The following is a 57,671-nucleotide window of genomic DNA, read 5'->3' as shown; positions in this document are numbered from 1 at the left end:
GGATCGCGGCCGCTTCCGGCCCGGCGCCGGGAGGCGGCGCGGTCCGCAGGCTGGCCGCGCGGGTGGCGGGGCAGGTCCACGAGGCGGCGCGGCGCTGCCTGGGCCCCGGGCAGGGGGAGCTGGGCCGGGAGGCCTTCGAGGAGGTCTTCCCCTGGCGCGCGGGCTGGGCGTCGGCCGCCCTCACCGAGGGCCTGCTCGTCCCGGCGGGCGCCGGATACCGCTTCGCGCACGAGGAGCTGGGGGACTGGGTGCAGGGCGCCCACCTGGACGTGGACGCGGCGCTGTACGCGCTGGTCCACCGGTGGCACGCGCCCGAGGAGGGGAACGACCGCCGAGTGCCGCGGCCTCGGCAGCCGGGATCGGCGACGGGCCGTGCACCTCTGCCGGGCGTTGTGGCGACGGGCCGTGCACCTCTGCCGGGCGTTGTGGCGACGGGCCGCGCACCTCTGCCGGACGCTGTGGCGGCCGGACCGCGCACCCTGCCCGTACCACGCCATCGCATCGGCCCGGTGATCCAGGCCCTGCTGCTCCTGGGCCGCCGCCGGGGTCCCGCCGCGCTCTCCCACCAGCTGGCCGATCTCATCGGGGCGCTGGACCGGCTGCCGGCGCGGGCGGATCCGGGTACGGGCGCGGCGGACACCGTCACCGGCCGCGATGCGGCGGACGGCGCACCGGGTCACGATGCGGCGGACGGCGCACCGGGTCACGACGCCCGCTGGTGGGCGGTCCGGCTGTTCTCCGAGACCCTGCTTCGGGTGCCCGACGCCCGTCCGTACCTCGGCGTGCTGCGGCTCCTGGCCGGCCGGGTGGTACGCCTGGCGGCCGCGGGCGGGCCGGCGGGCCCGGGGACGTACGCCGTGTTCGGGCCGTGGTTCTGGCGGCGGCTCAGGCTGCCCGAGAAGGACCGGATCGATCTGCTCCGGCGTCTGGTCCCCGCCGACGGCCCGCCCCGCGCCGACGGCGACCGGGCCCGCGGCGCGTACTCCGACGGTGACGGCGGCGAGCGGTTCCTGGACGCCGTCGCACGACGTCTCGTCGACCGGCCGCGCACCGTGCAGCCACTGCTCTGCGACTGGTTCACCGACGAGCGGCCGCTTTCCGCCGGGGACGGGGACGGGGACGCCCTGCGGCTGACCGTGGCGGCCGCGGCCCAGGCGCTCCTCTACGCCCGCCGGGACCTGGCCGTCGACGATCTGACCGACGCACTGGTCTCGACCCCCCATCCCAGGGCCGAGGAACTACTCGACACGCTGGCCGAGGACGAGCCCTCCGCGCTGTGCCGGGCCGTCCACCGCTGGGCCCACGACGAGGATCGGAGCGCCCGCCGTGCCGCCGCCGCCGCGTACGCCCTGGTCACCGCTCCCCACGCCACCCTCGATGCCGACCGCGCGCTGCTGCGCGGATCGGCCCTCGCCCTGCTGGCCCGCCCGGCGGACGCCGACCTGCACGGGGCCGCGCTCACCCTCCTCGTACAGGATCCGGGGACCAGGGACCGTTACCTTCCGCAGGCGCTCCGGGCCTTCGTCGCGGGCGGGCCCGCGCCGTCCGCCGAAGCGCTCGCCGTCGCCCTGCCCTCCCACCCGGAGCCGGTGCTCGCCGCGTACCGGGAGCGGCTCACCCGGCCCGACGACGGGGCGGGCGAGGTGCTGTGCGCGCTGGCCGGGATCGACGCCCCCGCGCTCGCCCTGCACACCGCCGGACTGGTGCGCGCCTACGTCGACAGCCATCCGGACGACGCCGTGCACGCGGCCTCCTACCTGGACCGGAGACTGGAGGCCGGCCCCGCCGCCCGTGCCCTGTTGCTGCCCCTGGTGACCGGGCTGCTGCGGGTCCGTCCCGTGCCGCCGCCGGTGCGCGGCGCGCTCGCCGGGGTACTGGCCGCACCGGGGAGCCCCGCCTCCGCTCCGCTGCGGGAACAGCTGCTGGAGGTCCTGCTGGACTTCGAGCAGGACGCCCACCGCGATCCGGCCGTGCTCGACGCGCTGCTGCGGGCCGCCGCGACCGGCTCCGGCACCCGCGCCCCCGCCCGTACCCGCGCCCTGGTCCACCGCACCGCGACGCTGCTGGTCCGGACCCCCGAAGGCGCCACCCGCTTCGATCGCCGGCTGGTCGGGCTCGCCCGTGACGTGCCCGGATTCGCCGCACTGGTCACCGGGTGGCTGGCCGACGCCCCACAGGAATGGGCGGCGCTCGTCGGCCCCAGCGCACGCCGGACGGTGGAGGCGCTGGAGAGCCCGAAGGCGATGCCGATGCAGGCCGCGCGGCGTGAGCATGGCAGTCTTAGACCTGCGTAAGAGACAAACCCACGTACACAGGTTCGGGCGAGGAGCGGTCAGAGTGCAGCGCTGGCGTGGCTTGGAGGACATCCCCCAGGACTGGGGACGCAGCGTCGTCACCATCGGCTCCTATGACGGGGTGCACCGCGGACACCAGCTGATCATCGGCCGGGCCGTGGAGCGCGCCCGCGAGCTGGGCGTGCCGTCGGTCGTGGTGACCTTCGACCCGCACCCCAGCGAGGTCGTACGGCCCGGCAGCCACCCGCCGCTGCTGGCCCCGCACCACCGGCGTGCCGAGCTGATGGCGGAGCTGGGGGTGGACGCGGTGCTCATCCTGCCGTTCACCAGCGAATTCTCGAAGCTGGCGCCGGCCGACTTCATCGTGAAGGTGCTCGTCGACAAGCTGCACGCGCAGCTGGTCATCGAGGGTCCGAACTTCCGCTTCGGCCACAAGGCCGCCGGGAACGTGCAACTCCTCACCGAGTTCGGTGAGACCTACGACTACCGCGTCGAGGTCATCGACCTCTACGTGAGCGGCGAGGCGGGCGGCGGCGATCCGTTCTCCTCCACCCTCACCCGGCGGCTGGTGGCCGAGGGCGATGTCGCCGGCGCCGCCGAGATCCTGGGCCGCCCGCACCGGGTCGAGGGCATCGTGGTCCGCGGCGCGCAGCGCGGCCGTGAGCTCGGCTTCCCCACGGCCAACGTGGAGACCCTGCCGCACACCGCGATCCCCGCCGACGGTGTCTACGCGGGCTGGCTGAACGTGAACGGCGAGGCGATGCCCGCCGCGATCTCGGTCGGCACCAACCCGCAGTTCGACGCCACGGAGCGGACGGTGGAGGCGTACGCGATCGACCGCGTCGGCCTCGACCTGTACGGGCTCCATGTCTCGGTGGACTTCCTCGCGTACGTACGCGGGATGCTGAAGTTCGACTCGATCGACGAGCTGCTCGTCGCGATGGCCGCCGATGTGAAGCGGTGCAGCGAGCTGATCTCCGCGTACGAGCGCGGCTGAACCCCTTCCCGTACGGGACGACGCGGGGCCGGGACCGTCTCGGAGACGGTCCCGGCCCCGCGTGCGTGCCGGACCCGCGAGCCCGGCATGATCCAAACGGAAGAACCCTAGGCCCGTGCCTTCGCGGCCGCGACCGCCCAGTGGCACGCCACCTGGGTCTCCTGGCCACCCGCGAGCACCGGCAGGTCCTTCGTACGGCAGGCCTCCGCGACGCCCGCCCGTTCCGCCTCGCCCGAGGCCAGCACCTGGCAGCGGGCGTGGAACCGGCAGCCGGACGGCACCCTGGACGGGTCCGGCGCCTCACCGGTCAGGATCACCGGCTCGGTCCCGGACTCCGGCAGCACCGACAACAGCGCCTGGGTGTACGGATGCTGAGGAGCCGTCAGGATCTCCTCCACCTTGCCGGTCTCCACGATCCGCCCCAGGTACATCACCGCGACCCGGTCCGCGATGTTCCACGCCAGGCCGAGGTCGTGCGTGACCACCAGCGCGGACAGGCCCAGCTCGTCGCGCAGCCGCAGCAGCAGCGCCAGGATCTCGCCGCGCACCGAGGCGTCCAGCGAGGCCACCGGCTCGTCGGCCACGATCAGCTCCGGCTCCAGGACCAGCGCGCCCGCGATCACGACCCGCTGGCGCTGGCCGCCGGACAGCTCGTGCGGATAGCGCAGGAAGAACCGCTCGGGCGGCCGGAGTCCGGCCCGCGACAGCGCCTCGGTGACCGCTGCCCGCTCGTCCCCCGCGTACCCGTGGATCCGCAGGCCCTCGGCGACGGCGTCGTACACCGTGTGCCTCGGATTGAGCGAACCGCTGGGATCCTGGAGCACCAGCTGGACCCGCTTGCGGTACGTCTTCAGCGCCCGGCTCGCGTAGTCGAGCGGCTTGCCGCCGAAGGTGACCTGCCCGGACGTCGGCGGGACCAGGCCCAGCAGCGAACGGGCCAGCGTCGTCTTGCCGCAGCCCGACTCGCCGACCAGCGCGACGATCTCGCCGGGCCGGATGTCCAGGTCGACGCTGTCCACGGCACGCGCCGGGGCGGCCCCGCGCCGGCCGGGGAAGGTGACGTGCAACCCCTGAGCGCTGAGCAGGGGAGTGGTGGGTGTCATGGTGTGCTCCTTGCTTCCTCGGCGCCCGGCAGGGCCGGGACCGCGGCCGCCCCCGGCTCCACCAGCACACAGGCGGCCCGCCGCTCCGGCCCCGCGTCCCGCAGCTCCTGGTCCTCGGCCGCGCAGGACTCCAGGGCCACCGGGCACCGAGGGTGGAAGGAGCAGCCGCCGGGCAGCGCCGACGGGTCCGGCGGATCGCCGGGCAGCCCGCGGGGCGCGAACCGGGAGGCCGGGTCGCCGATGCGCGGGAACGCGCCGGACAGGGCCTTGCCGTACGGGTGGTGCGCGTTCTCGTAGACCTCGGACGCCGGGCCCTCCTCGACGACCCGGCCCGCGTACATCACCGCGAGCCGGTCGCAGGTGTCCGAGAGCACCGCGAGGTCATGGCTGATCATGATCAGGCCGAGGTCCTGCTCGGACACCAGCTGCTCGATCAGCCGCAGGATCTGGGCCTGGATCATCACATCGAGGGCCGTGGTCGGCTCGTCCGCGATGATCAGCCCCGGGTCGCAGGCGAGCGCCATCGCGATCATCACGCGCTGGCGCTGACCGCCGGAGAGCTCGTGCGGATAGGCGGACGCACGGGCGGCGGGCAGCCCCACCTGCTCCAGCAGCTCGCCCGCCCGCTTCGCCGCCGCGGCCTGCGTCGCCTTCTTGTGCAGCAGAATCGGTTCGGCGATCTGGTCCCCGATGCGGTGCACCGCGTTGAGCGAGTGCATCGCGCCCTGGAAGACGATCGACGCTCCCGCCCAGCGCACCGCCCGGACCTGGCCCCACTTCATGGTGAGGATGTCCTCGCCGTTCAGCAGGATCTCACCGGACACCTTCGTACCGGCGGGCAGCAGCCGCAGCAGCGCGAGCGCCAGCGTCGACTTCCCGCAGCCCGACTCGCCGGCGATGCCGAGCTTCTGCCCGGCGTCGACGGAGAGGTTCACACCACGGACGGCCTGTGCGCCGCCGGCGTACGTCACCGTGAGGTCCCGTACGTCGAGAAGCGGTGTCTTCCGGATGCTCGTCGTGCTCAACGGGCCACCCCCAGCTTGGGATTGAGGACGGACTCGATGGCACGGCCGCACAGCGTGAACGCCAGGGCCACCAGGGCGATGGCGATGCCGGGCGGTGCCAGGTACCACCAGTCGCCCGCGCTGATCGCGCCCGCCTCGCGGGCGTCCTGGAGCATGCCGCCCCAGGAGGTGGTGGTCGGGTCGCTGAGGCCGAGGAAGGCCAGGGTGGCCTCGGTGAGGATCGCGCTGGAGATCACCAGTGTGGTCTGCGCCAGCACCAGCGGCATCACGTTCGGCAGCACGTGCCGGACCATGATGTGCCAGTGGCCGCCGCCGAGCGCGCGGGCGCGCTCGATGTACGGGCGGGACTCCACGGCGAGCGTCTGGGCCCGGACCAGCCGGGCCGTGGTCGGCCAGATCGTGACCCCGATCGCGATGATGACCGTCCACATGGAGCGGTCCATCACCGTGGCGAGCGCGATCGCGAGGACCAGCGTCGGCATCACCAGGAACCAGTCGGTGATCCGCATCAGGACCGTCGAGTACCAGCCGTGGAAGTGGCCCGCGACGATGCCGATGACCGTACCGATGGCGACGCACAGGAACGCCGCGAGCAGGCCGACCGTCAGCGAGACCCTGGTGCCCCACACCAGCAGCGCCAGCACGCTGCGGCCGAACTGGTCGGTGCCGAGCGGGAATTCACCGCTCGGCGACTCCAGCGCACCACCGGGGGCGCCGGTGACGCTCTGGGAGTCGGCGCCGACGAGCTGCGGCGCGAGCAGGGCGACCAGGGCGATCGCCACGAGCGCCGCCAGGCCCCACAGTCCGCTCCGGTGGCTGCGGTACTCCCGCCAGAAGCGGGCAATGGACCGGCGCTTGCGCGCGCGGGCCAGAGCGCGCGGATTCTGCGCGGTCTCCGCCTTCGTGGGCGTGGGCATGGATTCGGTCGTCATCGGCCCACCCGGGGATCGAGCAGCGGATACAGCACATCGGCGAGGGTGTTCGCCAGGATCACCGCGGTGGCGAAGACGAAGAACAGCCCTTGTACGAGCGGGAGATCGGGCACGCTGAGCGCCTGGTAGAAGAGGCCGCCGAGGCCCGGCCAGGAGAACACCGTCTCGACCAGGATCTGCCCGGCGACCACATGCCCGAGGTTCACGAACATCAGCGTGAAGGTCGGAAGCATCGCGTTCGGCACGGCGTGCTTGCGGCGTACGACGTCGTCCCGCAGCCCCTTCGCGCGGGCCGTCGTCAGATAGTCACTGCCCATCTCGTCGAGCAGCGAGGAACGCGTCACCAGGAGCGTCTGCGCGTATCCGACGGCGACCAGTGTGACCACCGGCAGGACCAGATGGTGCGCCACGTCGAGCACGTAGGCGAAGCCGGTCTCGTTGCCCGACTCCAGCCCGCCCGTCGGGAACATCCCCGGGATCGGGCCGATGCCCACCGAGAAGACGATGATCAGCAGCAGACCCAGCCAGAACGCCGGCACCGAGTAGAGCGTCAGCGCGAACGCGGTGTTGAACCGGTCGCTCATGGAGCCGTTGCGCCAGGCGGTACGGGTGCCGAGCCAGATGCCGAGCACGGTGTACAGGACGTACGACGTGCCGGTCAGGAGCAGCGTGGCCGGGAGCGCCTCGGTGATCTTGTCGATGACCGGCGCGTGGAACTGGAACGAGGTGCCGAAGTCGCCCGTGAGGGCGTCGCCCACATAGCTCGTGAACTGCTGCCACATCGGCTGGTCGAGGCCGAACTGGCGCCGCAGGGACTCGAGTTGTTCCGCCGAGACGGGTCGGCCGCCCGTCATCTGCTTCACCGGGTCGCTGGGAATGAGCCGGAAGAGGAAGAAGCTGGTGACCAGGACCGCGAACAGCGAGACCACTGCTCCCGCGATCTTGCCCGCCACGTATTGGAGATATGCCTTGGTATTGCGCGCCCGTGGACCGCGGGCGGCCGACGGGCCGGCCGGAGCCGGGCCGTCGGTGTCCGCATCCGCGATCTGCGCGAGCGCCGGAGTGCTTTCAGCTGTCATGGGGGACTCTCGTTACTCGTGCTGCACGTGGAGGGGCCGGCCGGTGAGTTGCGCGTTCACCGGCCGGTCTCTCTCGACCCGTCCGAGTGGTTACTCGCGGTCGTCCGCCGTGTTGCGGCGGCGCATCGCGATGAGCAGCCCGCCACCGGCGAGCACCACGACCACCACGATGATGCCGATGACGACGCCGGTCGAGCTCGACCCGCCGGAGCCGTCCGAACTGCCGCCGGACGCAGGAGCCGCGGACCACCAGCTCCAGTAACCGTCCTGGCCGTAGATGTTGCCGGCCGCCTCGGGCATGGTCGTGATCGACTTGATCTGGTCGGTGCGGTACGCCTCGACCGCGTTCGGGTACGCGATGACGCTCATGTACCCGGAGTCGTACAGCCACGACTGCATCTCGTTGACGATGCCGGCACGCTTGGCCGGGTCGTATTCGGCGAGCTGCTTCTTGTAGAGGCCGTCGTACTTCTTGTCGCAGATGAAGTTGTCGGTGGTGGCACTGTCCTTGGCCTTGATCGGCAGCGCGGCGCAGGTGTGGATACCGAGGACGAAGTCGGGGTCCGGGTTGACGGACCAGCCGTCGAAGGCGAGGTCGTACTCACCCGCGTACCAGGGCACCGAGACGTTGTTGAGGCAGTCGACCTTCAGGCCGATGCCGAGCTTGCCCCACCACTCCTTGAGGTACTTGCCGACCGCCGTGTCGTTCGGGTCCGTGGCGTGGCAGAGGATGCGCAGGTCGAGCGGCTTGCCGTCCTTGCCGACCCGCTGGTCACCCTTCAGCTTGTAGCCCGCCTCGTCCAGCAGCTTGGCCGCCTTGGCCGGGTCGTACGCCAGGCTCTGCTCGGCGGTCGGCTGCCAGTGGTACGCGGAGAAGCGCGGCGGGATGTAGCCCTGGCCCTCGACGGCGTGGCCCTGGAAGACCTTGTCGATGATGGTCTTGCGGTCGATGGACAGGAAGAGGGCCTGGCGCACCTTCTGGTCGAGAAGGGCCTTGTTGCCGTTGCCGAACTTCTTGCCGTCCTTGGTCTGCGCGCCCGGGTTCGTGGCCAGCGCGAAGAAGCGGCGGCCCGGACCCTCGTTGACCTTGATGTTCTTGTCGCCCTTGAGGGACGCGGCCTGAGCGGACGTCAGCGCGGGGGAGCCGGCGACGAAGGAGACCTCGCCCTTGCGCAGCGCGGCGACCGCGGCGTCCTGGTCCTTGTACGTCTTGAAGACCAGCTCGTCGAACTTCGGCTTGCCGCGCCAGAAGTCCTTGTTGGCCTTGAGCTTCACATACTGGTCGACCTTGTAGTCGGTCAGGACGAACGGCCCGTTGCCGACGACCGGGAACGTTTTGTCGTTGTTGAACTTGGAGAAGTCACCGACCTTCTCCCAGACGTGCTTCGGCACTATCGGCACATCGAGTGCCGCCATGGTGGCCTGCGGCTCCTTGAGCTCGACGACCAGCTGGGTGGGGCTGGGAGCCGTCACCTTCTTGAAGTTCGCGACGAAGTTGCCGTTGGCCTGCGCGGCGGCATCATCGGTCATGATCTTGTTGAACGTCCAGGCCGCGTCCTCGGCGGTGGCCTGCTGACCGTCCGACCACTTGGAGTCGGAACGGATGGTGTACGTCCAGGTCAACTTGTCCGCGGACGGCTCCCACTTGGTGGCGAGGCCGGGGATCGCGTGGTTGTCCTTGGGGTCGTAGTTGGTGAGGAAGTCGTACATGAGCCGGGAGATGCTGGTGCTGAGCAGGTTCTGCGCCAGGAACGGGCTCAACGAGTCGACGCTCTGCGCGACGGCGACGGTCAGTGTCGACTTTCCGCTGTCGGCCGCCTGCGCCTGCTGCGGCGCGGCGCCGAGCGGCACGCCCGGGACGATGGATCCGGCGGCCAGCGCCAGTGCGGCGGCACCGGAGGCCAGGAGGACACGCAGACGTGAACGTGGCTTGGCGGAGCGTGGTGGAACTCTTTCGACCATGGTCAGGGACCTCGCGTCATGACTCGCACGGAGAAGGCGGGTTGATCTGTGGTTCGCCAGCTGGTGAAGCGAAGGTTTATCAGCGGGGGTCGAGTTGCGTCAACGGTCATCGAAACGGCGTGTGGTCTGCGGGAATGCGCAGAGGGTCCGCACCGTGGAGACGGTACGGACCCTCATTGGTTTAGACCTCTGACGCCTTACTGTTGAGGCGCTGGCGGCGGCTGCTGGGGCCATCCGGCGGGCGGTACCGGACCCTGCAGCTCCGGCGGAACCGGCTGGCCGGGCTGCCCCTGCTGCCAGCCGTTCTGCTGCGGTCCCGCGGGACCGGGCTGAGGCGGGTACGACTGCGGGGGCTGCTGACCGCCGTACGGCTGCTGTTGACCGCCGTACGGCTGCTGCTGCGGTTGCTGCGGGTACGCCTGCGGTTGCTGCGGCTGCTGTGGCGCGTACTGCTGCTGGCCGGGCATCGGTGGGGCGTACTGCGGCGGCGGGGTGGAGCCGTTCGAGGTCCACAGCCCCTGCTGCTGCTGGGCGCGAGAGAAGTCCTCGGCGACCATCGCGGAGAGATTGAAGTAGGCCTCGCGGGTCTTGGGACGCATCATGTCGAGGTCGACCTCGGCGCCGGCCGAGAGGTGCTCGTCGAACGGCACGACGACCACGCCGCGGCAGCGTGTCTCGAAGTGCTGCACGATGTCATCGACCTTGATCATCTTTCCGGTCTCGCGGACCCCGGAGATGACGGTGATGGAGCGCTGCACGAGCTCCGCGTATCCGTGCGCGGAGAGCCAGTCCAGCGTGGTGGACGCGCTGGACGCACCGTCGACCGACGGCGTCGAGATGATGATCAGCTGGTCGGCGAGGTCCAGCACCCCGCGCATCGCGCTGTAGAGCAGGCCGGTGCCCGAGTCGGTGAGGATGATCGGGTACTGCTTGCCCAGCACGTCGATCGCGCGCCGGTAGTCCTCGTCGTTGAACGTCGTGGAGACCGCCGGGTCCACGTCGTTGGCGATGATCTCCAGCCCGGAGGGCGCCTGCGAGGTGAACCGGCGGATGTCCATGTACGAGTTGAGGTACGGGATCGCCTGGACCAGGTCACGGATGGTGGCACCGGTCTCGCGGCGCACCCGGCGGCCGAGCGTGCCCGCGTCCGGGTTGGCGTCGATGGCGAGGATCTTGTCCTGCCGCTCGGTGGCCAAGGTCGAGCCGAGGGCGGTGGTCGTCGTGGTCTTGCCGACGCCGCCCTTGAGGCTGATGACCGCGATCCGGTAGCAGGACAGCACGGGCGTACGGATCAGCTCAAGCTTGCGCTGCCGCTCGGCCTCCTCCTTCTTGCCGCCCAGCTTGAAGCGGGACGCGCCGGAGGGCGTACGGCTGCTCTTCGCCTTCTGCTTGCCCCGGACCAGCCGGTCGGAGGAGAGCTCCACGGCGGCCGTGTACCCGAGCGGGGCGCCGGGCACGGAACGCTCGCGCTGGTCATGGGTGACCGGGGTCGGCCAGGCACCCCCGGTGCGGGGGTCCACGGGCTGCCCCTGCTGCGGGTGACCCTGCCCTTGTCCCTGCTGAGGCTGTTGGGGCTGGGCCGGCTGCTGAGGGGTGATCTGCGCGGGCAGGTGGGGCGTGGGCTGGGCCGGCTGGGGCGCCTGGCTCCCCTGCGGGACCTGCGGCGGCAGGGGTGTGCCCGGCTGCGCGGGCCACTGAGCGCCCTGGGGCGGGTTGGACGGGTGGGACGGCTGAGCCGGGTTGGACGGCTGAGGAACCTGAGGTGCCTGGGTTGCCTGAGGCATGTGAGGCGGCTGGGGTGCCTGCGGCTGGTACGGCGCTTGCGGCTGCTGCGACGCCTGCGGGAATCCGTAGCCGCCCTGGGGCGGGGTCTGCTGAGCCGGGGGAACGGGCTGCTGCGGGAATTCGTAACCGCCCTGGGGCGGCTGGGGTGCCTGTGGCTGCTGAGCCGCCCCGGCCTGCGGGAATCCGTAGCCGCCGGGCGCCTGGCCGGTCGGGCCCTGAGCGGGCCACTGCTGGGCCGGCTGGGGCGCGGTGGGCTGCGGCGCGGCGGGCTGGAACGAGGGCGGCAGCGGCGGCAGCCCGCCCTGCGGCGGCGCCGGGGCCCAGGGGCTCGGCGCGACGGGTGCGACGGCGCCCTGCGGTGCGTCGGCGGGCGGCACGTCCTGGGGGGCCGCGTCCGCGACGGCGGCGTCGGTGAGGGCAGGGGAGGAGTCCTGCGGCCCGGCCGCCGGGTCGTCGGCCGAGTCCGCGCCGGAGTCCGGGGCGGCAGCGCCATCGGGCTCCTCGGCGGACGCGTCCGAAGTCCGTGCAGAGGGGGAGGCGAAGGCAGAGTCGGAACCGGGCGCTTCACCCGTACCCGTACCGCTGTCACCGACACCGACACCGACACCGACACCGGTCTCCGCGGTGCCCGAGCCGAGGTCCGAGTCCGGTCCCGAGTCGCCCCCGGCATCGTTCCCGTCCGCCGCGCCGTCCGCTGCGTCGTCCGCTGAACGGTCCTCGATCTCCGCGATCTGCCGCTTCAGCGAGGCCGGCGAGAACCGCATCGTCGAGCCGCTCTCCACATCACCGCCCCCGAACGGGTCCGACACACCGCCGGAATCCCCCGTCCCGCCCGCGGGAGCAGGCGCGGCCTCACCCGTCGAGGACTGGGCGGGAACCGGCGCAGGCATGGGTGCGGCAGGCGCGGGCGGCGCCGGAATGGGCGCGGGCGGCGCCGGCGTCCAGTCGGAGTCGAAACCGCCCCCCGGAGACGGCGCGGGCACGGACAGCGGCGTTCCGCTCGGCGGCGGAGGCGGCGCCAGATGCGTACCGGCACCGCCCGACGAGTCCCCCGGCGCGTTCTGTGTGTACCAGGCGGGCGGGGTGTAGTCGATGGTGAACTCGCCCGTCATCTCTGCGGGCTCCGCGTCGGACGACTCGTCGACGGGCTTGTTCCAGCCCCCGCGGATCTCGTCCCGATCGCCGTTCACTTTGCCTCCTGGTGTGGTCGAGCACCCTTGTGCCGTGGTGGGTGGGGGCGACCGTTTCCGTCTGTCCGACCGCCCGGCTCTCCCCCTGGGACACGCAATGCCTGCCCGCAGGTTCCTCTGCCGCGCCCGGACCCACCCTAATCGTCATGGGGCTCGCTCCGGCAGGGCGTACGGCACCGCAAGATCTGTCCCGTGCATCACGTACTCGCGCCGATCGAACCGAATGCGGTGGAGCACACAGACCGAAGCTGTCGATTCGCGACATATCAAGACGCGGCGAAGGGGGGCCGCCGTCCTCGGGCAGCCACCCTTTCACCCGGCCCCTGCCTACGTGAGGTCGAACTCACCGTCCCGTGCACCCAGTACGAAGGCGCGCCACTCGGCCTCCGTGTAGCGCAGGACGGTCTCCGGGTCCAGCGACGAGCGCATGGCGACCGCGCCGCCCGGCAGATGCGCGATCTCGACCCGTTCCTCGACGTTCTCGGTCCCCGGTGCGCTCAGCCACTCCACATCCGAGATGTCGAGAGCGTAGAGCTCTTCCTTTTCCTGCTGGGTGCCCATGCCGGCGTCCCTTCGATCGTGCCGTGTCGTTCCCCCGCCATCCTCCCGGAAACGGCAGGTCCAAGGTCGCGAACGGAAGAGTTCAGTCCATCCGGCGAGCGGTGCCGAGCAGTCCGGTCTCTATGTCCGTCGGACTCGTCATCACCCAGTGGCGCTCGCCGCCCGCCACCCAGAGCGTGACACCGTCCGCCAGGGTGGGCAGGGCGTCGCTCTCGGCCCGGGCGAGCCCCAGGATCCGGCCGATCTGGTCCGCCTCGGCGGGCGAGACCCGCTGGACACCCACGAGCGTCGACGACCGCATCAACCGGGGCGCCACCGGGCTCAGATAGGGCAGCAGCGTCAGCACCGACTGCCAGGGCGAGGACACCACCCGGCCACGGGGCGGGCGCATCCCACAGTCCCGCACCACCACCACCGGGCTGCCCACGGTCGCTCCGGTCGGCGGAACCCGGCCCACGTCATGGAGGGAGACGCATTCGAGACCGGCACCCGCGGCCTGCGCCAGAGTCGTCCACGCCTGGGTGCGCCCGGTCTCGACCGCCACCCGAGCCCCGGTGGCCGCCGCACGCAGCGCCAGCACCTGAGCCGTCCACAGGCCGCCGATCAGCAGGACGTCGTACGGTGCCGGCCGGTGGAACCCGATCAGCTGCGGGTGCCCCTCGGCATCGGTGCCGATGATCACGCCGTCGTCCCCGACCGGCAACGACAGCGCGCCCAGGTGCTCCGCGGCCAGCGTGTGCCCCGCGTGACGCGGACCGCGCAGTCCCCGCCTGGGCTCGGTGCGATTCGTCACTGTGCGCCTCCCAGCGGGAGCGTCGCCAGCACGCCCGGCAACTGCTCGCGGTCCAGCCGCACCAGGCCGACCTTGGCGTGCCGTGCGGCCTGCTCCAATGTCCTTCGTACTCCGACCAGTTCCGTATCGGACCCGCCCGTGATCCGCACATGACCGGAGACCGAGACCTCGCCCTGGCGCGAACCCCGTCGCACCGTCAGGCTGAAGGTCGTCGCATACGCGGGAACCGAGGTCAGCAGCGAGACGAGGCGGGGAAGAGGGGTCGCCCCCCGGCCCAACTCGGGCCAGCGGTCCACCGCGTAGGCGGTGTGCCAGCGGTCGTCGCACCGCCAGACCCTCGTCGTCTCCGTCGTCCGCCGCTGCGCCGCGGCATCCGGGCGCCCGGCGCGGGCCGAGAGCATGGGATTGGCACACGCGGAAGTGGCCACGGCGGAGTGCAGCTCCTCCTGATCCAGCACCACGGCCCGGAATCCGGCCCCCGTGATCCGGCTCGCCACATGGTCCGCGACCCGGACCAGGCAACGCTGAGCGCCGCCGATGCCGCCCCCGCGCGCCTCGACCGCCTCCCGGCACAGTTCCGGATCCAGCTTCACGGCCACCCAGGTCATCCGCAGCGCGGGCGCCCCGATCTGCTCCTGGAGCGGGGCGTAGGAGAGCCGTGCCGCCGACTGCTGCGGCAGGTGCTGCGCCGGAGCGGGGCGTACCTGCTGCACGAGTTGCGCGGACTCCACCACGATGTCGTCCACCGAGAGGGCATCGCCCAGGAGGGACAACGGGAGCGCCCGCGCACCGCGCGCCTGGCGCAGCGATTCACCGCTGGCCTCGACCCGTACGACAGCCGTCAGGAACGTGCCGTCCCCGACCATGCCCACCGTGCGGCGGTCCCGGTCGACGTAGATGTACGGGGCGAAGCCCGGCACACTCTCCGCCACCGGCGCGAGCTGCGGCTCCGCATCCGCGTCGGACGCCACGGCCGTACGCCTGCGGTCGCGGAGCGCGAGCGCCGTCGACAGCCAGTCCTGCACGGCCCGGCCCCGGCGGCGTACCACCGCGAGCAGCACCAGCAGACAGGCGACCGAGACCGTGGGAACCAGCCAGGGGCCGCCGAGCGCGACACCCACCGCGGCGACCGCAAGGGCCGCCTCGACGAGCACCATCTGCCGCAGCACGGTGGCGGGGCGGCCGGTCCGCGAGATGGACCGCAGAGTCGTCGCCGCGGGTGCGCTCACCGGCGCGGCGGGTGCTGCTGTGGCTGGCTCGTTGCCCCGTTGCCGTTGGGAAGAACCGGACGCTCGATGGGTAGATCGCCCCGTGCGTTCGCGCGTCGCTGCACCCATCGCCGCGTTGCCCCCCTTGTATCCGTATGTACAGTTTTTTCACGGGTGTTGACCGGGCGATCACCCTACCTGAGCAGTGAGGGTCAAGTGCCAACAGGCGTAGCCGGGGGCCCAGTCGGCGACAGGGGCCCACGGTGCGTATGGGAACCTGGTCCCTCACTGGGGAAAAGGGGCAGCGGACAGATGGCATCACGGCGGGACGAACTCAACGCCTACACCTTCGCGAAGCGGCGGTTGATCGCACAGTTCCTGCAACCCAACCCGAGCGGTTCGGAGGAAGGCGCACCCCGCCCCCTGCGTGCGGTGGTGCCCGGCACGATCGTCGGTGTCGTCATCATCGCGGCGTTCGGAGCCTGGGGGATGTTCAAACCCGTGGCACCCCAGAAGTGGGACACCCCGTACGAGAACGTCATCATCGCCAGCAAATCCACCACCCGGTATGTGGTGTTGAAGACCGATGGCAAGACTCAGCTCCACCCGGTGCTGAACATGTCCTCCGCCAAGCTCCTGCTCGACCCGGACAAGGGCAAGGTCATCAACGTCGACGAATCGGTCCTCGACAACGGCAAGATCCCGCACGGCGCCACGCTCGGCATCCCGTACGCCCCCGACCGGCTGCCGGACAAGGACGAAGCCGGTTCGAAGAAGCGGTGGGCCGTCTGCGAGCAGCCCGGCGAGGGCGGCAGGGCCATCCAGAAGGCGGCGTTCGTCTTCGCGGAGCGAGACCAGAAGAAGACCGAGGGCGCGGACCGGCTGCGCGGCGGTGAGCTGATGTACGTCGAGGGTCCGGGACCGGACAGGACCCGCTACATCGTGGACGCCACGGGCAAGGCGTACAAGGTCAAGAAGGACGAACTGCTGCTGCGCACCCTGGTCGGTGACGGCCGCGCCCCCCAGCGGGTCTCCGCCGCATGGCTGGCCACCCTGCACACCGGGGACGCGATCGACTTCCCGGCGCTTACCGGAACCCCCGCTGCCGACGCGGGCATCCAGGGGGAGCTGCCGCCCGAGGCGAACAAGGTGGGCATGGTCCTCGCGGCGACGTCCGGCACCAGGACCCAGAAGTACGTGGTCCTGCCCGGCCGGGTCGCCCCCGTGTCGGACTTCGTCGCGAAGCTCCTGCTCAGCAGCCGGGACCTGGTCGGCCTCGGCCAGGACGGCAAGGAGAGGTCCGTCAGCGCGGGAGCGTTCGAGCCCGGCGAGGCGTTCGGCCAGAACATGGACTGGCCCAAGAGCGAGCCGAAGCCCGTCAACTCCGGGAGCACCGCGGCCGGCAGCCGCAACACCGTGTGCAACATCCTGCGCGGTGTCGACACGAAGAGCGGCGCCACCACCCTCAGCACCTGGGCGGGCACCGGCTTCCCCGCAACGCTCCCCACCGGCTCCAGCAGCGCCTACGTCACCCCCGGATCCGGCCAGCTCTTCCGGCAGTTCAAGGGATCCAGCGCCGACTCCGGCCCCCTCTTCCTGGTCACCGACACCGGTCTGCGCTACGCCATGCAGTCCAACGGCGACGGTGAGCAGGGCGACTCCGGCATCGGTGAATCAGGCACGAAGGAGGAGCGGGCGCAGCGGCAGCAGGAGGCGCAACAGGCGCAGAACCAGCTCGGATACAAGGACGTCGTGCCCGCTCCCGTCCCGGCCGCCTGGTCCTCGTTCCTGCCCACGGGACCACGCCTGTCGACCGGCGCGGCCCGCCAGCCGCAGGGTTCCTGAGGGGCGTATCCACATGACGACGCACACCTCTCCGTACCGGCGTCCGCTGACCGTGGCAGCCGCCACCGCCGTCCTCTTCGTCACGCTGCCGGTACTGCCCGCGGCGGCGGAGGACTCCACCCAGTGCACCTTCGGCTCGAAGATGTACGCGGGCCGCCCCTGGTCGTTGCAGCGCGTCCTGATGGACGAGCTGTGGAAGCAGTCCACCGGCAAGGGCGTACGGGTGGCTGTCATCGATACGGGCGTGGACATCAAGAACCCTCAGCTCAAGGGGGCCGTGGACACCAGGAGCGGCCGCAATTTCCTGGACAAGGACATCAAGGACGAGAGCGGCAACAAGATCGAGCGGGGCAAGGAGGACGGCACCACCGATACGGTCGGCCATGGCACCAAGGTCGCCGGAATCATCGCTGCACGAGAGGTGAAGGGCACCGGCTTCACCGGCCTGGCCCCGGACGCGACGATCATCCCGCTCCAGCAGAACGACGCCGAGGGCCACGGAACGGCCAAAACACTCGCCGACGCGATCACCTACGCAGCCGATGTCGCCCACGCGGACGTCATCAACATCTCCCAGGACACGGCCAACGCCGTGGAGCCCGCGATCGTGCTGAAGCAGGCGGTGGACGCCGCCCTGGCCAAGGAGATCGTGATCGTGGCCTCCGCCGGCAACGACGGGCTCGGCGGCAACATCAAGAAGACCTACCCTGCCTCGTACCCGGGTGTCCTGGCCGTGGCCGCGTCGGACCGCAACAACGAGCGGGCGGCCTTCTCCCAGTCCGGCGACTTCGTCGGCGTGGCCGCCCCCGGCGTGGACATGATCTCGACGGTCCCCGGCGGCGGACACTGCGCCGACAACGGCACCAGCTTCTCGGCCCCGTACGTCGCGGGAGTCGCCGCCCTCATCAAGGCCAAGCACCAGGACTGGACGCAGGAACAGATCGTCGCCCAGATCGAGCAGACGGCGGAACGCTCCGTGGCGGGCCACGACCACCTGGTGGGCTGGGGCGTCGTCGACCCGGTGCGTGCCCTGACGGAGGACGACAAGCCCATCGAGCACCCGGTGGCACACGAAGGCGTGAGCAAGGGCGAAGCGCCGACACCGGCCCAACTCCACCTGGGCGAAACGGCGGACGAACGCAACGCACGCCTGGCGACCTACGTGGTGGTGGGCGGGGCGGTGCTGGTCGCCGCGATAGCGGGCGTCGCCGTGGCCGTACGCGATGCCCGACGGAGATCCACGCGCAGGTCGACCGGGAATCGTTCTGCTGAAGTTACGTGATGGATAAGAAGGTTGGCCCTGTCGTAGGCAGTGGCTAGGGTTTGTGCAATGAGGTCGGACAGGTTCACGCGGATGCGATAGCAACGCGAGGCGGTCCGAGCAAACGGGGAAACGGGGAGGGCAGGATCGTGGCCGGTCCAGGCGACCTCCGGCGCGGTGTCGGCGCGCTGGAGAAGTTCAGAGGGCGTGTCAACACGTTGCTCGCCGAACTTGAGGGTTCGGCGGCAGGCAAGTCGAAGATCGCGGCGCAGACGGTGTCACGCGCCGCGCTGAGCGGCCAGAACGCGTGCTTCGCGGAGGCGGACGGGCTGTACACGCAGTACAACCGCGTCCACGAGGAGCTCGTCTCGCTCTCCAAGTCGCTCGGCGACCAGATCGAGTACTTGAGCCTGGGCGTGCACGCGGCGGCCGTCGGCTTCGACAACGTGGACGACGACGTGCGGCGCCGGTTCCACGAGATCCAGGCGCGCCTGGACAAGGAGCAGGAGAAGGCGCACGGGGAGAAGGCCGAGAAGCCTGAGCAGCCGCGCTCCGACGGCAAGGCCGGCTCTGCCTATGACGACTTGGGGGACAGCTGATGAGCGACGACAAGCGGCCGGAACTGACCCCCAAGGAACAGCAGGCGCAGGACCAGCAGCGCGTCCAGAACCAGCTGATCGCCACTGACGTCAACCGGCAGGTCCAGGACGTCATGGACCTGTTCCCCTTCGGAGGTTCGGGCACATCAGGACGGACTTCGTTCGAGGGCTTCGACCTCAACGCGATGATCGACCTGATCGAGCACTCCAACCCGGAGCACCTCGAAGAGGCGGGTGAGGCGCTCCTGGGGGCACGGAGAGCCATCAGCAAGGCCGCGAACGAGCTCGGCGACTTCATCAAGGCCGTCGACTGGGAGGGCGAGTCCGGAACCGCTTTCCGCGACTGGGGCAAGGGCCTGGTCGCCCATGCCCTGAAGCTGGGCGATTTCGCGGAGGCCGCCGGAATCCAGATCACGGTCGCGGGCACTGGCCTCGCCTCGGTGCGCAAGTCCCTGCCGCCGCGTGACAACCGCCTGGACCCGAAACCCGTCGAGAAGATCGAGGCCCCGAAGCGGGTCGAGGGTAACCCGGAGTACGCCGCGGCGCTGAAGGTCGAGAAGGACCGTCAGGAGGCCATCAACCAGGCGAACCGGCTGGCTTCGTACTACGCGGTGTCGGAGGAGACGCTGGCGGCGCAGGCGCCGCCGCGGTTCGAAAAGAAGCTTGATGTTGCGATGCCGAGGCCGCAGGGGTACATCGAGGATAGGAACGTACCCGGTGCTTCTTCCGCAGGTTCCGAAGCGATGGGCAACGGCACGACACGGGATCACTCGGAGCGCGCTGCCGCAGCCTATGCCAGCACCTCAGGCGTCACCGGAAATCGAGCTGCGATCGATGCACTCGGAACTGCACCTGCGCCGGACACAAGCACTGCGACGGAGATCGATAGTGTGAAAGCGCCACCGGCCCCCGTGACCGTTCCCGATGTGTCTCCCGCGCCGCCGACTGCAAATCCCACGAGCCCCAGTACAAATTCGACTCCGCCCATGGTGAATGAGTTCGTGAACCCTGTGGCAGGTGGCTCGCGGCGTTCCACGCCACCAACCGGGCTGCCCAGAGCAATTGGGCAGCCCGGAAAGAGTGGCCCCACGAGCAGCGGACCTACGACGACCGGGCGCACCGGAGCTCCGGTTGGGCGTCCGGCTCCCATTGGCGGTGGCCCGGGCTCAGGCACGCCTGGGCGTCCTGGCGGAGGGGGGAGTCAGCCACCCGCTGCTGGTCGGACTGGTGTGACTGGTGGCAGGCCCGTGACAGGCAGTCCTGCAAGTGCCTCCAAGTCACCTGGCCCGCGTACTGGGCGTGCCAGGGCCATCGTAGGTGGGACCCCACAGCGCACCGTTCAGGGCACGGACTCGTCGAGTGGGAATCGTGGCGTTCCGCGCGGAACGGCTATCGGCGCCGGACAGCGCGGAGTGATCGGAGCCGGCGGATCGAACGGTGCGAATCGACCTGGGGGGCGGGGGACTCCCAGCTCGAAGGGCGTCGTAGGTACGCCTCGTGGTGCTGCCGGATCCGGCTCGGGTGCGAGGGGCTTCACGGCTGGAGGCGCGGGCCTCGTACGTGGTCCCGCGGGGCGACGGGATTCCGACAATGAGGACCAGACCGGCGGCACCTCGCGCCCGGACTACCTGTCGGAAGACAGAGAGACGTGGGAGGCCGGACGGCGTGGAGCCGCACCTCCGGTGATCGAGTAGGTACAGGGAAGGTTCGGAAGTCAGGATGACAGCAGGAATGAGCCAGACCCGGAAACGCCGTATGCCTGTCGGATTGGGTGGGCGTCTGCTCGGCGCTATGGCAGTGACTGCGGCTTGGAGCATGGGATTCGCAGGGGCGGTAACCCCTGCGGTTGCGGCGGATGTGCAATCCAAGCAGTGGTATCTCGGCCCGATGCATGCGGAGGAGATGTGGAAGGTCAGCACGGGTGAAGGCATCAAGGTCGCTGTCATCGACTCCGGTGTCAACCCATCAACGCCGTCCCTGAAAGGGCAGGTCCTGAAAGGTTTCGACGCCACAGGGGCCGACGGTGATGAGTACGACGACTATGACGGGCATGGCACATCCATGGCCGAGCTGATTGCCGGAACGGGCAAGGGCGGAGGTCTTCAAGGCCTTGCTCCGGGCGCGAAGATCATCCCGTTTCGAGTCACCGATACAGAGTTTCAGAACAAGCATTCGGTGAACGCCAATGACACCGAAGACGCTATCCGGGCCGCAGCGGACAGCGATGCGCGGATCATCAGCATGTCGATGGCGAGCGATTTCCCAGGTCGAGGGGAACGAGAAGCAGTCGAGTACGCGGAAAGCAAGGGAAAGCTATTCATCGCAGGAGTTGGAAACAACGCCAAGGAAGGCAACAAGGAACAGTTTCCCGCTTCGTATCCCCAGGTGGTGGGTGTCGCCGCAACTGACAGTACTGGCAAGGCCTCCACGTACTCTCAGCACGGGAGTAGCGTAGATATCGCTGCCCCCGGAGACGGTATTCCAACCTGGTGCGATAAGAAGTTTCAGCGTTACTGTGACTCCGTGGGCGGGACCAGCCAAGCTACCGCCATCACGTCAGCCTCCGCCGCCCTGATCTGGTCCGCCCACCCCGACTGGACGGCCAACCAGGTTCTCAACGTCCTCTTCGACACGGCTGGACGAGGCGACTGGGAGAAGGGCACTCTCAGCAACTACCTCGGCCACGGCATCATCCGTCCGGCCGTCAACATCCTCAAGGGCAAGGGAAACCCCGGCGCCCCGGGCATCAGCCCCCTCACCAAGGGAAAGACGTCCGGTTCCTCGGCCTCCCCAGCCGCCTCCGCACCAAGTTCGTCACAGCCCCAGAAGAAGGAAACGGCTGAGGACACCGTCGTGGCAGGCTCCAGCAAGGAGAAGGACGACGGCAGTCCGCTCGCCCTGATCATCGGCGGAGCGGCAGCGGTCATCGTGCTCGGCGGCGGAGCCTTCGCGCTCGTCCGTAAGCGCCGCAGCGCCTGACTGACCTACTGACCCTACGCTCTTCACCCGTACCCACCGGCGAGCAAAGCCGGTCCGAACAAGCGCACCAGGAAGGAAGCCGAGATCATGGCTGATCAGAAGCTCTCAGATGCCGCACTCCTCAAGCTGGAGGGTGAGCTCTCCACGCGATTCGACTCAGTGAAGGGCCAACTGAAGACGCTCCAGGGGACGATCGACGGCCTGGAAGGCCACTGGAAGGGCATCGGCGCCGGCGAATTCAACAAGAAGCAGGATGCGATCAACCGGAGGATGGTCAGCATCGCCAAGCGTCTCCTCAATTTCCAGGAGGCCATCAAGGCGGCGCGCACCATTTCGGGCAACACCGAAGACGAAATCCGGCAGGCGTTGCAGGGCGTCGACGTCGTCGACGGTTACTCCGGTGACGCGAAAGCAGAGGCCAGGACCTCGAACCTCAACTACTTCTGACCTGGCCACGACTGCGACACGTACGACGCTTTCACACTCAACCTAGATAACACGGGAGGACCGCATGCCGAGCAACCACGACGGCACGATGGTTGTCACTTACGCAAGCCTGGACCTCGCGGCCGGCGCCATTGACCTGCAGAGCAAGAAGCTCCAGGAGGACCTTGCGGCCATCCAGCAGATGATCCGCAATGTGTCCGAGCTCTGGGTGGGCGAGGCCAAGGAGGCTTACGACACCGCCCAGAGGGGCTGGGACGCCGACGCCACGGCGATTCACGGCGCCCTGAGCGAGATCTCGCGCAAGGTACGAGATGCCGCTGCGGCTTACCAGGCCGGCGACAAGCGGGCGAGGGCCAACTTCGAGTAGAACTCGACAGATCACAGCTCAGGGTGGGCACGCACGGGAGGTGCCCACCCTGACCTGTTTCCCGTACATCAAGCCGAGCTGATCAAGTCCGGCCAGGACCTGACCTGATCGGCGCAGCCGCTGCCGCCGTGTTCAGAACCGCTGGATCTTCTCGCCGTCCGGCACCTGGTAGCAGCCGGAGACGACCATCAGGCTCAGCTTCGGTGGGTCGTTCTTGGCCATCTGGACGACTTTGACGCTGTACTTCTTCTTGTCGTTGTCGGCCGTGAGGTTGATGTTCTTGTTCTTGCTGGTGTCCGGCCCGTAATCGACGACTCTCCAGCCGTGCTTGGGCAGCTCCGTCTTGAGTCGCTTCATCGCCTCGTCAAGATCATTCGCCGATGCCGGGTAGAAGCTCCAGGGGTGAAAGATCTGGAAGTACTTCTCCTGGTCTTTGCCCGAGCATTCTGTGACTCCCGGACCGCGGCCCGAATCTCTCGCTACCCACCCTTCGAGCGGCAGCCGCGTCGGCGGACACGTGCCGGCGCCGGGTGCAGGGAGCGCAGGGAACACGAGGAACGCAGACGGGGCACGGCCGGTCGTTTCGACCGTAACCGTGCCCCGCCCCGCCCACCGAGCCCGCGAACCTACCGCTGCCCGTCCATGAGCCCCGTCTGCACCAGCGGATTCCCGCGCCGCCGGGTGACGAAGACCCCGCGCCCCGGAGGCATAGGCCGCGGTCGTACGTTGCCGAGGACATCGCCCTCGATGGGGTCGCCCGAGAGCATCAGGCCCTGCGCGCCCAGCTCCATGATGCGCTGCATGAACGACTCGTACAGGGCCCGTCCGGCACCCGCCGTGCTGCGGGCGATGATGAACCGGACGCCGACGTCACGTGAGAACGGCAGCATCTCCGTGAGCTTGGCCAGCGGGTTTCCGCTGGACGTGGAGACCAGGTCGTAGTCGTCGACGACCACGTACACCGTCGGGCCGCTCCACCAGCTGCGTTCGCGCAGTTCCTGCGCCGTGACGTCGGGCGACGGCGTACGACGCTTCATCAGGTCGTACAGCGCGTCGACGTGATGCTCCATGTTGTTGGACATGGGCACGTACTCGGCCAGGTGCGTCGCAGGGGTGACGTCCAGGAGTGCTCGCCGGTTGTCGATGATGAAGAACTTGCAGGTGTTTCCCTCGTACCTCTCGCTCAGCTGCTTGATGAGCAGCCGCAGCAGGTTCGACTTGCCGGACTCGCTCTCGCCGAACACCAGGAAGAACGGGTCGCGCTCGAAGTCGAGGAAGACCGGCTCCAGGTTGTTCTCGTCGATGCCGAACGCGACGCCCCGCTCCGGGTGCGCGTAGCCCGGGGGCAGTTCGTGCACCGGGAGCTCGCGGGGCAGCAGCCGGACCGCCGGGGCGGGCGCCGCGGTCCAGTGCCGGGCGACCTCCTGGTTCATGGCCGCCGTCGCCTCGGAGAGGTCGCTGTCGGAGTTGATGCCGTCGATCCGCGGTACCGCCGCCATGAAGTGCAGCTTCTCCGGCGTGAGACCACGGCCGGGTACCCCCGCGGGCACGTTGACCGCGGCCTTGCGGTCCAGTTCGGAGTCCATGACGTCGCCGAGTCGCAGTTCGAGCCGGTTCATCAGGTGGTCCTTGAGGGTGGCCCGGACCTCCATGGAACGCGACGCCGTGACGATCAGGTGGATGCCGTACCCGAGGCCGCGCGCCGCGATGTCCAACGCTGCCGGTTCCAGGGCCTCGTAGTCCGTACGGAAGTTGCCCCAGCCGTCGATGATCAGGAACACGTCGCCCCACGGCTGGTCCGTGGCCGAGATGTCGCCGCGCGCCCGCATCCTGCGGAAGGTGGCGATGGAGTCGATGCCGGCGCTGCGGAAGTACTCCTCGCGCCGCGCCATGATCCCGTACACCTCGGAGACCGTGCGCCGCACCCGCTCGGGGTCGAGCCGGGAGGCGATCCCGCCGACGTGCGGCAGGCCGGAGACAGAGGCCATGCCGCCGCCACCGAAGTCGAGTCCGTAGAACTGGACCTCCTGCGGCGTGTGGGTGAGTGCGAAGCCCGCGATGAGCGTGCGCAGCAGCGTGGACTTTCCGGACTGCGGACCACCGATGATCTGCATGTGACCCGCCGCACCGGAGAAGTCCCGGTAGAGCGTGTCGCGCCGCTGCTCGTACGGCTTGTCGACGACGCCGAGCGGTACGACGAGGCGGCCCGAACCCTCGAACCCGGGCTGGGTCAGCCCACGGCCCTCCACCGCGGAAAGCCCCGGGAGCAGCTCGTCCAGCGACGGCGGGTTGTCCAGCGGGGGGAGCCACACCTGGTGGGCGGAGGCCCCCCGGCCCTCCAGCCTGCGCACGATCACATCGAGCACCGTGTCCGCCAGGGCGTCGTCCTCCGGCGTACGCGCGTCGGGCACGGAGGCGCTCGGCTGCGGGCTCGGCTGCACGTACCGCACCGGCACCGGAGCCGCCGTGAACACCACCGGCCTGCGGTCCAGCGGCAGGGGCCCGGAGGACACGGCCGGCTGACCGCCCGAGCGGTACACCCCGGAGACGTATGCGGCCTTGAAGCGCACCATCTCGTCCGTGCCGTACTTCAGGTACCCGGAGCCGGGGACGTTGGGCAGGTGGTAGGCATCCGGCACACCCAGCGCCGCCCGGGACTCGCCCGCCGAGAACGTGCGCAGACCGATCCGGTACGACAGATAGGTCTCCAGACCGCGCAGCCGCCCCTCCTCCAGGCGCTGCGAGGCCAGCAGCAGATGGACGCCCAGCGAACGGCCGATGCGTCCGATCTGCACGAACATCTCGATGAAGTCGGGCTTGGCGGTGAGCAGTTCGCTGAACTCGTCGATGACCAGGACGAGAGAGGGGATGGGCTGCAGAGGAGCGCCCGCGGCACGCGCCTTCTCGTAGTCGTGGATGTTGGCGTAGTTGCCCGCGTCGCGCAGCATCTCCTGCCGGCGGTTGAGCTCACCGCTGATGGAGTCGCCCATGCGGTCGACCAGCGTCAGATCGTCCGCGAGGTTGGTGATCACCGCTGCGACGTGGGGCATCTGCGCCATACCGGCGAAGGTGGCGCCACCCTTGAAGTCGGCGAGGACGAAGTTGAGCGTCTCCGAGGTGTGGGTGACGGCAAGGCCGAGTACCAGCGTGCGCAGCAGCTCGGACTTTCCGGAACCGGTGGCGCCGACGCACAGACCGTGCGGCCCCATGCCCTCCTGCGCCGCTTCCTTGAGGTCCAGCATCACGGCGCCGCCGTCCTCGCCGACCCCGATCGGGACGCGCAGCCGTTCCGCCTGGGAGCGGGCCCGCCAGGTCCTGCTGACGTCGATCGAGGCCGCGTCACCGAGGTTCAGCAGATCGGTGAACTCGAGATTGGCGAGAAGTGGTTCGTCGTCGTCCCCGCCCGAGGCCACATGGAGCGGCGCCAACTGCCGCGCCAACGCTTCGGCGGCCTCTTGGCTGAGCAGGTCGGGAACGCCGTCGTAGACCAGTCCGTGCCCGGACTCCAGCTGGAGCAGATGGGGTTGCACCACGACGGACAGGCCGCCGCGTGCCCCGTGGACCTCACCGGGTACGACCTCGATGACCGTCACACCCTGGAGGCCCTCGGCCGCGGCCAGCACGGACACCGGCGATACGGACTGGCCGTCGAGCACGACGACGACATGCGGCTGGTCCATGAGCGGCTGGCCATCGGGCTGAAAGCGCGGCCGGCCGTCGAGCCGGGGCGCGAGCATCTCCTCCAGCTCACCGACGCTCGTGGTGATCAGACGGCGGACGCCTGCACCGTCGACGAAGCCCGGGGTCTGGACGTGCGGAAGCCACTTCGCCCATTCCCAGCGCGGGGCGGCGTCCTGGTCCGTCGCGACGGCGATGACCAGGTCCTCGGGGGAGTGCAGCGAGGCGAGCGCACCGACCATCGCACGGGCCGCGGAACGGACGGACTCCGCCTCGCCGCTGATCGTCAGGTGGTAGAAGGCGCGCAGCGAGACCGCCATGGGCAGGCCGTCCAGCGTGCTGTGGGTCGTCAGGAACTGCTGCATCGCCCCGGCGGTCAGCGGCTCCAGCTCGTCGACCGGCGCGGTGTCGGGTGCGATGAGCGGCGTGGCGAGTTCCTGACTGCCCAGGCCGATGCGCACCTGCGCGAAGTCGGCGTCACCGACGCGGCGCTCCCAGACCCGGCTGCCCTCGGCGACGAGCGCCCACAACTGGTCCGGGGACGGGTGGAGATAGAACTGTGCGTCGCGCTGCTTCCGGGCCGTCTTCAGTACGGCTCGCCTGGTCTGCGTCAGGTACTTCAGGTAGTCACGCCGCATGTCGGCGAGCTGTCCCTGGGTCCCCCGCCGGAAGCGGACCATCATCGCCACGGCCATGGCGACCGTCGAGGCGATCATGATCATGCCCATGATCCGCATGATCGGGTTCGGGGTCATGAAGAAGAAGACCACGGAGCCACCCATGCCGAGCATCGGCAGCAGCTGCATCATCACCCCCTCCTGCTGGCCGCGAGGCAGCTCGGGCGGAGGTTGCAACTGCACCTGCTCGTCCGGCACTTCGGAGGGCAGAGCCCGCGGTGGGCGCTTGACGACAATCTGGCTCACAGCTCACCAATTCCCTTGCCGGACAGAACTGTTCGTATCGGCGCCCCCGTGGCGACGGGTTCCATCCGCGGGAGGATCCTACTGGCGTATGGAATGACACCGGGAGCGGTAGGGTGTCGCAACGCGTGTAAGCATTCGCTAACCACCGCAAGGAAACGGCCGTTCGGGGCGCGAGAGTTGTCCCGCGGTCCCCGGTGGATCGGCGCGCGGCGTCGGATGCGGTGCATCGCAGGGCGGAGGAACGGCCGGGCACTGGATGTGTTCGGGCGTTCCGGCAACGCGGCGAGGTGCCGTGGCCGCACGTCTTGCGCCCGCAGGGGATCAGCGGGACAACCCTCGGCGAGGTCCGCGATCCCCGGTTCGTTTCAGGAGAACGATGAGGGGGAGCAGCAGGTGACTATGACGGCCCAAACGGCGGCCACCGGACAAGGACGGCCCGGTCCCGGAGTTCCGGCCGACAACGGAACCGGCTTCTGCCGGGTCACGGTCGTCGCGCCCGACAGCCGCGTCGACGTGGCGCTGCCCGAGGACATCCCCGTCGCCGACCTGTACCCGGAGATCCTCCGGCTGTCGGGACAGAGCCCCGCCCAGGGCGCACCGGTCGGCTATCACCTGGTACGTCGCGACGGCACCGTCCTCGACGGCGGGCGCACCCTGGCCGGTCAGCGCATCCTCGACGGCGAGCTGCTGTCCCTGCGCCCCTTCTCCGAGTCGCTGCCCCCCGCGGTCTTCGACGACGTCTCCGACGCGGTCGCCACCGCCGTCGCCCGCGACCGCACCCTCTGGGGCGACAGCCTCATGCGCGGTGCCGGGCTCTTCGCGGGGGCGCTCCTGCTGGTCCTGCTCGGTTTCGTGCTGTGGAACTCCGGCCCCCGGCACGACATGCACGGGCTGCCGGGCGTCCTCGCCGCGATCGTCGCCGTACTCGCCCTCGCGCTCGCCTGCGTACGTGCCCGCGTCTACGACGACCGGGGATCGTCCACGGCGCTGGGCATCGGCGCGCTCGCGAACGCCGGGGTCTCCGGCGCCGGGCTGCTGTCGCTCAGCGAGGGGCAGGGCATCGGCAGGCTCCAGTTCCTGCTCGCCTGCGCCGCCGTACTGGTGGTCGCGGTGATCCTCATGATCGCCGCCCCCGGCGGGGACGGAATCTTCGTCGCGTTCGTGTTCGCCGCAGCCGTCGGCGTACTGGTGACCTTCGTCGCGATCATCGCCGGCCTGGAACCCGCCGAGACCGCGGCGATGTGCGCGCCGCTCTCCGTGGGCGTCCTCGCCTTCCTGCCCGGTCTCTCCACCCGTTTCGCCCGCCTCCCCATCGGCTTCGAGCCGCCCCGCACCACCGCCGGTGACTACGGGACGTCCGAACCGGCCCCGCAGGGCCCGGTCGACGCCGACCGCATCGCCGCCCAGGCGCGCCGCGGCCACGAACTGCTCGTCGGCCTGGTCGGCGGATGCGCGCTGGTGGCCGTGGGCGCCGCCGCCGTCCTGGGATTCTCGGACAGCATCTGGGGCCAGCTGCTGGCGCTCGCCACCGGAATCGCCATGCTGATGCGTTCCCACCTGTTCCGTTACACGGCCCAGGTCGGCTGCGCACTGGCGGCGGGGCTCGGCGCACTCGTGCTCCTGGGCCTCGGCCTGTCCCTGAACCCGCCGCTCGAAATGCTGCGCGACGCCGCCACGGGGGACAGCACCGCGCTCGACATCCGTACGATCTGGCTGGCCGCGGCCGTCGCGGGCGCCGCCGCTCTGATCACCGCCATCGGACTGATCGTGCCGCGCAAGGGAGTGACCCCGTTCTGGGGGCGCTTCCTGGAGATCGCCGAAGCGTGTGTGCTCCTGACGCTGATCCCCCTGTGCCTCGCCGTTTTCGACCTCTACCAGTCGATCCGCGCTCTCACCAGCTGACCCCGCGCACCCGCCCGGCCGACCCGGCTGCGCCGGACTGGTACGCTGTGTGACGGCCGTTTGTGTACGCGCTCCCGGATCATCCTGGGATCTGCGCTCATCGGACCTTCGCCTCCGAGTCATGGAAGCTCCCCTGCGATCAAGACCAGGGGCACTCGTGGGCGCATCGAACATCAAGAGGAGTACGCGTGCCGCTCGACGCCGCTACGAAGAAGCAGATCATGTCCGAGTTCGCCCAGAAGGAGGGTGACACCGGATCCCCCGAGGTCCAGGTCGCGATGCTCTCCCGCCGGATCTCGGACCTGACGGAGCACCTCAAGACGCACAAGCACGACCACCACTCCCGTCGTGGCCTGCTGATCCTGGTCGGCCAGCGTCGCCGCCTCCTTCAGTACCTGGCCAAGAAGGACATCCAGCGCTTCCGTGCCCTGGTCGACCGCCTCGGCATCCGCCGCGGTGCGGCCGGCGGCGCCAAGTAGTTCGCCGTGAAGGGAGCGGTTCCCACCACTGAGGGGGCCGCTCCCTTTGCTGTACGTACGATTGTGCGTACGCGGGCAGCCACCGGACGTGACGCTTCGCCCGCACGGCCGGAAATGCCAAGCAGAACCGAACCTCAGTAACCTGGTCGGAGAACGACCGACAGACGAGCGAGAAGCAGACCTCCCCGCCGCCGGTCCTCGGTAGTGGCCCCCGGACTCATCGACCCGGGTGCTTCGATCGAAGACCGGCCCGCCGATGGAGGGCTTCTCCGCTACGTCCCCCGCCACACGGGCGTGGGGGCGAGAAGACGATATGTATCGGAGAAAACGCTAGTGGAGAACGAGACCCACTACGCCGAGGCCGTTATCGACAACGGAACCTTCGGCACCCGCACCATCCGCTTCGAGACGGGCCGCCTGGCCAAGCAGGCCGCCGGCTCCGCCGTGGCGTACCTGGACGACGACACCATGGTGCTGTCGGCCACCACCGCTTCCAAGAAGCCCAAGGACCAGCTCGACTTCTTCCCCCTCACGGTGGACGTCGAGGAGCGGCAGTACGCCGCTGGCAAGATCCCCGGCTCCTTCTTCCGTCGTGAGGGCCGGCCCTCCGAGGACGCGATCCTCACCTGCCGCCTGATCGACCGCCCGCTCCGCCCCTCCTTCAAGAAGGGCCTGCGCAACGAGATCCAGATCGTCGAGACGATCATGGCGCTCAACCCCGACCACCTGTACGACGTGGTCGCGATCAACGCCGCCTCCTGCTCCACGCAGCTGGCCGGCCTGCCCTTCTCCGGCCCGGTCGGCGGCACCCGTGTCGCCCTGATCAAGGGCCAGTGGGTCGCCTTCCCGACGCACACCGAGCTCGAGGACGCCGTCTTCGACATGGTCGTCGCCGGTCGCGTCCTGGAGGACGGCGACGTCGCGATCATGATGGTCGAGGCCGAGGCCACCGAGAAGACCATCCAGCTCGTCAAGGACGGCGCCGAGGCCCCCACCGAGGAGGTCGTCGCCGCCGGTCTCGAGGCCGCGAAGCCCTTCATCAAGGTCCTCTGCAAGGCCCAGTCGGACCTCGCCGCCAAGGCCGCCAAGCCCACCGGCGACTTCCCGGTCTTCCTGGACTACCAGGACGACGTCTTCGAGGCGCTCGCCGCCGCCGTGACGTCCGAGCTGGCCCAGGCGCTCACCATCGCCGGTAAGCAGGACCGCGAGGCCGAGCTGGACCGCGTCAAGGAGATCGCCGCCGAGAAGCTCCTCCCGGCCTTCGAGGGCCGCGAGAAGGAGATCTCGGCCGCGTACCGCGCGCTGACCAAGAAGCTGGTCCGCGAGCGCGTCATCAAGGACAAGGTCCGCATCGACGGCCGTGGCGTCACGGACATCCGTACGCTCGCCGCCGAGGTCGAGGCCATCCCGCGGGTACACGGCTCGGCGCTGTTCGAGCGTGGCGAGACCCAGATCCTGGGCGTCACCACCCTCAACATGCTCCGCATGGAGCAGCAGCTGGACACCCTCTCCCCGGTGACCCGCAAGCGCTACATGCACAACTACAACTTCCCGCCGTACTCCGTCGGTGAGACCGGCCGCGTGGGCTCGCCCAAGCGCCGCGAGATCGGCCACGGCGCCCTCGCCGAGCGCGCCATCGTGCCGGTGCTGCCGACGCGCGAGGAGTTCCCCTACGCGATCCGCCAGGTCTCCGAGGCGCTGGGCTCCAACGGCTCGACGTCCATGGGCTCGGTCTGCGCCTCCACCATGTCGCTGCTGAACGCCGGTGTGCCGCTCAAGGCCGCCGTCGCCGGTATCGCCATGGGCCTGATCTCCCAGGAGATCGACGGCAAGACCCACTACGTCGCCCTCACCGACATCCTCGGTGCGGAGGACGCCTTCGGTGACATGGACTTCAAGGTCGCCGGTACGAAGCAGTTCGTCACCGCGCTCCAGCTCGACACCAAGCTCGACGGCATCCCCGCCTCGGTCCTGGCCGCCGCGCTGAAGCAGGCCCGCGACGCCCGCCTCCACATCCTCGACGTGATGAACGAGGCCATCGACGTCCCGGACGAGATGTCCCCGAACGCCCCGCGGATCATCACCGTCAAGATCCCGGTGGACAAGATCGGTGAGGTCATCGGCCCCAAGGGCAAGATGATCAACCAGATCCAGGAGGACACCGGCGCCGACATCACGATCGAGGACGACGGCACCATCTACATCGGTGCCGCCGACGGACCGGCCGCCGAGGCCGCCCGCGCCACGATCAACTCGATCGCCAACCCGACCATGCCGGAGGTCGGCGAGCGCTACCTGGGTACGGTCGTCAAGACCACCACCTTCGGTGCCTTCGTCTCCCTCATGCCGGGCAAGGACGGCCTGCTGCACATCTCGCAGATCCGCAAGCTCGCCGGTGGCAAGCGCGTGGAGAACGTCGAGGACGTGCTCGGTGTCGGTGCCAAGGTCCAGGTCGAGATCGCCGAGATCGACTCCCGCGGCAAGCTCTCCCTGATCCCGGTCGTCGAGGGTGAAGAGGACGAGAAGAAGGACGACGCTGCCAAGTGACGTCCCGTAGTTCCGTGACGACGGCCCGCGCCTCCTCGAAGGCGCGGGCCGTCGCCCGTACCCAAACGCTTCTCAAGGGCACCGATGGCATCGGTACGGTCCGCCGCACCGTCCTGCCCGGCGGTCTGCGGGTAGTCACCGAGACCCTGCCCTCCGTACGCTCCGCCACCTTCGGCATCTGGGCCAACGTCGGATCACGCGACGAGACCCCCACGCTGAACGGCGCGACGCACTACCTCGAGCACCTCCTCTTCAAGGGCACCGCCAAGCGCAGCGCCCTGGACATCTCCGCCGCGATCGACGCGGTCGGCGGCGAGATGAACGCCTTCACGGCGAAGGAGTACACCTGCTACTACGCACGGGTCCTCGACACCGATCTGCCGCTGGCCATCGACATCGTCTGCGACATGCTGACCGGCTCGCTGATCACCGCCGAGGACGTCGACGCCGAACGGGGCGTGATCCTCGAAGAGATCGCGATGACCGAGGACGACCCGGGCGACTGCGTGCACGACCTGTTCGCGCACACCATGCTCGGCGACACCCCCCTCGGCCGCCCGGTCCTCGGTACCGTCGACACCATCAACGCGCTCGACCGCGGCCGGATCGCCCGCTTCTACAAGAAGCACTACGACCCCACGCACCTGGTCGTCGCCGCCGCGGGCAACATCGACCACGCCACGGTCGTACGCCAGGTCCGCAAGGCCTTCGAGCGGGCGGGCGCCCTGTCCCGCACCGACGCCGTCCCGGTCGCCCCGCGCGAGGGCGCCCGCACCCTGCGCACCGCGGGCCGGGTCGAGCTGCTGAACCGCAAGACCGAGCAGGCCCATGTCGTCCTCGGCGTACCCGGCCTGGCCCGCAACGACGACCGCCGCTGGGCACTGGGCGTCCTCAACGCGGCCCTCGGCGGCGGCATGAGCTCACGCCTCTTCCAGGAGGTACGCGAGAAGCGCGGCCTCGCCTACAGCGTGTACTCGTACACCTCGGGCTTCGCCGACTGCGGACTCTTCGGGGTGTACGCGGGCTGCCGGCCCAGCCAGGTCCACGACGTCCTCAAGATCTGCCGGGACGAACTCGACCGGGTGGCGTCCGAAGGACTGACCGACGAGGAGATCGGCCGCGCCATCGGGCAGCTCTCCGGCTCCACGGTCCTCGGCTTGGAGGACACCGGCGCGCTGATGAACCGCATCGGCAAGAGCGAACTGTGCTGGGGCGACCAGATGTCGGTCGACGACATGCTGGCCCGGATGGCACAGGTCACCCCCGACGACGTGCGCGAGGTCGCGGACGAGGTCCTAGGACACCGCCCCTCCCTCTCCGTCATCGGCCCGCTCAAGGACAAGCAGGCCGACCGCCTCGAAGAAGCGGTCTCCTAACCCCACCGTTAAGGAACCAGAGCAATGAGCAAGCTGCGCGTGGCCGTTCTCGGCGCCAAGGGCCGGATCGGATCCGAGGCGGTACGAGCCGTCGAGGCCGCCGACGACATGGAGCTGGTGGCCGCGCTGGGCCGTGGCGACAAGCTGGAGACCCTCACGGAATCCGGCGCCCAGGTCGTCGTCGAGCTCACCACCCCCGCGTCGGTGATGGACAACCTCGACTTCTGTGTCCGGCACGGCATCCACGCCGTCGTCGGTACGACGGGCTGGTCCGACGAACGGCTCGCGCAGCTGAACACCTGGCTCTCCGGCTCCCCGGAGACCGGTGTGCTCATCGCGCCGAACTTCTCCATCGGCGCCGTCCTCACGATGAAGTTCGCGGAGCAGGCCGCCCGCTACTTCGAGTCCGTCGAGGTCGTCGAACTGCACCACCCCAACAAGGCCGACGCCCCCTCGGGCACCGCCACCCGCACCGCCCAGCTGATCGCCGACGCCCGCCGGAAGGCCGGCTGCGCCCCGCAGCCGGACGCCACCGCCACGGCGCTGAACGGTGCCCGCGGCGCGGACGTCGACGGGGTCCCCGTCCACGCGATCCGGCTCCGCGGCCTCCTCGCGCACCAGGAAGTGCTGCTCGGCGGCGAGGGAGAGACGCTCACCATCCGCCACGACTCCCTGCACCACAGCAGCTTCATGCCGGGCATCCTGCTCGGCGTACGCCGCGTGGTGACCACTCCCGGCCTCACGTTCGGCCTGGAACACTTCCTCGACCTGAACTGACTGAGCCCTGCCATGCGCGCAAAGATCACATACTTCGTCACCGCCGCCGTCCTGGTCTTCTACTTCGCACTGGTCGGCAGCCGTGGCGTGCTGCTCATCCGGCACGGCACGCTGCTGACGGTCACCTTCGGGGTCGCGGTGCTGATCCTGCCGGTGATCGGCATCTGGTTCCTCTGGAAGAACACTCAGTTCGTCTCGCGGGCGAACGCACTGGCCGCCGAGCTCGACGCGGAGGGCGGCCTGCCGGTCGACGAACTGGTCCGCACCCCGTCCGGCCGGATCGACCGTGACTCGGCCGACGCCGTGTTCGCCCGCCGCCGCGAGGAGACCGAGGACACCCCGGACGACTGGCGCTGCTGGTTCCGCCTCGCCGTCGCCTACCAGGACGCCAGGGACACCCCGCGGGCCCGCAAGGCCATGCAGCGCGCCATCGCCCTGCACATGAAGGACGCCCGGCCCAGCACCCCCTGAAGGGGCCGGGCGGGCGTCCCGCCGAACTGTCCGGGGCCTCAGACCTGCCGGTACTCGTCCCCCCACGCCTCCACCGTGTCGGCGGCGCGGTCGAACGCCTCGCTCCGGGTCAGGAAGTCGGCGTTGCTGTCGGTGAGCAGCGGCGGAACCGGCTGGCCCCCCTGGCGTACGAGGATCAGCGCCTGCCCCTGGACCGTGCGCGGGAACCCGAGCCACTTCACCGGCTGCTGCACCGTACGGATGGCGGTGACCCGGTTCCACGGCACGGTGAAGCTGGTGAAGAAGCCCACCCGGCGCACGCCGTGCCGGCTGACCCAGGTACCGACCCGCAGCAGCCGCAGCGCGCAGACGATGATCACGAGGGCGAGCCCCAGACATACGGCCGAGCCCGGCACCTCCCCGGCGAACGCGATGATCATTCCCGCGAGCAGGACGAAGGACGCGAGCAGCAGCAGGAAGGCCGCCGCCGCGACCCGCCAGGGGCCGGGGCGGTACGGGCGCCGCCAGCTGTCGTGGTCGTCGAACGGCAGCGCGATGTCCTCGGCGCTGGCGTCAAACACACGGTCGGCCGTCAGGAAGGGCAGGGGCACGACTGATCCTCACTCACAAACACGCTCGATTGCTGTGCCCGGTGAGGCTACCGAGGAGGCCGCCGACCCGACCACCCCAGGGGGCCCGTACGTGTCAGTGCCCCTGGCCGGCCTCGGTCTGCTCGGCGTGGGAGGGGCTCTGGGCGGGGCTGAGCGCGGGCAGGCCGAGGATCAGTGACCCGACGAGGCCGGCGACCACGGTCAGTCCGACGAGGGAACGGCCGGCCAGCTGGGAGACGGTGGCGCGCTCCCGGGGCGGGGGAGTGACGTTGCTGCGGAATCGGTCGCTCTCGGCCACGAACGAGAACGGGACGGATTCACGCCGGCGGAACATGAGGAAGGTCTCCTTGAACTCTGTTACGGATGCTGCTATTGAGTCAGACGCTCGGCGGGCCCGATCGGTGCCCCGAATCGCCGAATTCGTCGAAGAAATCCCTGGACGGCCCTTCCGGCCCGGTTGTCAGTGGTGGCCCGTAGAGTGGGCGCCGCCCGAGCGACGCAACTGGAAGGACCCCGCCGGTGACCGAGACCCCCGAGCCCGCAAAGCCCAGCTTCCGCAGCGATGTCACCGTTGAGCTGGTGAAACACGCCGCGGGCGACTCCGACGTCCTGTTCGCGGCCCGCGTCTCCACGGCTGGCGAGCAGTCCCTGGAGGAGGTCACCAAGGACCCCGAGCGCTCCAAGGGACTCATCAACTACCTGATGCGTGACCGCCACGGCAGCCCGTTCGAGCACAACTCGATGACCTTCTTCATCAGCGCCCCGATCTTCGTGTTCCGCGAGTTCATGCGCCACCGCGTCGGCTGGTCGTACAACGAGGAATCGGGCCGCTACCGGGAGCTGGAGCCGGTCTTCTACGTCCCGGACGCCTCCCGCAAGCTCGTCCAGCAGGGCCGCCCCGGCAAGTACGAGTTCGTCGAGGGCACCCAGGCCCAACAGGAGCTCACCGGCCGCGTCATGGAGGACTCCTACCGCCAGGCGTACGAGGCGTACCAGGAGATGCTCGCCGCGGGAGTGGCCCGGGAGGTCGCCCGCGCCGTGCTCCCCGTCGGCCTCTTCTCCTCGATGTACGCCACGTGCAACGCCCGCTCGCTGATGCACTTTCTCGGCCTGCGCACCCAGCACGAGCTGGCGAAGGTGCCGTCCTTCCCGCAGCGCGAGATCGAGATGGTCGGCCAGCAGATGGAGGAGCACTGGGCCCGCCTCATGCCGCTCACCCATGCAGCCTTCAACAAAAACGGACGCGTAGCCCCGTAGGCGGTGTCCATATTGCGGCCTTTCGTGAAGTTCATCTAGGCTGATCAAACGGACCCGGCACTGCCTGAACCCCCGAGCAGGCAGTGCCGGGCTCCTATCGCTTGTCCCCCCGAGGGGGCATTGGGCCCTGAGCAGCGAGTAGCGTGTTACCCATGGCTCCGATCTCCACTCCGCAGACCCCCTTCGGGCGGGTCCTCACCGCTATGGTCACGCCCTTCACGGCGGACGGCGCACTCGACCTCGACGGTGCCCAGCGGCTCGCCGCCCATCTGGTGGACGCAGGCAACGACGGCCTGGTCGTCAACGGCACCACCGGCGAGTCCCCGACCACCAGCGACGCGGAGAAAGACCAGCTCGTAAGGGCGGTACTGGAAGCCGTGGGAGACCGGGCCCATGTCGTCGCCGGCATCGGCACCAACGACACCCGGCACAGCATCGAACTCGCCCGTACGGCCGAACGCTCCGGTGCCCACGGCCTCCTCGCTGTGACGCCGTACTACAACAAGCCGCCGCAGGAAGGCCTCTTCCGCCACTTCACGGCGATCGCCGACGCCACAGGACTGCCGGTGATGCTCTACGACATCCCCGGCCGCAGCGGTGTGCCGATCGACACGGAGACGCTGGTGAGGCTCGCCGAGCACCCGCGCATCGTCGCCAACAAGGACGCAAAGGGTGACCTCGGCCGCGCGAGCTGGGCCATCGCCCGCTCCGGCCTCGCCTGGTACTCCGGCGACGACATGCTCAACCTGCCGCTGCTCTCGGTCGGCGCCATCGGATTCGTCTCCGTCGTCGGCCACGTCGTCACCCCCGACCTTCGCGCCCTCATCGAGGCCCACATCGGCGGCGACGTCCAGAAGGCCACGGAGATCCACCAGAAGCTCCTGCCGGTCTTCACCGGAATGTTCCGTACTCAGGGTGTGATCACCACCAAGGCCGCCCTGGCTCTCCAAGGCCTCCCCGCAGGCCCGCTGCGCCTCCCGCTGGTGGAGCTCACCGAGCAGGAAACGGCTCAGCTCAAGATCGATCTCGCCGCCGGCGGGGTAGAGCTGTAACCACAGACTTCACAACTGAATACGCGAAGAACACTCGCAAGAGCGAAAAACAGACAACAGCAAGTGCACGAATGACATGCGCGCCACGTGCCCAAGCGGTACGTGGCGTGCGTGGTAAGGAGAGTCTTTTGAGTCATCCGCATCCCGAACTCGGCACCCCGCCGAAGCTCCCGAAGGGCGGCCTCCGGGTCACCCCGCTCGGAGGTCTCGGCGAAATCGGCCGCAACATGACGGTCTTCGAGTACGGCGGCCGCCTGCTCATCGTCGACTGCGGAGTTCTCTTCCCCGAGGAAGAGCAGCCCGGAATCGACCTGATCCTGCCGGACTTCACCACGATCCGGGACCGTCTCGACGACATTGAGGGCATCGTCCTCACGCACGGCCACGAGGACCACATCGGTGGTGTCCCGTATCTGCTGCGTCTGAAGCCGGACATCCCCCTCATCGGCTCCAAGCTGACCCTCGCGCTGATCGAGGCGAAGCTCCAGGAGCACCGCATCCGTCCGTACACCCTCGAAGTGGCGGAGGGCCAGCGCGAGCGCATCGGCGTGTTCGACTGCGAGTTCATCGCGGTCAACCACTCCATCCCGGACGCCCTCGCGGTTGCCATCCGCACCCCCGCGGGCATGGCCGTCGCGACCGGCGACTTCAAGATGGACCAGCTCCCGCTGGACGGCCGGCTCACCGACCTGCACGCCTTCGCCCGGCTGAGCGAGGAAGGCATCGACCTCCTCCTCTCCGACTCGACGAACGCAGAGGTCCCGGGCTTCGTGCCGCCCGAGCGGGACATCTCCAACGTCCTGCGCACGGTCTTCGCCAACGCCCAGAAGCGCATCATCGTGGCGAGCTTCGCCAGCCACGTGCACCGCATCCAGCAGATCCTCGACGCGGCACACGAGTACGGCCGCAGGGTCGCCTTCGTCGGCCGCTCGATGGTCCGCAACATGGGTATCGCCCGTGACCTCGGCTACTTGAAGGTCCCCGCGGGCCTGGTCGTCGACGTCAAGACCCTCGACGACCTGCCGGACGACGAGGTCGTGCTGGTCTGCACGGGCTCCCAGGGCGAGCCGATGGCGGCGCTGTCCCGGATGGCCAACCGCGACCACCAGATCCGGATCGTCCCGGGCGACACGGTGATCCTGGCGTCGTCCCTGATCCCCGGCAACGAGAACGCGGTCTACCGCGTGATCAACGGCCTGACCCGCTGGGGCGCCAACGTCGTCCACAAGGGCAACGCGAAGGTCCACGTCTCGGGCCACGCCTCGGCCGGCGAGCTGCTGTACTTCTACAACATCTGCAAGCCGAAGAACCTGATGCCGGTCCACGGCGAATGGCGCCATCTGAGGGCCAACGCCGAACTGGGCGCGCTCACCGGCGTGCCCAAGGACCACATCGTCATCGCCGAGGACGGCGTCGTCGTCGACCTCGTCGACGGCCGGGCCAAGATCGTCGGCAAGGTCCAGGCGGGTTACGTCTACGTCGACGGTCTCTCGGTCGGCGATGTCACCGAGACCTCGCTCAAGGACCGGCGGATCCTCGGTGAAGAGGGCATCATCTCCGTCTTCATCGTGGTCGACAGCTCCTCCGGCAAGATCACGGGCGGACCGGACATCCACGCCCGCGGTTCCGGCATCGACGACTCGGCGTTCAGCGCGGTCGTGCCGAAGATCGAGGAAGCCATCAACAGGTCCGCCCAGGACGGCGTGCTGGAGCCGCACCAGGTCCAGCAGCTCGTCCGCCGCACGGTGGGCAAGTGGGTCTCCGACACCTACCGTCGCCGCCCGATGATCCTTCCGGTCGTCGTCGAGGTCTGACGCGGACAGGCACGAACTCCGGAGCGGGGCCCCCGATTTGCATCGGGGCGCCCCGCTCCAGTACGTTTACGGCTCCGCCTGACCGGGAAGCACCGCGCACACTCGTGTGCGCTGAGCGTCCAGGACGGGGCGGGAATTCCGACTCAGAACTTCTGATAAAGTCGGATCCGCCGAAAGGCAAGGCCATTCCAAAGGTCACCGGAATTCAAATTCGGACCGGAAACGGAACGAAAAAGAGTCTGGTAAGGTTGGAGCCGCCGGAAAGGGAAGCGCGAAAGCGAAGAACTGGAAAGCGAGAGCAGGGCCCGCTTCGACCGGGAATCGGACACGAAAGAGTCTGATAGAGTCGGAAACGCAAGACCGAAGGGAAAAGCCCGGAGGAAAGCCCGAGAGGGTGAGTACAAAGGAAGCGTCCGTTCCTTGAGAACTCAACAGCGTGCCAAAAGTCAACGCCAGATATGTTGATACCCCGGCCTGCTTCGGCAGGTTGGTGGTTCCTTTGAAAGTCCTACGGGGTCACTGACCCGGTAGGCAATTACACAGCGAGGACGCTGTGAACGACCGGTCTTATTCCGTCCGGTCGTTCCGCTCTCGTGTTGTGTTGTCCCGATCACGGGAAAACATTCACGGAGAGTTTGATCCTGGCTCAGGACGAACGCTGGCGGCGTGCTTAACACATGCAAGTCGAACGATGAAGCCCTTCGGGGTGGATTAGTGGCGAACGGGTGAGTAACACGTGGGCAATCTGCCCTTCACTCTGGGACAAGCCCTGGAAACGGGGTCTAATACCGGATAACACTCTGTCCCGCATGGGACGGGGTTGAAAGCTCCGGCGGTGAAGGATGAGCCCGCGGCCTATCAGCTTGTTGGTGGGGTGATGGCCTACCAAGGCGACGACGGGTAGCCGGCCTGAGAGGGCGACCGGCCACACTGGGACTGAGACACGGCCCAGACTCCTACGGGAGGCAGCAGTGGGGAATATTGCACAATGGGCGAAAGCCTGATGCAGCGACGCCGCGTGAGGGATGACGGCCTTCGGGTTGTAAACCTCTTTCAGCAGGGAAGAAGCGAGAGTGACGGTACCTGCAGAAGAAGCGCCGGCTAACTACGTGCCAGCAGCCGCGGTAATACGTAGGGCGCAAGCGTTGTCCGGAATTATTGGGCGTAAAGAGCTCGTAGGCGGCTTGTCACGTCGGATGTGAAAGCCCGGGGCTTAACCCCGGGTCTGCATTCGATACGGGCAGGCTAGAGTGTGGTAGGGGAGATCGGAATTCCTGGTGTAGCGGTGAAATGCGCAGATATCAGGAGGAACACCGGTGGCGAAGGCGGATCTCTGGGCCATTACTGACGCTGAGGAGCGAAAGCGTGGGGAGCGAACAGGATTAGATACCCTGGTAGTCCACGCCGTAAACGTTGGGAACTAGGTGTTGGCGACATTCCACGTCGTCGGTGCCGCAGCTAACGCATTAAGTTCCCCGCCTGGGGAGTACGGCCGCAAGGCTAAAACTCAAAGGAATTGACGGGGGCCCGCACAAGCAGCGGAGCATGTGGCTTAATTCGACGCAACGCGAAGAACCTTACCAAGGCTTGACATACACCGGAAAGCATCAGAGATGGTGCCCCCCTTGTGGTCGGTGTACAGGTGGTGCATGGCTGTCGTCAGCTCGTGTCGTGAGATGTTGGGTTAAGTCCCGCAACGAGCGCAACCCTTGTTCTGTGTTGCCAGCATGCCCTTCGGGGTGATGGGGACTCACAGGAGACTGCCGGGGTCAACTCGGAGGAAGGTGGGGACGACGTCAAGTCATCATGCCCCTTATGTCTTGGGCTGCACACGTGCTACAATGGCCGGTACAATGAGCTGCGATGCCGCGAGGCGGAGCGAATCTCAAAAAGCCGGTCTCAGTTCGGATTGGGGTCTGCAACTCGACCCCATGAAGTCGGAGTTGCTAGTAATCGCAGATCAGCATTGCTGCGGTGAATACGTTCCCGGGCCTTGTACACACCGCCCGTCACGTCACGAAAGTCGGTAACACCCGAAGCCGGTGGCCCAACCCCTTGTGGGAGGGAGCTGTCGAAGGTGGGACTGGCGATTGGGACGAAGTCGTAACAAGGTAGCCGTACCGGAAGGTGCGGCTGGATCACCTCCTTTCTAAGGAGCACTTCTTACCGGGCTTGCCTGGTCAGAGGCCACTACGTCGGCAAATGTTCGACGGTGGTTGCTCATGGGTGGAACGTTGACTATTCGGCACGACAGGTTGTTTTTCACTAGTACTGCTTCGGCGTGGAACGTGGGGGACGGCAGGTCGAGTCGGGCACGTTGTTGGGTATCTGAGGGTACGGCCGTATGGTCGCCTTCAGTTGCCGGCCCCAGTGAACCTGTTCTTCGGAGCGGGGTGATGGGTGGCTGGTCGTTGTTTGAGAACTGCACAGTGGACGCGAGCATCTGTGGCCAAGTTTTTAAGGGCGCACGGTGGATGCCTTGGCACCAGGAACCGATGAAGGACGTGGGAGGCCACGATAGGCCCCGGGGAGCTGTCAACCGAGCTTTGATCCGGGGGTGTCCGAATGGGGAAACCCGGCAGTCGTCATGGGCTGTCACCCGCTGCTGAACACATAGGCAGTGTGGAGGGAACGAGGGGAAGTGAAACATCTCAGTACCCTCAGGAAGAGAAAACAACCGTGATTCCGGGAGTAGTGGCGAGCGAAACTGGATGAGGCCAAACCGTATGCGTGTGATACCCGGCAGGGGTTGCGCATGCGGGGTTGTGGGATCTCTCTTCTGCGGTCTGCCGGCCGTGGGACGAGTCAGAAACCGTTGATGTAGGCGAAGGACATGCGAAAGGTCCGGCGTAGAGGGTAAGACCCCCGTAGCTGAAACATTGACGGCTCGTTTGAGAGACACCCAAGTAGCACGGGGCCCGAGAAATCCCGTGTGAATCTGGCGGGACCACCCGCTAAGCCTAAATATTCCCTGGTGACCGATAGCGGATAGTACCGTGAGGGAATGGTGAAAAGTACCGCGGGAGCGGAGTGAAATAGTACCTGAAACCGTGTGCCTACAAGCCGTGGGAGCGTCGCTGTATGTGCTTGCACATGCAGTCGTGACTGCGTGCCTTTTGAAGAATGAGCCTGCGAGTTTGCGGTGTGTTGCGAGGTTAACCCGTGTGGGGAAGCCGTAGCGAAAGCGAGTCCGAATAGGGCGTTTCAGTAGCACGCTCAAGACCCGAAGCGGAGTGATCTAGCCATGGGCAGGTTGAAGCGGAGGTAAGACTTCGTGGAGGACCGAACCCACCAGGGTTGAAAACCTGGGGGATGACCTGTGGTTAGGGGTGAAAGGCCAATCAAACTCCGTGATAGCTGGTTCTCCCCGAAATGCATTTAGGTGCAGCGTCGTGTGTTTCTTGCCGGAGGTAGAGCACTGGATAGGCGATGGGCCCTACCGGGTTACTGACCTTAGCCAAACTCCGAATGCCGGTAAGTGAGAGCACGGCAGTGAGACTGTGGGGGATAAGCTCCATGGTCGAGAGGGAAACAGCCCAGAGCATCGACTAAGGCCCCTAAGCGTACGCTAAGTGGGAAAGGATGTGGAGTCGCAGAGACAACCAGGAGGTTGGCTTAGAAGCAGCCACCCTTGAAAGAGTGCGTAATAGCTCACTGGTCAAGTGATTCCGCGCCGACAATGTAGCGGGGCTCAAGCGTACCGCCGAAGTCGTGTCATTCGTACATTAATCCCCAACGGGAGTACGGATGGGTAGGGGAGCGTCGTGTGCCGGGTGAAGCAGCCGCGGAAGCGAGTTGTGGACGGTTCACGAGTGAGAATGCAGGCATGAGTAGCGATACACACGTGAGAAACGTGTGCGCCGATTGACTAAGGGTTCCTGGGTCAAGCTGATCTGCCCAGGGTAAGTCGGGACCTAAGGCGAGGCCGACAGGCGTAGTCGATGGACAACCGGTTGATATTCCGGTACCCGCTTTGAAACGCCCAGTACTGAGCCCATTAATGCTAAGTCCGTGAAGCCGGCCCGATCTCTTCGGAGTTGAGGGTAGTGGTGGAGCCGATGAACCAAGGTGGTAGTAGGTAAGCGATGGGGTGACGCAGGAAGGTAGTCCAGCCCGGGCGGTGGTTGTCCCGGGGTAAGGGTGTAGGACGCACGGTAGGCAAATCCGTCGTGCATATAGTCTGAGACCTGATGCCGAGCCGATTGTGGTGAAGTGGATGATCCTATGCTGTCGAGAAAAGCCTCTAGCGAGTTTCATGGCGGCCCGTACCCTAAACCGACTCAGGTGGTCAGGTAGAGAATACCGAGGCGTTCGGGTGAACTATGGTTAAGGAACTCGGCAAAATGCCCCCGTAACTTCGGGAGAAGGGGGGCCATCACTGGTGATTGGATTTACTCCATGAGCTGGGGGTGGCCGCAGAGACCAGCGAGAAGCGACTGTTTACTAAAAACACAGGTCCGTGCGAAGCCGTAAGGCGATGTATACGGACTGACGCCTGCCCGGTGCTGGAACGTTAAGGGGACCGGTTAGCTGACTTTCGGGTCGGCGAAGCTGAGAACTTAAGCGCCAGTAAACGGCGGTGGTAACTATAACCATCCTAAGGTAGCGAAATTCCTTGTCGGGTAAGTTCCGACCTGCACGAATGGCGTAACGACTTCTCGACTGTCTCAACCATAGGCCCGGTGAAATTGCACTACGAGTAAAGATGCTCGTTTCGCGCAGCAGGACGGAAAGACCCCGGGACCTTTACTACAGTTTGATATTGGTGTTCGGTTCGGCTTGTGTAGGATAGGTGGGAGACTTTGAAGCAGCCACGCCAGTGGTTGTGGAGTCGCCGTTGAAATACCACTCTGGTCGTGCTGGATGTCTAACCTGGGTCCGTGATCCGGATCAGGGACAGTGTCTGATGGGTAGTTTAACTGGGGCGGTTGCCTCCTAAAGAGTAACGGAGGCGCCCAAAGGTTCCCTCAGCCTGGTTGGCAATCAGGTGTTGAGTGTAAGTGCACAAGGGAGCTTGACTGTGAGACCGACGGGTCGAGCAGGGACGAAAGTCGGGACTAGTGATCCGGCAGTGGCTTGTGGAAGCGCTGTCGCTCAACGGATAAAAGGTACCCCGGGGATAACAGGCTGATCTTCCCCAAGAGTCCATATCGACGGGATGGTTTGGCACCTCGATGTCGGCTCGTCGCATCCTGGGGCTGGAGTCGGTCCCAAGGGTTGGGCTGTTCGCCCATTAAAGCGGTACGCGAGCTGGGTTTAGAACGTCGTGAGACAGTTCGGTCCCTATCCGCTGTGCGCGTAGGAATATTGAGAAGGGCTGTCCCTAGTACGAGAGGACCGGGACGGACGAACCTCTGGTGTGCCAGTTGTTCTGCCAAGGGCATGGCTGGTTGGCTACGTTCGGAAAGGATAACCGCTGAAAGCATCTAAGCGGGAAGCCTGCTTCGAGATGAGTATTCCCACCAACTTGATTGGTTAAGGCTCCCAGTAGACGACTGGGTTGATAGGCCAGATGTGGAAGCCCGGTAACGGGTGGAGCTGACTGGTACTAATAGGCCGAGGGCTTGTCCTCAGTTGCTCGCGTCCACTGTGTTAGTTCTGAAATAACGAACGGCCGTGTTGTTCCGGTGTTGTTTATTTCATAGTGTTTCGGTGGTCATTGCGTTAGGGAAACGCCCGGTTACATTCCGAACCCGGAAGCTAAGCCTTTCAGCGCCGATGGTACTGCAGGGGGGACCCTGTGGGAGAGTAGGACGCCGCCGAACTCCTTTTACGGGAAAGCCCCGTGTCCTTGTGGACACGGGGCTTTTCTGCGTTTCGTGGCCTGTCCGATGACCGTACGCGCGGACTGCCGGGCTGTTCGGTCAGGTCCCGCCATCGTCACGGGCGGGGGCGGTACGGGATGCAGTGAGAGCCCGTCAGAGTCGGCTGCGACCAGTGGTTTTGAGCATCCCCGAGTTCAGGGTATGCTTTATCTCGTTGCACAGCGCAGCGCGCCCCAATAGCTCAGTCGGTAGAGCGTCTCCATGGTAAGGAGAAGGTCTGCGGTTCGATTCCGCATTGGGGCTCCGAAGAACAGGAAAGGCCTCCGCCAGCTGGCGGAGGCCTTTCCTGTTTGTACGGAAGTTATCCGGCTGCCGTGAACGCCCCGTCGGTGAGGACCGGTACGACATCGGAGACGTTCAACTCCGTTGCGATGCCTACGTCGTCGGGGAAGCCGCCTGAGATGAGCTCCTGACCGGATGCGCCGGCGGATACCGCGGCAATGACATCCGGCGTTGCCTCGAAGCACGCGGCAGCTGTGGCCGCCTCGGGCGACAGAGGCCCGCCACGCTGCTTCCTGAGCGCCGCGAGACCGGCTCCCGCACCCAGGAGGTCCTCCAACGCGGGGCGCAGGCTGCCGTCCGGCCATCGCTCGCCCGAGGCGATCACGGCAACGGGACGGGCGAGCGTCCCGTACCCGTTGAGGGCGAGCCAGCGGCCCACCGCCGTCGCATTGCGCAGACAGCCCGCAACGACCACCGACCCACCGGCCGCGGCAGAGATCGCCGAGCCGTTGGGGGAAGGCAGGGCCAGACGCGGGGTGAAGGGCGCCTCTCTCAGCGCCGCCGGCGACAACGACCAAGGGGATGCCGATGTGGCCATGCGCCGTCCCACGGCCAGTTGCGCGTCCATCCGGTCGGCGAAGACCGATGCCGACGCGTCACGCCAGGCATACGGGAAGACCCGGGTACCGGATTCCACGGCCACCGTCACCGAGGTGGTGAATGACAGCACGTCGATCACCACCAGACACGCGACCGCCGACGAGAGCCGTTCCGCGCCCGTGGGGCCCCAGTCGAACCGTGCCCCACCGGCCGCTTGCGGATACCAGTCGTCCATGGCCATGAGAATGGCAGGCATTCAGCCACAGGGCGCAGGGCGTCGGTGGACTACGGGACAGCCCTCAGGCGGTGGGCGGTTCCGGGACGCGCATGGCGAGGATGGCCATGTCGTCCGAGGCCGGCTCGGCGGCGAAGCGTTCCACTGCCCGCAGGATGCGAGCCGCCACCGCACCCGCGGTGAGGCCGGTGCAGGTCGCCAGGACGTCCGCCAGACCGTCGTCGCCGAGCATCCTGGTGCCCTCGCGGCGTTCCGTGACGCCGTCGGTGACGCACAGCAGGACATCGCCCGGGGCTAGGGTGACCGTCTGCTCGTACAGTTCGAGGTCCTCGATGACGCCCAGCAGAGGCTGTGGCTCTGCCGCTGCTTCGACCGAACCGTCCTGACGCAGGCGCAGCGGCAGCGGGTGCCCCGCGCAGACCACCTTGAGGAGTGCACTGCCGTCCTCCTGGGGCCACAGCTCGCCGTACAGGAGGGTGAGGAAGCGGCTGCGGGCGCCCTCGTCCAGGATGGCGGCGTTGAGGCGCTCCAGGACGGCGGGGCCGCCGAAGCCCTCGCGGGCGAGGAGGCGCAGGGCGTGGCGGGCGAGGCCCGTGACGGCCGCGGCCTCGGGGCCCGTACCGCATACGTCGCCGATGGCGAAGCCGTAGGCGCCGTCGCGGATCGGGAAGACGTCGTAGAAATCGCCGCCGACCTCGTTGCCCTCGCCAGCCGCGCGGTAGATGACCTCGATCTCGACATTGGGGACCTCGGGGAGTCCGGGCGGCAGCAGGCTGCGCTGCAAGGACTGGCTGATCGCCATGCGCTCCGAGTAGAGGCGCGCGTTGTCGAGGGCCAGGGCGGCGCGGCGGGAGAGGTCCTCGGCCAGTTCCAGGATCTCCTGGCGGAAGTGGTCGTCGGAGGGCTTCCCGAGCGTGAGCATGCCGATGACGCGGTTACGGGCCACAAGTGGCAGGACCACCGTCTCGCCGCCCACGGCGGCTGCGGTGGCGAGCGTCGTGCGGATGCCGGGGCCGAGCCTGCCCGGTTCGCCGAGCCGGCCGGTCTCACCGAGGCCGAGGGTCCGCATCGAACTGCGCAGGGCGGCCTGGCGGGCGGCCTCGGACGGGGCGGCCCAGACCCGTGCGCCAGGGGTAGGTACCGGGTCCGGCGGTGCGATCTTGGAGAGCAGGGCCTTGAGGCCGTCGATGCGCTCCTCGTCCTCGTGCAGCACATAGGAGAGGTACGGCTCGGACGACTGGTCGGCGATCGTGTACACGGCGCACCAGGTGGCCAGGGTCGGGACCGTCATCTGGGCCATCAGCGCCAGGGTCTGGTCCCGGTCGAGGGTGCCGGCGAGCAGGTCGGAGGCCTCGACGAGGAAGGAGAGGGAACCGCGACGGAGGCGTTCCAGCTCGCCCAGGCGGGCAGATTCGACCGCGAGCGCGATCCGGTCCGCGGCGAACTGAAGGCGCAGGGCCTCCTCGTTCGAGTAGCGGCCGGCCGCTTCGGCGGCGACACCCAGCGAGCCGGTGAGCCGCCCTTCGACCTTCAGCGGGACGGTGACGACGGAACGCATTCCGGTGCCGCCCAGCAGCGGGACGGCGCCCGGGACGATGTCGAGGTCCTCGTGGACTGCGGGCATCCGGGCTGATCCGTACCGTCCGGTTCCGGCCTCCACCGGGACCCGGGCGAAACGCTGGCGGGCGGAGGGCAGACCGGTGGTGGCCCGTACCTCCAGTTCCGTTTCGTCGTCCGTCGCCAGCAGGAGGAAGGCCGCGTCGGCGTCGAGCATGTCGCGGGCCCGTTCGACCGTGCGCTGGAGCAGGCCGTCGAGGTCGTCGGGGGCGGGGGAGCCGATGAAGATCTCGAACGGGTCGGTCTTGCCGCTCTCGGCGTTGGCGTCGGACACCGGTGTGCGGGCCGGTGACTGGAGCACCGCGCGTTCGTAGTCGCGGACGAGCAGACAGACGGTCGAGGGCTCCCCGTGGGTGTCGCGGACCCTCAGGTGCGAGGCGTAGACGGGGATGGTCCGGCCGTCGGCGCCGCGGATGCCGTAACTGCCCTCCCAGCGCGAGAGCTGGAGGGCGTCGACGATGCCCGTGTTGGTGCCGGGGGTCTGGGGCCAGGCGGTGAAGTCGGTGAGCTGCTTCCCGGTGACCTGATCGGTGTTGTGGCCGAAGAGGAACGAGGCGTCCTCGTTCCAGGCCGCGATGGAGCCGGTGCTGTCGATCTGGACGACCGCCACCCTGACACGCTCGTCGGTGACGGGGAGCAGCCCCACGGGGAGCAGCGGTCCCGCCGAGCGGATGCCCACCGGGCGCTCGGGGAGATCGAGCTGGAACCAGACATGCTTGCGGGTGGGTGAGTACTCGACGCCCCACCGTGTGGCGAGTGCCGCGCAGAGCAGCAGTCCGCGGCCGTTCTCGCGGTCCGGGCTGCCGAAGTCCGGGCCCGAGCTCTGGAGCGGGATCTCGCGTTCCGGATAGTGGTCGGAGACCTCGATCCGGACGCCGTCCTCCGTGCGCAGGCACAGTACGTCGGCGGCGGTGCCCGCGTGGACCACGGCGTTGGTCACCAGCTCGCTGGTGAGGACGACCGCGTCGTCGACGACGTCCGTGTAGCCCCATCCCTGGAGGGTGTCGCGGACGAAGGCGCGGGCGGTCGCGACGGAGCGCCCGACCGGGTCGAAGGTGGCGGCCGCACGCGCGGTGATCACAGAACTCCCCATGTGGTGTCTCGTCGCTTCCCCGAGTCCTGTGCCCGTTTCTCGCCGCTTCGATTCGCCTGCCAGGCTAGACGCTCGGTCTGCGTGCCGGGTACACGAGGGGCGACTTCGGAACGGGAGCGACCAGGAACCGACCTGTGACCGGACAAGTGTGGCCTTCTCAACAGAGTGATGCGGGACAACCGTTGGAGCTTGCACCCCGGCTGCGTACGGCCTGGTACGTTTCAACGATTTGACGTCCCCATGGTCACCCGTCGACGGTGGACTGTGGCGGTGAGCCAAAGAAGAACTGGGCAAGCTCCCAGATACGGCCCGAGCGATACGGTCAACCCCTGCGGGAGGGACACGGTGGAGTCTGGCGTGGCGGCGCGGGGCAAAAGCACGCGCACAAAAGGCGGACAGTCCGTGAAGAAACAACGCAATGGAACCATCGACGTCGACGCGGCGGCGCTCAACAGACTGCTGGCGGGCCTCGTGGCAATGCGCGACGGGAATTTCCGCAGGCGTCTGACCGTCTCGGGCGACGGTGTGATGGCGGAGATCGCGGCGGTCTTCAACGAGGTCGCCGACCGGAATCTGCATCTCACCGGTGAGCTGGCCCGGGTACGGCGGGTGGTCGGACGCGAGGGCAAGCTCACCGAACGGCTGGAGACGGGCGCCTGCGAGGGTTCCTGGGCCGCCGCGATCGACGCCTCCAACGAGCTGGTCGACGATCTGGCCCGCCCGGTCTCGGAGGTCGGGCGGGTGCTGTCGGCGGTGGCCGACGGTGATCTCGAACAGCGCATGGAGCTGCGTTCGCACACGTCCGACGAGACGGTGAGGCCCCTGCGCGGCGAGTTCCTGAAGGTCGCCCGCACGGTCAACAGTCTGGTCGATCAGCTGTCCGCGTTCACCGAGCAGGTGACGAGGGTCGCGGTCGAGGTGGGCACCGAAGGCAAGCTGGGTGGACAGGCCCAGGTGCGCGGGATGTCCGGGTCGTGGAAGGACCTCACGGACTCCGTGAACACCATGGCGTACCGGCTGACCGCGCAGGTGCGCGACATCGCCCTGGTGACGACGGCGGTCGCCAAGGGCGATCTGTCGCGGAAGGTCACGGTCCATGTGGCCGGCGAGATGCTCCAGCTGAAGAACACCGTCAACACGATGGTCGACCAGCTGTCGTCGTTCTCCTCCGAGGTGACCCGGGTCGCCCGTGAGGTGGGCACCGAGGGTGAGCTCGGCGGCCAGGCGACCGTGCCGGGTGTGGCGGGTGTGTGGAAGGACCTCACCGACTCCGTCAACACGATGGCCGGGAACCTCACCTCCCAGGTCCGTGGTATCGCCGAGGTGACGACGGCGGTCGCCAACGGCGACCTGTCCCAGAAGGTCACGGTGAGCGCTCGCGGCGAGGTCGCGCAACTGGCCGAGACCATCAACCAGATGACCGACACGCTGCGGCTCTTCGCGGACGAAGTGACCCGGGTGGCCAGCGAGGTCGGTGGCGAGGGTCTGCTCGGTGGTCAGGCGAAGGTGCCGGGTGCGGCGGGTACCTGGAAGGACCTCACCGATTCGGTGAACACGGTCTTCCGGAACCTGACGACCCAGGTGCGGGACATCGCGCAGGTGACCACGGCGGTGGCCAACGGTGACATGACGCAGAAGGTCACGGTGGATGTGGCCGGCGAGATGCTGGAGCTGAAGAACACCGTCAACACGATGGTGGACCAGCTCCAGGCCTTCGGTTCGGAAGTGACCCGGGTGGCCCGGGAGGTCGGTGTCGAAGGTTTGCTCGGCGGTCAGGCCGAGGTGCCGGGTGCGGCGGGTACCTGGAAGGACCTCACCGATTCGGTGAACGCGGCGTTCCGGAACCTCACGGGGCAGGTGCGCGACATCGCGCAGGTGACGACCGCGGTGGCCAATGGTGATCTGTCGCAGAAGGTCACCGTGGATGTCGCGGGCGAGATGCTGGAGCTGAAGAACACCGTCAACACGATGGTGGCGCAGCTCTCGAACTTCGCCGACCAGGTGACGCGGATGGCGCGTGACGTGGGTACGGAGGGCCGCCTCGGCGGCCAGGCCCGGGTGGACGGCGTCTCGGGTACCTGGAAGGAGCTCACCGACTCCGTCAACTTCATGGCCGGGAACCTGACTTCGCAGGTCCGCCAGATCGCCCAGGTGACCACCGCGGTGGCGCGTGGTGACCTGTCGCAGAAGATCGACGTGGACGCGCGGGGCGAGATCCTTGAGCTGAAGAACACCATCAACACGATGGTCGACCAGCTCTCCGCCTTCGCCGAGCAGGTGACCAGGGTGGCCCGCGAGGTCGGCACCGACGGGCGGCTCGGCGGGCAGGCGCAGGTGCCCGGAGTGGCCGGTGTGTGGCGTGATCTGACCGATTCGGTGAACGGCATGGCCGGCAACCTGACCGCTCAGGTCCGTAACATCGCGCAGGTCGCCACCGCGGTGGCGCGTGGTGACCTGTCGCAGAAGATCGACGTGGACGCGCGGGGCGAGATCCTTGAGCTGAAGAACACCATCAACACGATGGTCGACCAGCTCTCGAACTTCGCCGAGCAGGTGACCAGGGTCGCCCGTGAGGTGGGCACGGAGGGCATGCTCGGCGGCCAGGCCGAGGTGCAGGGGGTGTCCGGTACGTGGAAGGACCTCACCCAGTCCGTCAACGGCATGGCGAACAACCTGACCATGCAGGTCCGCAACATCGCCGAGGTCACCACCGCGGTCGCCAACGGCGACCTCTCCAAGAAGATCACCGTCGATGCCAAGGGCGAGATCCTCGAACTGGTCACGACCGTCAACACCATGGTCGACCAGCTGCTCAACTTCGCCGACGAGGTGACGCGGGTCGCCCGCGAGGTGGGTACCGAGGGCATCCTCGGCGGTCAGGCACGCGTGCCGGGCGCCACCGGCATCTGGAAGGACCTCAGCGACAACGTCAACCTGATGGCCAACAACCTGACCAGTCAGGTGCGGAACATCTCCCGGGTCTCCTCGGCGGTCGCCAACGGCGACCTGAGGAAGAAGGTCACCGTCGAGGCGCGCGGCGAGGTCGCCGAGCTCGCGGACACCGTCAACACGATGGTGACGACGCTGTCCTCGTTCGCCGACGAGGTGACGCGGGTCGCCCGCGAGGTGGGCACGGAGGGCGAACTGGGCGGCCAGGCAAGGGTGCCGGGCGTCTCGGGGACGTGGAAGGACCTCACCGAGTCGGTGAACTCGATGGCGTCCAACCTGACCGGTCAGGTGCGCCAGATCGCGGCGGTCACCACGGCGATCGCCAAGGGCGACCTCACCAAGAAGATCGACATCGACGCGCGCGGCGAGATCCAGCAGCTGAAGAACACCATCAACACGATGGTGGACCAGCTGTCCTCGTTCGCCGAACAGGTGACCCGGGTGGCCCGCGAGGTGGGCACGGAAGGGCAGCTGGGCGGCCAGGCCCGGGTCCGGGACGTCGACGGCACCTGGCGCGACCTCACCGAATCGGTGAACGAGATGGCCGGAAACCTCACGCGTCAGGTGCGGGCCATCGCTGCCGTCGCCACGGCGGTGACCCGCGGTGACCTCAATCTGAAGATCGATGTGGACGCGGCCGGCGAGATCCAGGCCCTGCAGGACAACATCAACACCATGATCGCCAACCTGCGCGACACCACGGCGACCAACAAGGAACAGGACTGGCTCAAGGGCAATCTCGCCCGTATCTCCGGCCTCATGCAGGGGCGCCGCGATCTGGACGACGTGGCCTCGCTGATCATGAGCGAGCTGACTCCGGTCGTCTCCGCGCAGCACGGTGCGTTCTTCCTGGCCATGCCGACCGGGGACACCGCAGCGGTGGGCTCGGACAGCGACAAGGACAGCTCGTACGAACTCTGCATGAGGGGCAGCTACGGATACTCGGCGGGTTCGATGCCGACCTCCTTCCGGCCGGGCGAGACGCTCATCGGGACCGCCGCGGAGGAGAAGCGGACCATCCAGGTGGACAACGTTCCGCCGGGCTATCTGAAGATCTCCTCCGGGCTCGGCGAGGCACCTCCCGCGCATGTGATCGTGCTGCCGGTGCTTTTCGAGGGGAAGGTCCTCGGAGTGATCGAGCTGGCCTCGTTCCAGCCGTTCACCCACATCCAGCGGGACTTCCTCAATCAGCTCGCCGAAATGATCGCGACGAGCGTCAACACCATCAGCGTCAATACGAAGACCGAGAAGCTCCTCGAACAGTCGCAGGAGCTGGCCGAGCAATTGCGGGACCGCTCGAAGGAGTTGGAGAACCGGCAGAAGGCCCTCCAGGAATCCAACGCGGAACTGGAGGAGAAGGCCGAACTGCTGGCCCAGCAGAACCGCGACATCGAGGTCAAGAACACCGAGATCGAGGAGGCCCGGCAGGTCCTGGAGGAGCGCGCCGAGCAGCTCGCGGTCTCGATGCGTTACAAGTCCGAATTCCTGGCGAACATGTCGCACGAGTTGCGCACGCCGCTCAACTCGCTGCTCATTCTGGCCAAGCTGCTCGCCGACAACGCCGAGGGCAATCTCTCGCCGAAGCAGGTGGAATTCGCCGAGACGATCCACGGGGCCGGTTCCGATCTGCTCCAGCTGATCAATGACATTCTCGATCTGACGAAGGTCGAGGCGGGCAAGATGGACGTCAGCCCGACCCGGATCGCGCTGGTTCAGCTGGTGGACTACGTGGAGGCGACGTTCCGCCCGCTCACGGCGGAGAAGGGACTCGATTTCTCCGTACGGGTCTCGCCGGAACTGCCCGCGACCCTGCACACGGACGAGCAGCGGCTCTTGCAGGTGCTTCGCAATCTCCTCTCCAACGCGGTGAAGTTCACCGACAGCGGGGCGGTCGAGCTGGTGATCCGGCACGCCAACGAGGATGTGCCGAACGCCATCCGTGAGCAGCTCCTGGAGGCCGGCTCGCTGCGTGACGCGGACGCCGACCTGATCGCGTTCTCGGTCACCGACACCGGTATCGGGATCGCCTCCAGCAAGATGCTGGTGATCTTCGAGGCGTTCAAGCAGGCGGATGGCACAACCAGCCGCAAGTACGGGGGTACGGGGCTCGGGCTGTCCATCAGCCGGGAGATCGCGCGGCTGCTGGGCGGCGAGATCCACGCGGCCAGCGAGCCGGGCCGTGGTTCGACCTTCACGCTGTATCTGCCGCTGCACCCGAGCGAGTTGCCACCGCAGGGATACCCGCAGATCGGCCCCGGTCCCATCGAGGGGCATGGCGCGGTGGTCGAGGAGGGGTTGCAGCCGGAGGCCGGTCCGGGCGCCGGCCCGGCAGCCGTGGCACCGGATCAGGGCGGTGCGGCCGGCCTGATGCAGCGGCGCCGCAAGAGCCTGGGGGGTGCGGAGCGGCGGCCCGCGCTGCCGCCCCGGAGTGCCGCGCCGATGGCTCCGCAGGAGCCGTGGACGCTCGCCGGGCAGGAGGAGCCCGAGGTCCGCAGGACGTTCCGGTTCCGTGGCGAGAAGGTGCTCATCGTCGACGACGACATCCGTAACGTCTTCGCGCTCACCAGCGTGCTGGAGCAGCATGGACTTTCGGTGCTGTACGCGGAGAACGGACGCGTGGGCATCGAAGTCCTGGAGCAGCACGACGATGTGACGGTCGTACTGATGGACATCATGATGCCGGAGATGGACGGTTATGCCACGACGGCGGCGATCCGGCGGATGCCGCAGTTCGCCGGGCTGCCGATCGTCGCGTTGACCGCGAAGGCGATGAAGGGTGACCGCGAGAAGGCGATCGAATCCGGTGCTTCCGACTATGTCACCAAGCCTGTCGATCCTGATCATCTCCTTTCCGTAATGGAGCAGTGGATGCGCGGAGAGTGATCATTGGTCGAGGGAATCCGGACGAGTTGCTGATCGACTGTGCTCGCAGGGGTGTGAGAAGGCGGTATACGGGGAACCTTCTCGTCCCCCACCGCGTTTTTGCTGTGTGCACAGTGACATCACGGTGACAGGGTGTGGCGACGGGCGGGGTGCGGCTACCATGACCGGCACAAGGACGGACGGCGTAAGGGAGTCGTCCCCTGGGGCGGCGCCCGGTGCAATTCCGGGGCGAGGAGGACGGGCCATGGTACAGAAGGCCAAGATCCTCCTGGTCGATGACCGGCCGGAGAATCTGCTGGCGCTGGAGGCCATCCTCTCTGCGCTCGATCAGACACTGGTCCGGGCATCGTCAGGGGAGGAAGCGCTCAAAGCGCTGCTCACGGACGACTTCGCGGTCATTCTGCTGGACGTCCAGATGCCGGGCATGGACGGTTTCGAAACCGCCGCGCACATCAAGCGGCGGGAACGGACCCGGGACATCCCGATCATCTTTCTCACCGCGATCAACCACGGTCCGCATCACACCTTCCGGGGTTACGCGGCCGGCGCGGTGGACTACATCTCGAAGCCCTTCGACCCGTGGGTGCTCCGCGCCAAGGTCTCGGTCTTCGTCGAGCTGTACATGAAGAACTGCAAGCTGCGCGAACAGGCGGCGCTGCTGCGGCTCCAGCTGGAGGGCGACGGGGGCGGCTCGGACCACGAGCGGGAGCCCGCCGGGTTGCTGGCCGAGCTCTCGGCGCGGCTCGCGGCCGTCGAGGAGCAGGCCGAGGCGCTCTCCAAACAGCTCGACGACGAGTCGGCGGACGCCGCGGCGGTGGCCACCGCCGCCCATCTGGAGCGCAAGCTGACCGGGCTGCGTCGGGCGCTGGACGCCCTGGAGCCCGGCACCGGAAGCGGCACGGCCGCCCTTCCCTCGTAACGCCGCATCCGCCGTGTCCCCGCACCGGGGAGTGACGGGTTCGAGGCGGTCCGGCTACGTGACTTCGGGCCGGGGGAGGGCGGTTGTCCGGGGCTGAGGCCCAACTGGCCCTTACGATCCGTCGGTCGACGGCCGGAATCGGGGCATCCGGCGGTGAGGTCGCGTCAGTTTGCGGCCCCTGTACAGCGACACGGTCGGGTGAAGCGGCAGTCGCACGTGTTCACAGCCGCCGACAACGGTAACCTCGGCACCATGGCCTCACGTACGTCCGGCAAGGGTTCCCAGGGCACGGCGGGCACCGCGAAGCGCGTCGGCCGTACCGCGGGGCCGGCCAGGAAAGCCGCGCCGAAAGCCGCGCCCGCGAAGAAGACCGCCGCGAAGAAGACCGCGCCCGCCAAGAAGGCACCGGCCAAGAAGGCAGCGGCGAAGAAGGCGGCCCAGCCCAAGCCCGCCCCGTCGCCCACCAGTGGCGTGTACCGCCTGGCGCGCGCCGTCTGGCTCGGTACGGCCCACGCCGTCGGAGCGACGTTCCGCGGCATAGGGCGTGGAGCCAAGGGACTCGACCCCGCACACCGCAAGGACGGCGTCGCGCTGCTGCTGCTCGGCCTCGCGCTGGTCGTCGCCGCAGGCACCTGGTCGAATCTGCGAGGTCCCGTCGGCGACCTCGTGGAGATGCTCGTCACCGGAGCCTTCGGCCGGCTCGATCTGCTCGTACCGATACTGCTCGGCACCATCGCCGTACGGCTGATCCGCTACCCGGAGAAGCCCGAGGCCAACGGCCGCATCGTGATCGGGCTCTCCGCCCTCGTCATCGGCGTGCTCGGACAGGTCCACATCGCCTGCGGATCGCCCGGCCGGGAGGACGGCACCACGGCGATGCAGAACGCGGGCGGGCTCATCGGCTGGGCCGCCTCCAAGCCGCTGATCTACACGATGGGCGAGGTCCTCGCCGTACCGCTGCTGTTGCTGCTCACCGTCTTCGGGCTGCTGGTCGTCACCGCGACCCCGGTGAACGCTATTCCGCAACGGCTCCGGCTGCTCGGCACCAAGCTGGGCCTCCTCCACCCGGAGTACGACCCCGAGGCGGACGAGGAGAACGACGACGAGCGCTACGAGGAGCAGTGGCGCGAGCAGCTTCCCGCCCGCTCCCGCCGCTCCCCGGCCCACCGCTCCGAAGCCCCCGCCGAGTACGGCCCCGAGCAGGCCGAGGCCGAAGCGCTCTCCAAGCGCCGCCGGCCGCGCAGGCCCTCCGTGCAGCCCGCGATGAACCGCACCATGGACGCGGTGGACGTGGCGGCAGCCGCGGCCGCGGCCCTCGACGGGGCAGTGCTCAACGGTATGCCGCCCTCGCCGATCGTCGCCGACCTCACCCAGGGCGTCTCCGTCGAGCGCGAACGCCAGGGCACGCCGGTGCCTGGCGCCAGGGAGGGCGGACCCTCCTCCGGAGGAGGGAAGCAGGCGCCCACGGGCGGCGTCCCCGATCTCACCAAGCCCGTCCCCGACTCGCAGTCCCAGCCGCTGCCGGCCCGCGCGGAACAGCTCCAGCTCTCCGGCGACATCACCTACTCGCTGCCCTCGCTCGACCTGCTGGAGCGCGGCGGCCCCGGCAAGACCCGCAGCGCCGCCAACGACGCGATCGTCGCCGCGCTGACCAACGTCTTCACCGAATTCAAGGTCGACGCCGCCGTCACCGGTTTCACCCGGGGACCGACGGTCACGCGGTACGAGGTGGAGCTCGGCCCGGCGGTGAAGGTCGAGCGGATCACCGCGCTCGCCAAGAACATCGCCTACGCCGTCGCCAGCCCCGACGTCCGGATCATCTCCCCGATCCCGGGCAAGTCGGCGGTCGGCATCGAGATCCCCAACACCGACCGGGAGATGGTCAACCTCGGCGACGTGCTGCGCCTCGCGGACGCCGCCGAGGACGACCACCCGATGCTGGTCGCGCTCGGCAAGGACGTCGAGGGCGGCTATGTGATGGCCAACCTGGCGAAGATGCCGCACGTGCTGGTGGCCGGTGCGACCGGTTCCGGCA

General features: G+C 68.2%; 36 protein-coding genes, 1 tRNA gene and 3 rRNA genes (2 of these 40 cut by a window edge). 25 read left to right on the top strand and 15 right to left on the bottom strand.

The features are described from left to right. Both OHA19_RS11250 and OHA19_RS11245 read left to right on the top strand, forming a co-directional pair. Positions 1–2,294 carry the 3' portion of a trypsin-like peptidase domain-containing protein gene (locus OHA19_RS11250; protein ID WP_405750118.1) on the top strand. Its footprint begins 1,495 nt before the window's first position, so only the last 2,294 of its 3,789 coding nucleotides appear in the window; its start codon lies off the left edge, out of view; its stop codon occupies positions 2,292–2,294. 43 nt (positions 2,295–2,337) lie between these two features. Further along, positions 2,338–3,291 (top strand): bifunctional riboflavin kinase/FAD synthetase, encoded by a 954-nt coding sequence (locus tag OHA19_RS11245; protein ID WP_405716912.1) that lies wholly within the window; start codon positions 2,338–2,340, stop codon positions 3,289–3,291. Between the two features lie 107 nt (positions 3,292–3,398). On the opposite strand, the gene OHA19_RS11240 is transcribed toward OHA19_RS11245, so the two are convergent. The 9 genes from OHA19_RS11240 to eccE all read right to left on the bottom strand — a co-directional run bounded on the left by OHA19_RS11240 (position 3,399) and on the right by eccE (position 15,058). Further along, positions 3,399–4,394 (bottom strand): ABC transporter ATP-binding protein, encoded by a 996-nt coding sequence (locus OHA19_RS11240; RefSeq protein WP_405716913.1) that lies wholly within the window; start codon positions 4,392–4,394, stop codon positions 3,399–3,401. Beyond that, a complete protein-coding gene (locus OHA19_RS11235; protein WP_405716914.1) occupies positions 4,391–5,419 on the bottom strand; it encodes an ABC transporter ATP-binding protein in 1,029 nt (342 codons plus the stop codon). The genes OHA19_RS11240 and OHA19_RS11235 overlap by 4 nt, the downstream gene beginning before the upstream one ends. After that, on the bottom strand, positions 5,416–6,336 hold the full coding sequence (locus OHA19_RS11230) for an ABC transporter permease (RefSeq protein WP_405750116.1): 921 nt from the start codon (positions 6,334–6,336) through the stop codon (positions 5,416–5,418). The genes OHA19_RS11235 and OHA19_RS11230 overlap by 4 nt, the downstream gene beginning before the upstream one ends. An 11-nt stretch (positions 6,337–6,347) precedes the next feature. Beyond that, a complete protein-coding gene (locus OHA19_RS11225; protein ID WP_405716916.1) occupies positions 6,348–7,430 on the bottom strand; it encodes an ABC transporter permease in 1,083 nt (360 codons plus the stop codon). A 90-nt stretch (positions 7,431–7,520) separates the two neighbouring features. Further along, positions 7,521–9,392: an ABC transporter substrate-binding protein gene (locus tag OHA19_RS11220; RefSeq protein WP_405716917.1), complete on the bottom strand. Its 1,872-nt coding sequence runs from the start codon at positions 9,390–9,392 to the stop codon at positions 7,521–7,523. 197 nt (positions 9,393–9,589) lie between these two features. Beyond that, a complete protein-coding gene (locus OHA19_RS11215) occupies positions 9,590–12,367 on the bottom strand; it encodes an SCO5717 family growth-regulating ATPase (protein WP_405750113.1) in 2,778 nt (925 codons plus the stop codon). A gap of 327 nt (positions 12,368–12,694) precedes the next feature. Further along, positions 12,695–12,928 carry a DUF397 domain-containing protein gene (locus tag OHA19_RS11210; RefSeq protein WP_093548397.1) on the bottom strand — a complete coding sequence of 78 codons (234 nt, stop codon included), beginning with the start codon at positions 12,926–12,928 and terminating at the stop codon, positions 12,695–12,697. A gap of 82 nt (positions 12,929–13,010) precedes the next feature. Further along, entirely contained in the window at positions 13,011–13,721 is a 711-nt protein-coding gene (locus tag OHA19_RS11205; protein ID WP_405716919.1) for a hypothetical protein, read from the bottom strand. Further along, positions 13,718–15,058, bottom strand: a complete 1,341-nt coding sequence (gene eccE / locus OHA19_RS11200) for a type VII secretion protein EccE (protein WP_405750110.1) — start codon at positions 15,056–15,058, stop codon at positions 13,718–13,720. The genes OHA19_RS11205 and eccE overlap by 4 nt, the downstream gene beginning before the upstream one ends. A gap of 183 nt (positions 15,059–15,241) precedes the next feature. Here eccE and eccB point away from each other — a divergent pair, with 183 nt between their 5' ends. From eccB to OHA19_RS11165, 7 genes are all read left to right on the top strand, one after another. After that, the gene (gene eccB, locus OHA19_RS11195; RefSeq protein WP_405750107.1) at positions 15,242–16,774 is read left to right on the top strand and encodes a type VII secretion protein EccB; all 1,533 of its coding nucleotides are present in this window, start codon (positions 15,242–15,244) and stop codon (positions 16,772–16,774) included. A 13-nt stretch (positions 16,775–16,787) separates the two neighbouring features. Further along, the gene (gene mycP, locus OHA19_RS11190; protein ID WP_405750104.1) at positions 16,788–18,056 is read left to right on the top strand and encodes a type VII secretion-associated serine protease mycosin; all 1,269 of its coding nucleotides are present in this window, start codon (positions 16,788–16,790) and stop codon (positions 18,054–18,056) included. Between the two features lie 125 nt (positions 18,057–18,181). After that, positions 18,182–18,634, top strand: a complete 453-nt coding sequence (locus tag OHA19_RS11185; protein ID WP_405753236.1) for a hypothetical protein — start codon at positions 18,182–18,184, stop codon at positions 18,632–18,634. Then, on the top strand, positions 18,634–20,328 hold the full coding sequence (locus OHA19_RS11180) for a hypothetical protein (RefSeq protein ID WP_405750102.1): 1,695 nt from the start codon (positions 18,634–18,636) through the stop codon (positions 20,326–20,328). Before OHA19_RS11185 ends, OHA19_RS11180 begins: the two co-directional genes overlap by 1 nt. Positions 20,329–20,353: 25 nt before the next feature. Continuing rightward, positions 20,354–21,613 (top strand): S8 family serine peptidase, encoded by a 1,260-nt coding sequence (locus OHA19_RS11175; RefSeq protein ID WP_405750099.1) that lies wholly within the window; start codon positions 20,354–20,356, stop codon positions 21,611–21,613. Positions 21,614–21,700: 87 nt separating this feature from the next. After that, positions 21,701–22,060 (top strand): WXG100 family type VII secretion target, encoded by a 360-nt coding sequence (locus OHA19_RS11170; RefSeq protein WP_382908737.1) that lies wholly within the window; start codon positions 21,701–21,703, stop codon positions 22,058–22,060. Positions 22,061–22,124: 64 nt separating this feature from the next. Continuing rightward, on the top strand, positions 22,125–22,427 hold the full coding sequence (locus OHA19_RS11165) for a WXG100 family type VII secretion target (RefSeq protein ID WP_266729361.1): 303 nt from the start codon (positions 22,125–22,127) through the stop codon (positions 22,425–22,427). 132 nt (positions 22,428–22,559) lie between these two features. Here the strand turns inward: OHA19_RS11165 and OHA19_RS11160 are convergent, their stop codons facing one another. Then, positions 22,560–22,784 (bottom strand): hypothetical protein, encoded by a 225-nt coding sequence (locus OHA19_RS11160; RefSeq protein ID WP_405750096.1) that lies wholly within the window; start codon positions 22,782–22,784, stop codon positions 22,560–22,562. A gap of 269 nt (positions 22,785–23,053) precedes the next feature. After that, a complete protein-coding gene (eccCa, locus tag OHA19_RS11155) occupies positions 23,054–27,028 on the bottom strand; it encodes a type VII secretion protein EccCa (RefSeq protein WP_405750093.1) in 3,975 nt (1,324 codons plus the stop codon). Positions 27,029–27,427: 399 nt separating this feature from the next. Between eccCa and eccD the strand changes: the two genes are divergently transcribed. From eccD to OHA19_RS11125, 6 genes are all read left to right on the top strand, one after another. Next, positions 27,428–28,930 carry a type VII secretion integral membrane protein EccD gene (gene eccD / locus OHA19_RS11150; RefSeq protein WP_405750090.1) on the top strand — a complete coding sequence of 501 codons (1,503 nt, stop codon included), beginning with the start codon at positions 27,428–27,430 and terminating at the stop codon, positions 28,928–28,930. 188 nt (positions 28,931–29,118) lie between these two features. Then, positions 29,119–29,409 (top strand): 30S ribosomal protein S15, encoded by a 291-nt coding sequence (rpsO, locus tag OHA19_RS11145; RefSeq protein WP_003965855.1) that lies wholly within the window; start codon positions 29,119–29,121, stop codon positions 29,407–29,409. A gap of 333 nt (positions 29,410–29,742) precedes the next feature. Further along, entirely contained in the window at positions 29,743–31,956 is a 2,214-nt protein-coding gene (locus OHA19_RS11140) for a polyribonucleotide nucleotidyltransferase (RefSeq protein ID WP_093548427.1), read from the top strand. Then, positions 31,953–33,332 carry a M16 family metallopeptidase gene (locus OHA19_RS11135; RefSeq protein WP_405716930.1) on the top strand — a complete coding sequence of 460 codons (1,380 nt, stop codon included), beginning with the start codon at positions 31,953–31,955 and terminating at the stop codon, positions 33,330–33,332. The genes OHA19_RS11140 and OHA19_RS11135 overlap by 4 nt, the downstream gene beginning before the upstream one ends. Before the next feature lie 24 nt (positions 33,333–33,356). Further along, positions 33,357–34,109: a 4-hydroxy-tetrahydrodipicolinate reductase gene (dapB, locus tag OHA19_RS11130; protein WP_405716931.1), complete on the top strand. Its 753-nt coding sequence runs from the start codon at positions 33,357–33,359 to the stop codon at positions 34,107–34,109. Positions 34,110–34,121: 12 nt separating this feature from the next. Further along, positions 34,122–34,580, top strand: coding sequence for a tetratricopeptide repeat protein (locus OHA19_RS11125; protein WP_362010970.1), 459 nt, complete (start codon positions 34,122–34,124; stop codon positions 34,578–34,580). 38 nt (positions 34,581–34,618) lie between these two features. Here OHA19_RS11125 and OHA19_RS11120 read toward each other — a convergent pair whose 3' ends face one another. After that, entirely contained in the window at positions 34,619–35,170 is a 552-nt protein-coding gene (locus tag OHA19_RS11120; protein ID WP_405750088.1) for a hypothetical protein, read from the bottom strand. A gap of 94 nt (positions 35,171–35,264) precedes the next feature. Then, entirely contained in the window at positions 35,265–35,504 is a 240-nt protein-coding gene (locus OHA19_RS11115; protein WP_405716933.1) for a hypothetical protein, read from the bottom strand. Positions 35,505–35,689: 185 nt separating this feature from the next. Between OHA19_RS11115 and thyX the strand changes: the two genes are divergently transcribed. The 7 genes from thyX to OHA19_RS11080 all read left to right on the top strand — a co-directional run bounded on the left by thyX (position 35,690) and on the right by OHA19_RS11080 (position 45,361). Next, positions 35,690–36,427 carry an FAD-dependent thymidylate synthase gene (gene thyX, locus OHA19_RS11110; RefSeq protein WP_124716049.1) on the top strand — a complete coding sequence of 246 codons (738 nt, stop codon included), beginning with the start codon at positions 35,690–35,692 and terminating at the stop codon, positions 36,425–36,427. Between the two features lie 152 nt (positions 36,428–36,579). Beyond that, entirely contained in the window at positions 36,580–37,479 is a 900-nt protein-coding gene (dapA, locus tag OHA19_RS11105) for a 4-hydroxy-tetrahydrodipicolinate synthase (RefSeq protein ID WP_405716934.1), read from the top strand. Positions 37,480–37,607: 128 nt separating this feature from the next. Beyond that, a complete protein-coding gene (locus tag OHA19_RS11100) occupies positions 37,608–39,293 on the top strand; it encodes a ribonuclease J (protein WP_358947333.1) in 1,686 nt (561 codons plus the stop codon). A gap of 623 nt (positions 39,294–39,916) precedes the next feature. Further along, a 16S ribosomal RNA gene (locus tag OHA19_RS11095) occupies positions 39,917–41,442 on the top strand. Between the two features lie 298 nt (positions 41,443–41,740). Further along, a 23S ribosomal RNA gene (locus OHA19_RS11090) occupies positions 41,741–44,865 on the top strand. A 76-nt stretch (positions 44,866–44,941) separates the two neighbouring features. After that, positions 44,942–45,058, top strand: a 5S ribosomal RNA gene (gene rrf / locus OHA19_RS11085). Together the 16S, 23S and 5S rRNA genes with 1 tRNA gene alongside form the textbook arrangement of a ribosomal RNA operon. 230 nt (positions 45,059–45,288) lie before the next feature. After that, positions 45,289–45,361 (top strand) — tRNA-Thr (locus OHA19_RS11080). A gap of 58 nt (positions 45,362–45,419) precedes the next feature. Here the strand turns inward: OHA19_RS11080 and OHA19_RS11075 are convergent. Further along, positions 45,420–46,196, bottom strand: a complete 777-nt coding sequence (locus OHA19_RS11075; RefSeq protein ID WP_405750085.1) for a 2-phosphosulfolactate phosphatase — start codon at positions 46,194–46,196, stop codon at positions 45,420–45,422. A gap of 43 nt (positions 46,197–46,239) precedes the next feature. Continuing rightward, entirely contained in the window at positions 46,240–48,885 is a 2,646-nt protein-coding gene (locus OHA19_RS11070) for a SpoIIE family protein phosphatase (RefSeq protein ID WP_405716935.1), read from the bottom strand. A gap of 402 nt (positions 48,886–49,287) precedes the next feature. Here OHA19_RS11070 and OHA19_RS11065 point away from each other — a divergent pair, with 402 nt between their 5' ends. The 3 genes from OHA19_RS11065 to OHA19_RS11055 form a co-directional block, all read left to right on the top strand. Further along, positions 49,288–54,717, top strand: coding sequence for a HAMP domain-containing protein (locus OHA19_RS11065; RefSeq protein WP_405716936.1), 5,430 nt, complete (start codon positions 49,288–49,290; stop codon positions 54,715–54,717). A gap of 244 nt (positions 54,718–54,961) precedes the next feature. After that, positions 54,962–55,636, top strand: a complete 675-nt coding sequence (locus tag OHA19_RS11060; protein ID WP_405716937.1) for a two-component system response regulator — start codon at positions 54,962–54,964, stop codon at positions 55,634–55,636. A gap of 252 nt (positions 55,637–55,888) precedes the next feature. After that, on the top strand, positions 55,889–57,671 hold the 5' portion of the coding sequence (locus OHA19_RS11055) for a DNA translocase FtsK (protein WP_405716938.1). Its footprint extends 995 nt past the window's final position; 1,783 of the gene's 2,778 nt are visible here — the first part of the coding sequence; the start codon lies at positions 55,889–55,891; its stop codon lies off the right edge, out of view.

It is taken from the genome of Streptomyces sp. NBC_00012, assembly GCF_045040875.1.
Classification (GTDB): domain Bacteria; phylum Actinomycetota; class Actinomycetes; order Streptomycetales; family Streptomycetaceae; genus Streptomyces.
This window is presented reverse-complemented; position numbering and strand designations above follow the sequence as displayed.

Bases quoted from the DNA above. Each gene is read 5' to 3' on its own strand.
- OHA19_RS11240 (WP_405716913.1), bottom strand. From the start codon at position 4,394: ATGACACCCACCACTCCCCTGCTCAGCGCTCAGGGGTTGCACGTCACC.
- OHA19_RS11230 (WP_405750116.1), bottom strand. From the start codon at position 6,336: ATGCCCACGCCCACGAAGGCGGAGACCGCGCAGAATCCGCGCGCTCTG.
- OHA19_RS11225 (WP_405716916.1), bottom strand. From the start codon at position 7,430: ATGACAGCTGAAAGCACTCCGGCGCTCGCGCAGATCGCGGATGCGGAC.
- OHA19_RS11220 (WP_405716917.1), bottom strand. From the start codon at position 9,392: ATGGTCGAAAGAGTTCCACCACGCTCCGCCAAGCCACGTTCACGTCTG.
- OHA19_RS11210 (WP_093548397.1), bottom strand. From the start codon at position 12,928: ATGGGCACCCAGCAGGAAAAGGAAGAGCTCTACGCTCTCGACATCTCG.
- eccE (WP_405750110.1), bottom strand. From the start codon at position 15,058: ATGGGTGCAGCGACGCGCGAACGCACGGGGCGATCTACCCATCGAGCG.
- eccB (WP_405750107.1), top strand. From the start codon at position 15,242: ATGGCATCACGGCGGGACGAACTCAACGCCTACACCTTCGCGAAGCGG.
- mycP (WP_405750104.1), top strand. From the start codon at position 16,788: ATGACGACGCACACCTCTCCGTACCGGCGTCCGCTGACCGTGGCAGCC.
- OHA19_RS11180 (WP_405750102.1), top strand. From the start codon at position 18,634: ATGAGCGACGACAAGCGGCCGGAACTGACCCCCAAGGAACAGCAGGCG.
- OHA19_RS11175 (WP_405750099.1), top strand. From the start codon at position 20,354: ATGACAGCAGGAATGAGCCAGACCCGGAAACGCCGTATGCCTGTCGGA.
- OHA19_RS11170 (WP_382908737.1), top strand. From the start codon at position 21,701: ATGGCTGATCAGAAGCTCTCAGATGCCGCACTCCTCAAGCTGGAGGGT.
- OHA19_RS11165 (WP_266729361.1), top strand. From the start codon at position 22,125: ATGCCGAGCAACCACGACGGCACGATGGTTGTCACTTACGCAAGCCTG.
- OHA19_RS11160 (WP_405750096.1), bottom strand. From the start codon at position 22,784: ATGAAGCGACTCAAGACGGAGCTGCCCAAGCACGGCTGGAGAGTCGTC.
- eccD (WP_405750090.1), top strand. From the start codon at position 27,428: ATGACGGCCCAAACGGCGGCCACCGGACAAGGACGGCCCGGTCCCGGA.
- dapB (WP_405716931.1), top strand. From the start codon at position 33,357: ATGAGCAAGCTGCGCGTGGCCGTTCTCGGCGCCAAGGGCCGGATCGGA.
- OHA19_RS11125 (WP_362010970.1), top strand. From the start codon at position 34,122: ATGCGCGCAAAGATCACATACTTCGTCACCGCCGCCGTCCTGGTCTTC.
- OHA19_RS11115 (WP_405716933.1), bottom strand. From the start codon at position 35,504: ATGTTCCGCCGGCGTGAATCCGTCCCGTTCTCGTTCGTGGCCGAGAGC.
- dapA (WP_405716934.1), top strand. From the start codon at position 36,580: ATGGCTCCGATCTCCACTCCGCAGACCCCCTTCGGGCGGGTCCTCACC.
- OHA19_RS11075 (WP_405750085.1), bottom strand. From the start codon at position 46,196: ATGCCTGCCATTCTCATGGCCATGGACGACTGGTATCCGCAAGCGGCC.
- OHA19_RS11070 (WP_405716935.1), bottom strand. From the start codon at position 48,885: ATGGGGAGTTCTGTGATCACCGCGCGTGCGGCCGCCACCTTCGACCCG.
- OHA19_RS11060 (WP_405716937.1), top strand. From the start codon at position 54,962: ATGGTACAGAAGGCCAAGATCCTCCTGGTCGATGACCGGCCGGAGAAT.